The sequence below is a fragment of the Amycolatopsis sp. NPDC041971 genome, assembly GCF_055588925.1.
Genome location: NZ_JBVJCE010000002.1, coordinates 548,489 through 605,264, shown reverse-complemented (window position 1 = coordinate 605,264; position 56,776 = coordinate 548,489). Strand labels below are relative to the sequence as shown.

The following is a 56,776-nucleotide window of genomic DNA, read 5'->3' as shown; positions in this document are numbered from 1 at the left end:
CAGCTCGGTGACCACCTGGGGATCCGCCCCGCCGACGAACCACATCGCGCGCCCGATCCCCTGGTCGACGACGCGGTTGGCATAGCCGCTGCGGGCCTTGTCCGGCCAGCCGAACGAGCGCTCCTGAAACTGTTCATGCACATACTTGCGGGTGTGGAAATAGGCTTGGTGGAAGCCGTAGCCATCGAGCACCAACCAGCGCAGCAACGGGTCCAGGTTTTCGGCGCTCGGCCAGCGGAAGCGCGGCAACCTTGCCATCGCCCAGCCGATACCGACGTGAACGACGTAGACGTGCTTGCTGCCCGCCTCGGTGCCGAGGAATCCGGCCACCCGACCGGCGCCTCCCAGCGGCAGACCGTCCAACATGGCCAGTCCCATCCCGGCACCCTCGTAGGCGAAACCGCGGAACCGGCGAGGAACGGACGTCAGGAAATCCACGGTTTCCCGTACCGAGCGCTTCTCGACCGCGATACCGTAGCCCTCCAAAAAGGAGCGTCCGACGGTTTCCAGCAACTCCCGCGCCTCAGGATCCTTGTCGTGGAAACCTCGGACCTCGATGGTGGTCTCGGCGATGCCGGGGGTGAGCAGTTTTCTCCTGAACGCTCTGAAAGCTGCTCCCGGTCCGGGCGATCGCCCGGATGGCGACAACTCGGAGGGTTGTTGCGACGACATTTGGTCACTCCTCACACGGCGGGTTCGATGGCGTGCATTCGTTGTTTGATCCGCTGCCGCCAGCGTTCGTACGCGGGTTCGCCGTCGGTGCCCTCGGTGACGGCGGTCGTGTCCGCGATCTCGACCAGCTCGTCGAGACCGGCGCCGGTCAAGGCGCGTGCGGCGGCTTCGGTATGCGGTGGTGTGTGACCGGCGAGTGCCCGTGCCCGCACCGCGAACACGCACCCCACCGACAGGTCGGCCCGGTGTTCACCGGCGGCAAGGGCGAGCGCGGCGAACTCGTCCCTACCGCATCCGCCCGCGAAGGCCGCCGCCAGCCCGACCCCTGCCCACAGATCCGCGCGGCGGTGCTCGGCGAAAGCGCCGACCGCGGCGATCACGCTCGACGACCGTCCGCCGTGGACGAACCACAGTGCACGGCCGATCCCCTGGTCGACGGCGCGCGGGAAATACTCCGGCGTGCCCTGCCATGGATAGGGTTTCGGCACTTCCTGGCGGTCTATCCACCGTCGCTTGTCGAAGTACGCGAGGTCGAAGCCGTACCCGTCGACAGCGAGCCAGCCCATGGTCGGGTGGAAGATCGACGCTTCCAGGTCGGGCAGTACCTTCCGCCAGAGCATCCGCGGCAGCCGGGCCATCGCGAAGCCCACTCCGATGTAGGCGAGCAACAGGTGCTTGCTTCCACGCCCGCTCAGCAGGTCGCGGGTCCGCGTGCCGCCCGCGGTCGCGTCGAGCACCGTCAGCGCCATGGCGGCACCTTCGTACGCGAATCCGCGCAGGTCGGGTTCTATCAACTCGAGTCTGCATTCGAGTTCACTGAGACCACGCGTTTCGATCCCCCACTCAAAACCACAAATAACTGATTGCGGAACGGCTTCCATACGCCGCGTCGACTCATTCATCTCAATCTCGAAACCCCGACCGGAGAAGCCGACCGACGCTAGGGACGGAGCAAGGACGAGGCGCCGCAGAGATCCCGAGACAGTAGCCATGATCCCTCCTAACAATCCAATCGTGGGCCGAACGGATTCCAATGGCGTCTTCGCAGCTGCCCACCGCCGATCCAGCATGGACACCGTTGAAGAAGACGGCGGCCACACCATCCGAATAACGTGATCAACGACCGTCGGCCAAATAACTTGCGGAGTCGAATTCGTGTCCTACTTTCCGCGGAACAGAAAGCTGCGTGCAGCATGACCCCACACCGGATCGCAGTTGTCGGCATCGGACTGTGCTATCCCGACGCGGGTTCGCCGACCGAACTCTGGGAGAACGTGCTGGCCGGGCGCCGGGCGTTTCGGCGAATTCCGAACGAGCGGTTGAACCTGGACGACTACTACGCGTCCGATCCGTCCGCGCCGGACCGGATGTACTCGACGAAGGCCGCCGTCCTGCGCGACTTCCACTTCGACCGGGTCAAGTACCGGGTCTCCGGTAGCACCTACCGGGCCACCGACATGACGCATTGGCTGGCGTTGGAAGTCGCCGCGCAGGCGCTGGCCGACGCGGGGTTTCCGGGCGGTGAAGGCCTGCCTCACCAGACCACCGGAGTGGTGCTGGGCAACAGCCTTGGCGGCGAGTTCGCGCGCGCCGGCATCATGCGCCTCCGCTGGCCATACGTCCGGCGGACGCTGGCATCGGCCTTGGCGGACAGGGACTGGCACCCGGATGACGCGGCAGAGTTCCTGCAGGAGCTGGAAGAGCGGTACAAAGCACCCTTCCCGCCGGTGAACGAGGACTCCCTCGCCGGCGGACTCGCGAACACCATCGCGGGCCGGATCTGCAATCACTTCGATCTGCGCGGCGGCGGCTACACCGTCGACGGCGCCTGTTCCTCGTCCTTGCTGTCCGTGGCGACGGCGGCGCGGGCGCTGTCCGACGGGGAACTCGACGTCGTACTCGCGGGCGGGGTCGACCTGTCCATCGATCCCTTCGAGACGATCGGATTCGCCAAGACCGGGGCGCTGGCCACCGGCGAGATGAAGGTGTACGACCGGGATTCCAACGGGTTCTGGCCAGGTGAAGGTTCCGGGCAGCTGGTGCTGATGCGCGAACACGACGCGATGGACCGCGGGATGCGCGTCTACGCCACGATCGCCGGCTGGGGAGTTTCCTCGGACGGCCGAGGTGGGATCACCCGGCCGGAGGCAGACGGGCACGCCCTGGCGCTCTCCCGCGCGTACGCCAGGGCGGGGTACGGGGTGGAGTCGGTTTCGTACTTCGAGGGGCACGGCACAGGTACCGCGCTGGGCGACACCACCGAAATCGCCGCGCTGTCCGCAGCGCGGCGGGATCATGGCCCCTCCGCGCGCCCGGCAGCGCTCAGCTCGATCAAGGGGAACTTCGGGCACACCAAGGCCGCCGCGGGAATCGCCGGGTTGATCAAGGCATGCCTGTCGGTCCACCACCAGGTCATCCCCCCTGGCACCGGGCAAGCCGAGCCGCATCCCGGCTTGCTCGGCGACACGGCCGCGCTGTTCGTGCCATCGAAACCGCTGCCGTGGCCGTCGGAGGAGAACGTGCGCGCCGGGGTGTCGGCGATGGGCTTCGGCGGCATCAACACCCACATCGCGATCGAGCAGGTGCGAGGTGGCCTCCGTCGCGCGGAACTCGACGCGCGGACCATGAGCGCCGCCGCCGGGCGGCAAGACGCCGAGGTGCTGCTGTTCGACGCGCACGATCCGGCGACCCTGCGCGCCCGCGTCGCACAGGTACACGCGATGGCCGGAAAACTCGCGTCCGCCGAGGTGGCCGACGTCGCGTTCACCCTCGCCGTCGAGTTGACCGGAGGCCGTTATCGCAGCGCGGTGGTGGCCGGTGCGCCCGAGGACGCCGAGCGGAGGCTGGCAGTCCTGCTCGATCTGATCGATGCCGGCGAGACACACGCGTTCCAGCCACGCGAGGGTGTGTTCCTCGGAACCGCCGCAGCACCTCCGCACATCGCGTACCTGTTCCCGGGTCAGGGCTCCGGGAAGGGAACCACCGGCGCGCTCCTCTGCCGGTTCCCCGACGCGGCGGAACCGTTCGCTACCACCACAGCTGTTTCCCCGGCCTCCGATCGACCGGCGACCGAAGTGGTCCAGCCGAGGACGGTGGCGGCGTCCGTAATGGCACTACGGGTACTGCGCGGCCTGGGAATCGAGGCGCAGACCGCGGCCGGGCACAGCTTGGGAGAGCTCAGCGCCCTGCATTGGGCCGGTGCGCTCGACGCGCATCAGGTGGTCGGGCTCGCCGCCGTCCGCGGCGAAGTCATGGCGATCGCGAGCCGCGGTGCCGGGGCGATGGCGAGTATCGCGGCCGGGCGGGCCGTGACCGAGCGGCTGCTGCGCGGCGACGAGGTGGTCATCGCCGGGTTCAACGGACCCGGCCAGACCGTCGTGTCAGGGCGGCGGGACGCGGTCGAGCAGGTATGCGCCAGGGCCGTCGAATCGGGTATCGCCGCGGCGACGGTCAATGTGTCCCACGCCTTTCACTCCCCCTTGATGGCACCCGCCGCAGAAGCGTTCGACCGCAAACTCGACGGCTTCGCCTTCGACCGGCCGAACCGCAAGGTCGTCTCCACGGTCACCGGCGACGTGGTGGAGCCTGACACCGACCTGCGTCGCCTGCTGCGGAAGCAGGTCGTCGAACCGGTCCGGTTCCACGAGGCCGCGGTGAAGGTCTGCGCCGACGCCGACCTGGTTCTCGAACTCGGACCGGGGCGGGTGCTGGGCAACCTGGCCGCCGAAATAGTTCCGGACAAGCCGGTGCTGTCACTCGACACGGACAGCACTTCCTTGCGGCCCTTGCTGCGCGCGGTCGGCGCGGCCTTCGTCCTCGGCGCCGACCTGAATGTCGACGCGCTGTTCTCCGGGCGAGTTGTACGCCGGTTCCCGCTGGACGGCGGGTTCACCTTCCTCGCCAACCCTTGCGAGCAGGTTCCCGAATCGGCGACCGGCCGAGTCGTCATGGCCGACGACGCCGGCCCGGAGCCGGTGGACACCGCGATGCGGGGAGAGGGCTCCACACTCGACGTGTTGCGCAAGCAAATCGCGGGACGCGTCGAACTCCCGCTTGAGCTGATCGGCCCGGACACGCGTCCACTCGACGAGCTGCACCTGAGTTCGATCACGGTGGGGCAAGTCGTCAACGACGTCACCCGTGAGCTGGACCGCCCCGCGTTGTCGGCCACGACGAACTACGCCACGGTGAGCCTTGGCGAGCTGGCCGCGTTGATCGACCAGCTCGCGGAAACGGCACAGGGCGACGACGCGGTCGCGGGCGAGGTGCCTGGGGTCGCGCCGTGGGTGCGCGCCTTCCAGGTCGGCCACATCGCAAGAGACACGCCGGTCCCCGCGGCGGCGGCCGGGCGTCCCGGGACCTGGAAGGTTTACGCGACCGAGGGGCATCCGCTCGCCAAACCCCTGCGGGACGCGCTGGAAGCCGCATGCCTGGGTGATGGCGTGCTGCTGTGCCTGCCCACGGAGACCGACGAGTCCTCCCTCGAACTCGCACTCCGGGCGGCGCAGGGCGCACCGGCCAACACCCGGTTCGTCGTCGTTCAGCACGACGCGACCGCGAGCGGCCTGGCCAGAACGCTGTTCCTGGAAGCCGTCTCCGTACCGACGACCGTGGTCATCCTCGCCGAGCCGTCCATCGCCCCGGAAGCGGCGATCCGGCTCGTGACCGCGGAAGTCGCCGCCACCACCGACTACTCGGAAGTGCGTTACGCGGCGGACGGGACCAGGACGGTGCCAGAGCTGACAGTCACCCAGCTGTCAGCCGACGGTCCGCATCCCCTGTCGTCCGACGACGTCATGCTGGTCACCGGGGGCGGCAAGGGAATCACTGCGGAATGCGCGCTCGCCATCGCCGAGGACTCCGGGGTGAGTCTTGCCCTGCTCGGCCGTGCCGACCCGGCGGAGGACGCCGAGCTTTCGGCGAATCTGGAACGTATGGACCACGCAGGGGTCCGCTACCGGTACCTGCGCGCCGACGTCTCCTCGCCCTCAGAAGTCGGTGCGGCCGTCCGCCGCTTCCGCGCGGAACTAGGCGAGGTGACGGCGATCCTGCACGGCGCCGGGCAAAACGTACCGAAGGCGATCCGCTCGCTGACTCCGGGGGACCTCCACGCAACCCTGGCGCCGAAGGTCGCCGGCCTGCGCACTGTGCTCGACGCGGTCGACGAAGACCGCATCAAACTGCTGGTGAGCTTCGGCAGCATCATCGGCCGAGCCGGTCTGCGCGGTGAAGCGCACTACGCCACGGCGAACGACTGGATGTCCGAACTGACCGCGGAGTTCGGGCGCCGCCATCCACGAGCACGCGCGCTCGCCGTGGAATGGTCGGTCTGGTCGGGCGCGGGAATGGGCGAACGGCTAGGGGTGGTCGAGGCGCTGATGCGCGAAGGAATCACCCCCATCGCCGCCGAGCAAGGCGTCGCGGTCCTGCGGCAGATGCTGCGGGACCCCGCCGCGGGGCCGGTGCTGGTGGTGTCGGGCCGGACCGGTCGGCTGCCGACCCTCCCGGTCCCTCGTCCGGAACTGCCGCTGCGGCGCTTCACCGAGCGGTTGCTGGTCCACTACCCCGGAATCGAACTCGTCGCCGAGGCGGATCTGACGGCAGGCAGTGATCCGTACCTCACCGACCACCTGCTCGACGGTGACCTGCTCTTCCCCGCGGTGCTGGGTATGGAGGCGATGGCGCAGGCGGCGGCCGCGGTGAGCGGCCAGGCCGGCACACCGACGCTGGAGGACCTTCGGTTCCTGCGTCCGATCGTGGTGCGGCCGGGCGGTTCCACCACGATCCGGATCGCCGCGCTCGTCCGCGACCAGGAGACCGTGGAACTGGTGATCCGGAGCGACGAGACCGGGTTCGGCGCGGACCACTTCCGTGCCACCGTGAGGTATCCGCGCCCCCGCCTCACCGCCGACGCCGATCCTCTCGACCTGCCGCTGGTGCCAGCCGATCCCGCGACCGAGTTCTACGGCCCCGTGATGTTCCAGGGCAAGCGTTTCCAGCGGGTGCTCGGGTATCGGCGGGCCGCTGCCCGGCACGCGGTCGCGGAGGTCGCGGTCCGCCCCGGGGAGTCCTGGTTCGCGCCGTACCTGCCGCCGGAACTCGTGCTGCCAGATCCCGGGGCTCGCGACGCCGTCATGCACGGGTTGCAGTGCTGCGTTCCCGACGCGACCTTGCTACCGGAGGGGATCGATCGGCTGTATCTGGCCGATCCCGGCACCCACGGCTACGACCGCGTCGTCCTGGACGCACACGAACGCTTCCAGGACGGTGACACCTACACCTATGACATCGACGTCCGCGACGTACGAGGCACGGTGATCGAACGTTGGGAGGGGCTCCGGCTCCGCGCGGTGCGGCGTCGCGAGAGAACCGGTCCTTGGAGCCCTGCGCTGACTGGAGCGCACCTGGAACGCTCGCTCGAGCGGGTGCTCGGCGGCCGCCGCACGGTCGTGCTGGAACCCGGCCCCGCGGCAGCGGACCGGCGCGCGCGGACCGCCCTCGCGCTGAGCAGGGCGTTGGGGCGTCCCGCACGGATCTGCTACCGCCCGGACGGCCGCCCCGAGACCGAGGGAGCGCTGGTGTCCGCGTCGCATTCGGGCGAGCTGACCCTGGCCGTCGCGGGTGCCGAGCCACTGGCGTGCGACGTCGAGACGGTGCTCGACCGCACTGAACAGGACTGGGCGGGATTGCTGGGACAGGACGGACTCGCCGTGCGGGACCTGCTGGCCAGGGAATCGGGCGAAGCCGCGGCCGTGGCGAGCACGCGGGTGTGGGGAGCGGTGGAGTGCCTGCGCAAAAACGGTGTGGCTGACCCGAAGGTCACCGTGGAGGCTGCCCTGCCCCACGGCTGGACGGTGCTGTCCGCCGGCGACGCGCGGATCGCGACCTGGGTAACCACGATCGTCGGCGTCGAGCGACCAGTGGTGTTCGCGGTACTGACGGAAAGGACCCGATGACATGGCTGGCTACTTCGAACTGCGGCACATCGTGGGATTCGAGGAGACGAATCTGGTCGGCAACGTCTACTACGTGAACTACCTGCGCTGGCAAGGGAGGTGCCGAGAGATGTTCCTCCACCAGAAGGCGCCGACGGTGCTCGACGAGCTACGCGCGGACCTGAAGCTATTCACCCTCAAGGCCGAGTGTGAGTACTTCGCGGAAATCACCGCGTTGGACGAACTGTCGGTGCGGATGCGCCTCGACGAACTCACCCAGACACAGATCCAGTTCAGCTTCGACTACGTCGTGTTGCTGCCGGACGACCGGGAGGAACTCGTCGCACAGGGCCGCCAGCGCATCGCCTGCATGCGGGGTCCGAACACCGAGACGGTCCCCACCCGCGTCCCGGCGGCACTGCGGGAAGCGCTGGCACCCTACGGCGGGAGTGGCCCGTGCTGAACGAACAGAGCACCAGCCTGACGCCTGCTTCCACCGAACTGTCGGCAGGTTCCTTCCGCGACGTGATGTCCCGGTTCGCCACCGGCGTCACGGTACTGACGACCGGCGGCGAACGTGTGCACGGTATGACCGCCAATGCGATCACCTCGGTGTCACTGGAGCCGCCGATGCTGCTGTGCTGCGTGGCCCGCACCGCTGTGATGCACGAAGCGATCACCAGCACCGGCGCGTTCGCCATATCCGTACTCGGCGCCAGGCAACGCGAACTGGCTAAATACTTCTCCAGTACGAACAGGCCACTCGGAGAGACACAATTCGCCGGTATCGACTTCGTGCCGGGTCCCCACACCGGCGCGCCCCTGCTGATCGGGGCGCTGGCCTGGCTTGAGTGCGAGCTGAACATCGCCTACGACGGCGGAGACCACTCCATCTTCGTCGGCGGCGTGCGGTCGGCTGTCCGCGGTGTGGAACGTGACGCGCTGCTGTTCTTCGGCGGCGCGCTCGGCCCGGCCAGCCCACCGGCCGCGAAATAAGTGGCTGAGCTGATATCGAAACCGGCGAACAGCACGCGGACGTGCCAGCTTATCTGCTAGTACGGCAGCCGCAGTGTGTGATGTGGCGGCGTGTCGTGGCGTGAAGACGGCCACCGCGTGATCGACTTCAAGGTGTGTTGGATCTCGAAGAAGACGCGGTGGCCGCGTCGTGGACTGTGGTAGATGATCGTCTCGCTCGGTGGCAGGCTGGGTTCGATGACGCGTTCGCGCTGGTAGCGGCGCGTTTCGCGTAGGCGGACTCGCGGCGGCGGGCCGGGATGTATGTGCTGGGGCTGCTGTCGCAAGCGGAGCGGAAGAACTCGTGAACGCTGGTCGAGCAGGCCGGTGACCTGACCCCGGACGGTATGCAGCGGTTGCTGAACTTCTATCGCTGGGACGCCGACGTGGCACGCGACGACGTCCGCTCTTATGTGCTGGGCAATCTCGGTGACCAAGCGGGATCGCAGTGGCCGATGAGACGGGTTTTCTGAAGAAGGGCACCAAATCCGCCGGTGTGCAGCGGCAGTACTCCGGCACCGCCGGACGGCACGACGCCGGTTCCGACCTCGAGTGATTCACCGCCGATGAGGCTTACGGTGACGATCCCGGCCTGCGCGGCTGGTGCGAACAGGCCGGGCTGAACTACGTCATGGCCATCTCCTGCGACCATCGCTTCGACACCCCGGCAGGGAAACCATGAGCCGACGACCTCGCCACCGCGGCACCATCGAAGGGCTGGCAACGTCTCTCCGCCGGCGAGGGCAGTAAAGGACACCGGCTCTACGACTGGCTGCTGATCGATCCCGCCACCCCCGGCGGGCAGCACCTGCTCGTTCGCCGCTCGATCAGCAGACCTGCCGAGCTGGCCTACTACATCTGCCACTCCACCTACCCGGTGCCGGCCGCCGAACTCGTCCGGGTCACCGGAAGCCGTTGGGCTGTCGAGGAAACGTTCCAGTTCGCGAAGAACGAGACAGGCCTGTCGGGTAGCTCCGACGCATTGCTGCGCCGGAGCCCCCTCAGAACCGGACTTGCCCGCTTTCCGAGCATCCGGCTCAAGCAGCCCCAGGGGCATACGGGTTCGATGCGGTGGGCTTCCCGTCCTTGCCGATCTGGCATCGGCAAGGAAGCATGCACGAGGTGGGTTCGATCACCGTCCGGCCCGCCGCCTTGTCCCGGTCGACTGTCGTGCACGAGGTAGTCATGCGCGATGGCTTTACGAGTCACGGTCAGCCACCATCTTTCTCACGCCTGTGGGGATTGCGGTGGCTGATCGGCGGTGAGCAACGGGTCTGTACACAGTGGACAAAAGCTGCGTTGCCGATCGAGCAGGCGCAGCGTGTAATTGTCCAGCGGGGGCTTGACCCGGCCGCCGCCGTGCGGTCCAGTAGCTGGCCAGGTCCGGATCGTCCGGAGACGCCGTTCCCGCCACCATCTGGTGCCGGACGATGTCGGTCCAGGAAAACCGGATCAGGTAAGGCACGGCACCGTGATCGTAGATACGGTCACGGGCACCGAAGATCCACCGGTCGTTCCTGACCTTGTTGAACCTGCCGACGTAGCGGTCACAGATCCACCACTTCGACTTGTTCGGGTGAGTGTGCTTGGCCCACTTGTAGGTGAGTTTCCACACGTGATAGTCCAGCGTATGAAAAGTCTTGCTGGACACCACTCCCCGGTAATAGGCGGCCCATCCACGGATGATCGGGTTGAGCCGGGCGATCACCGCCATCGCGTTCGATCCGCGCAGTCCGCGCATCTCGACCGAGAGCCGTTCCTGGAGCCGCCTCACGGCCGCAGTGCTCGGTTTGATCAGCAACTTGTCTTCCTGATAGCGGCGGACGTTGAACCCAGGATGTCCCGCCCCGGGTTTGATGGAGACATCGAACACCCGGAGGATTCACAGTCATGGCGGCACCACGGAAGTACCCCGAGGAGTTACGGGAGCGGGCTACGCGGCTGGCGGTTGAGGCCAGGCGAGATCCGGCCTCGGCCGGTGGGGCGATCAAGCGGATCGCCGGCCAGCTCGGTGTGCATCCGGAAGCGTTGCGGACGTGGGTGAAGCAGGCCGAGACCGACGAGGAGGTCAGGCCGGGCACGACCTCGGCGGAAGCGGCCAGGGTCGCGGAGCTGGAACGTGAGGTGCGTGAGCTGCGCCGGGCGAATCAGATCCTGAAGTCAGCGGCGTCTTTCTTCGCAGCGGAGCTGGACCGTCCGTCGCGATGAAGGTCGAGTTCGTTGACTCCCAGCGGAAGGAGCACGGTGTCCAGCCGGTCCTGCGGGTGCTTGAGGGCACGCCTGCCGAGATCGCACCGTCGACCTACTACGCCGCCAAGACCCGTCCCGAGTCCGCCCGCGCGGCATCCGACCGGGTGCTGGCCGAGAAGATCGAGCAGGTGCATGAGGACAACTACAGTGTATACGGGGCAAGGAAAATCTGGGCCGAGCTGAACCGCCGCGGCGTGGTTGTGGCCCGGTGCACGGTTGAGCGGCTCATGCGCGAGAACGGGCTTCGCGGGCTGCTGCGGGACAAGTCCCCGCGCACGACCAAGCCCGCCGCCGAGACCGGGCGGCCGGGTGACCTGGTCGAACGCGACTTCACCGCCACAGGACCGAACCAGTTGTGGGTCGCGGACCTGACCTACGTCCGCACCGCCGACGGCTGGGTCTACGCCGCGTTCATCCTGGACGTGTTCTCCCGCCTGATCGTCGGCTGGCAGGTCGCCACCAGTCTCTATACGGATCTGGCGCTGGACGCGCTGCAGATGGCGATCTGGCGCCGAGCCGACGGCGCCGACCTGGCGGGCCTGGTCCATCACAGCGACCGCGGAGTGCAGTACCGGGCGATCCGCTACACCCAGCGGCTCGCCGACGCCGGAGCGGCCGCATCTGTTGGCAGCAAAGGAGATTCTTACGATAACGCAATGGCAGAGGCATTCAACTCGTTGTAAGGCCGAACTCGTCCGCAACAAAGGTCCCTGGCACGGCCTGGACGACCTGGAGATCGCGACCGTCGAGTACATCGACTGGTACAACAACCGGCGCCTGCACGGCGAACTCGGACACCTCCCGCCCGCCGAGCACGAGGCGCTACACGCGATGACCCACCCGATCACCGCAACCCTGGAAAACAGCTAATCCAGTCTCCATCAAACCCGGGGCTTGACACCATCGTGTTCAAATCGGCACCTGAACCACCCTCACAACCCAAGCGCGTCGAGGAGTCCACGGCCGCCGACCGCAGCAATCCGCGCCACTCAGCGTCTGGAACCGACTCGAGGTGCTTGATCACCGAGTGCGCGGCCGCGGGGTTGACCCGGACTCCTTTGGCGAGCTTGCCCTCCTTGAAGGCGTCGTACGCCTGGTGATAGACGGCCGTCGTGTTGTTCGGCCGGAACGACATCGACAGCTTGTCCTGACCGTAGAACTTGAACGACTGCCCGTGGTCGATCGGAACGAGACCACCCTCTCCGGTCCGGAGGACGTTGCCGGCGTGCGCATCGTGGTTTCCCAAGGCCCAGCTCGCAACGTGCAGGCCGACGATGTCGTCGACGTCGGTCTGTGGCCCAGCGCGCACACGCGATCCTCGGCGAGCGCCAGGCCGTGCATCGCTTGTGCGTAGGCCCGCAGGTCCGCGAGCCGGCGCTCGAGGACGTGTTCGGCGGCGCCGGACAGGACGATGAGAAGCCGTGGGAAGCGCGCGTACCGGCTTCTCCATGCGGGTTGCCCAGCCGAGTTCGGCTTTCCCGGGATGTAGTCGTGGTAATGGACGTAGGAGCGGAGCTTCTGCGCCAGCCGGGCGACGGGCATGGTCGCGCGGTCCAGCTCGATGAAGAAGGTGCGCTGCGAGCGCCGCCCGTCTTCGTCGAGGACGTAGTCGAGGACCGCGTCCGCGATGACGATGCCCTGGTGCCGTCCACGGCCGTCACGAAACCGGTGTGCGACTTCGGGAGTCCAGGACAGGGGCCCGCATTCGTCCCCGCGTCGGCGGGCCGCCGTCGTGAAGGCGAGCCCGGTTTCGACGACGTCGAGCGCATGATCCTGCAGCAGCTCCACCGCGGCCTCCCGCGGGATCCGGTACGGGCGGGCATCCACTCGCCCGGACTCCTCGACCAGTTCCGCGCCGCTTTCGGTGACGTACCAGGTCCGGGGAGCGTGGTGCCGGTGCAAACCGTTGGCAAGACCGTCTGTTTGAAGGGCGAGGAGCTTGTGCTGGACAGTGCGAATCGGCGTCGTCGGGGCGATCAACCGTCGCATCTGCTCCGTGGAGAGCATGCGGTGCCAGTAAAGAACAACGAGGGCCTCGCGCTTGAAGGGATCGAGTCGCCGCATCGGTCACCCCACCGTCGACTCGGGTGCCGGCAGCTCGATGACGGCGCCGCCCCCGCGGGATGGAGGCCGCCCGCGCCGCGAACGAGGTGCCGGCTGGTTGCCGCGCAAGGCGTCGAGGATGCGGTCATCGAGATCCTCGAGTTCATCGAGGATCTCGCCGATCGGCCTGCAGGTCAGGTGCCGATCGAGGCATCGGTCGACGTCGTCGTTCCACTCGGGGTGGAAGTGCTCGGCGAACTCGTCATCCACATGGAGACCGCGGATCTTGAACGGCGTGGTGCGCTGGCCGCCGAGCGTCACGGTGACGACGTGGTGGAATTGCTCGAGTTCGGTGATCGTCGCGGGCTGGACGAGGCCTCCGTACTCGCGGGCCACCGTCCGGGCGCCGTCGATCGCCGCGGCGCTGGTCATCAGGAGCGACTGGTTCTGCAGCAGCGCCCTGCGGGTCTCCGGCGCGAGTTGGTCGGGCATCTGGTTCATCGCGTGCAGAGCAACGCGGTACTTCCGCAGCTGTTCCAGGATCGCGGCAAGGTATCCGCGCGACGCCCCGTCGACCGCGGCGAGCTCGTCGACGAGGGCATCACACCTGCGGCGCCGATCGACCGGGGTGTCCGCCCGCGAGCGGCCGGCGCGGAACAGCTCGTAGATCATGAACGAGGTGATCAGCTTGTTCGTCTCGCCGGTACCGGTGGTGCAGACAAAGACGATCTTCCCCGTGTCCATGGCGTGGCGGACGTTGTAGGTCGTGACCGAGGAGCCGAGAAAGGCGGATAGCGTCGGGCTGGTGCGCAAGCGGTTGATGATGTTCGTGACGACCGTGGTCGCGTCCGGCGCCAGCTTCGTGAATGAATCCGTCCAGTAGCGCCGGACGCTCAGCTTCAGGAAGCGCAGGATCTCGTCACGCCAGGCGTCGTCGTCGAGGAGTGTCGGGATCTGGTGGGCGACGAGCAGTGCGTCGAGTGCCGCGAGCGGGTGGACGACGAGGACACCATGGGCAGGATCGGCCGCAAGCAGGAGCCGATCACCGGCATGGATCCCACACCGGCGCCGCACCAGGGCGGGCAGCATGAGATACGCCCTGGACGGGACAACAAAGACACCCGCCGGATGGAGATGGACCACGACGGCGCTATCGACCACGGCGATCTGCAGCGAGTCACCGGGACACCAGCCGAGTGTCTTCAGCATCGAACGATCCGACACCCGACCCGATGTATCGATCCGGGCGAGCCCGTAGTGCATCGAACCCGATCGGGGCGCCGCCGGGAGTCGTGGAACGGGGAGCCCTGCCGCGGTCGAGGAGGCAGCGAACCGGGCCGTGCTGACGGCCGACCGGGGCGGGATGATCGTGGGAACTGGCCGCTCACTCATGGCGACCACGACGTTCAGAAACTAGAAAGACCTGATCACAGCACAACGTGCTGTGATCAGGTGAGTACTTTCTGGTGCGGGAAGATTCATCGACTTTGGTGTCCGAGGGGGGACTTGAACCCCCACGTCCGTTAAGGACACTAGCACCTCAAGCTAGCGCGTCTGCCATTCCGCCACTCGGACTTGCTGATGAAGAGAGTATACGTCCCCCGGAAGGCCTGAATCAGGGGGGTACGTATCGCCACCGAGACTCACCTTGAGACCATATTTGGTTACCGTCCGACATCGTTCAGACGCCTTACCACTGATGGCAGGGGTGGAGCCGCAGGTCAGAGGCCAAAAGCGAAACGTAGCCACCTGTGACTCGCGGTTATCGCTCCTTGTGGCCGTAGATCCCACTCGACGGCGAACGGCCGCCCATAGCGCCGTCCGGCATTGCGGGTGAGTCGTTACCGGACTCGCACTTCAAATGGTCCTGTACCTGGACCGTCTGACGATGCAGCGCGACAAGCCCCTCGACCCCGGCCAACCTGAGCTGTCGGAAAGCCCAGTCGGATCGTCCCGGCGCTCCGCCACCAGTGATCCGGCTCAGGGAGCGGCGAGTGGCGATGTCGACGGCACGTCATGTGGTCCGTCCTGCTACCGGGACCTCCACTCGCACCTCACCTCGCCGGTCCGGCTGATCGTGATGTGTCTCCTCATCGACCTGCACTGGCATGAAGACGCAGTCCACCCCATCTGACGAGTCGCACGACGATTACCGTGCTTCGGTCGAGGCGCAGCCTCGCTGTCGCAACACAGAAACCCGGTTCTCCGATGAATCGTGACCCACCTCACCCGTACCGGAGACGGGATCGAATCGTCGGGACGCTTGCGCCGAACCACGGATGCCGGTACCCACCCGGCCGGTTGGTTGTCCCCCTGACCTTCCGGCCGTCACCTGGCGGATACCGGGCCGGGCTTACCGGAATGGCAGCTGTGGATCAGTCGCGTCCGAGGATGCTTCCGTGTCGTCGCAGTGGTGGTGATGGCCGCTGAGGTGGAGGGTGAGGTTCAGCCCGCAACAGATCGAGTGTCCCGGTCTCCGAACCGCGACGGCATGGTCCGCCCGGTACCCCAATCCCCCACGATCCCTGCCACTCCGGGCTCCGCGTCTTGCCTGCCTGTACTTCCGTACACGGTGGGCCAACGAACCCGGGTGATTCGACCTGACGGGCAGCGTCTCCGCACACCCGTCAGAGGAAATCGACGCATAACCGTTTCAAGTGAGCCGTGTGGCTGTTAGCGCTTTCTCCCGGCACGTCGGCGGCGACCGGCACCGGGTTCAAGCCGCACTGCCCGGCCTCCTTCGCCGTCCCTGGCCTGACGAATCCGGCACTGTGACTCGACGGCCTTGTCGTCGCAGGCGTCTGCATCGCACACTCCAATCGCTCTTCGGGCCGCGTCCGTTCACGATGGGCCTGAACGACTTCCGACCGCAGTGCGGGGTGGCTCCGTCACGAAACGTCCTTGTCAGGACGAAAATGGTTGCTCAGCGCGCGACAGCCGCGCCGTCGTGCCAGGTTTGAACGATGAGCGATTACCCAAGCCATCCCGCTTCTTCCGAGACGTCCACTGTGGCCGGCCGGGAACGTCCCGGCACGATCAACGGTGCTTTCTGGGCGTTCCTGGCCTCCGCGGTCATCGGATTGCTCAGCGCTGTTCTGGCGATCGCGAACAAGGACGCTTTGGTCGAGGCAGCCAGAGACGCCAACAGACAGGGCGGAGCCCAGCTTTCCGAAGCGCAGCTCGATCAGACCGCCACCTTGGTCATCATCTTCGGACTGGTGATCTCGACCGTGTTCGCCCTGCTGTACCTGTTGTTCGCGGTCAAGCTGCGCGCCGGCCGGAACTGGGCGCGGATCGTCCTCACCGTCCTCACGGCGCTTCAGTTGATTTCGGTCATCTTCAGTACCAACACCATTGTCGGTTACCTCAGTGTCCTCGCCGCCGTCGTCGGTGTGGTGCTGTCGTTCACCACCCCGTCCAACGAGTACATCGCCGCGACCAAGAGCGTGCGCTGAGCATCCGTCTCGACATGTCCGAGGGAGGATGTGCTGTCCCGGCTACGGGGCAGCACATCCTCCCTCGGACAACACCGTGCCCCGGCGGGCTGAGCCCGAAGCGGTGGGTTCACCAGCCGAGCGGATAACGCTCGACTTCGAGATGTGGCTCGGGGTCATTCTGCTACCGCGTCACCACGAACAGTTTCTTCTGATCGGCGGACCAGGAAAGACCACGGGGATGTACCGTCTCACCGCTGCCGAGGGCGAGGGTGTTGACGGGGGTCACGCCGCCCACTTCATAGATCACCACGTCATTGGAGTCCGTGGTCAGTGCGCCCGCCGCCAGATGCCGATCGTCGGGCGACAGCGTCACCGCGACCGGACGTGGCCGTTCCGCGTACGCTCCGCGCCGGGCCAAGTCCGCCGAGGCGAACGCCTCCAACCGGTCGCGGGCGCCCGCCGCGTTGTAGAGCGTGGCCCCGCCGGCGGTGATGTCGGCGTCGTGGAGCCCGGCGCCGACGACGTCGCCGGTGGCGCCGGTGCTCAGCTCACCGCCGGACACGCCGTACACCTGCACCATGGACTGGCTCAGTGACAACTCGCTGACGATCGGGCCGTTGTCCTTCTTGCGCTCGACCTGGGACCGCAACAGACCGTCGAGGTAGTAGGAGTATTTGACGACGTTGCCGTTGCTCCGGCGGGACCTCGATGATCTCGAAGCGCACCATACTGAGTCTCCTCGTCGCATGTCAGGCACCCTGGACGGGTTCCTCGCAACCTAGGTCGGAGCCGATCGCCGAAAATTCTCGAAGAGAATTGCTTCCGGCGCATTCGGGTGCCTGCTTCGCGCAACGTCGAAGACGCGACTTTTCGCCGCCGTTCCCTAGCGTGGGGAGTAACGGAACGAAACTTCGTCATCGCAGGAGGTCCGCATGGTCGACCGTTGCCCGTACAAACTCGACGTGACCGGTCAGGACGTGCACGGCGAAGCGAAGGCGCTACAGGAGCAGGGCTCCGGCATCGCCGTGGTCGAACTGCCCGGAGGCATCAGGGGCTGGGTCGTCGTCGGGCATGACCTGGCCGTGGAACTGCTGGCCAGCCCCAACGTGTCCAAGAACCCGCGGATGCACTGGCCCGCCTGGATCAGCGGCGAGATCGGCGCCGACTGGCCGCTGGCCAGCTGGCCCACGATGGAGAACATGACGACCGCGTACGGCGAGGAACACCAGCGCCTGCGCCGGCCGATCGTCAAGGCTTTCACGCCGAAACGCGTGCGCGCCCTGCGACCTTATATCGAACGCACCGTTCAGCACCTGCTCGACGACCTCGCCGAAACACCGCCCGGCGAATCAGTGGACCTCAAACGCACTTTCTCCTACCAGTTGCCGGCGACGGTCATCTGTGACCTTTTCGGGGTCCCCGAAGAAGATCGCGCGGCGGTGCTCCGCGGCGGCGAGAAGATGCCGGATTCGTCGCTGACCCCGGAGGAGGCGGAGGCCAACATCCGGGATTGGCACGAGCAGTTCGGCAAGCTCATCGGGGCCAAGCGGGCACACCCCATCGAAGATCTGACGAGCGAGCTGGTCACCGCCGAGGGCGACGACCGGTTGACCGACAACGAGTTGATCGGCACTTTGCTCGTCGCGCTGGGCGCGGGTTCCGAAACGGTGATGAATCTCGTCACGCACGCGGTTCTCAAGCTGCTCACGCACCCCGAGCAGCACGCCATGGTGATGGACGGCCGCGCTTCGTGGGACGACGTCATCGAGGAGACGCTTCGCCTGGAGTCCCCGCTCAACATGCTGCCGTTACGCTTCGCCGTCGAGGACCTCCACATCGGCGGGGTGACCGTCCCGAAGGGCGACCCCATCCTGATGGGGTACGGCGCGATCGGACGGGACCCCGACATCCACGGTGACTCGGCCGAGGAATGGGACATCACCCGGAGCAACAAGGAACACCTGAGCTTCGGGCACGGCACCCACTACTGTTTCGGTGCGCCGCTGGCCCGGCTCGAGGCCAGGATCGCCCTGCCCGCGCTGTTCGAACGGTTCCCCGAGATTCGGTTGGCCGTCAAACCGGAGGACCTCGACCCGCAGGGCACGTTCATCATGAACGGCCACGACACCTTGCCCGTGATCTTGACGAGGGCGCCGGTTCCGGCCACCGCCGGATGACGGTGCCCGACGTCCCGGCCGATCACCGGTGGCCGGGACGTCGGCATGTCCGGAACCCGAAGAGGTTCGTCAGCCGCGGTGTCCCGCCGAATCGATGTCGGAGTAATTCCCCGGATCCAGTATGGAGGCTTTCGTTAACGCGGTCCGTAAACGACGACGCTATTGCCCCAGGGATCGCGAGCCACGGCCCGAACCTCGTGTGGCCCCTGCTCCGGTCGGCGCACGACGGATCCGCCTCGCTCCACCATGGCGGCCAGCGCCGCGGCCACGTCGGGAACCTTGAACGACGCCGCGGGCACACCACCGGTCACGTCCTCCGTCGGGCCGGCGAGAGCCAGTGCGATGCCGCCGGCGTCGAGGGCCGCGTAGCGATCATCGTCGACGAACTTCGCTGCCAGACCGAAAGCGCCGGCGTAGAACCGCACGGCGGCGTCGACATCCGCCACCGGATACAGCACATTCCCGATCTTGACCGGGCCGATCTTCGCGGGGTCGCTCATCGGACGACCGTAGCCGATTCTTCGCTCGTCAGAACGAACTTCCGCGCATACTCCCGGCCTCGGCCCTTCGGTGCCACCTTGCCGACGGCGGCGGTGGCCAAGGCGGTCGCCCGTCCTTGACCGGCGCGCCATCGGTCTGGTTGGTGTAGTCGACGTGGTAATCGACATTGCGGTACCGCGCCGTGACAGCCGCCGAATGGCCGCGTTTCCCCTGCTCGACGAGCAAGGCCTCATCAGCGTCCTTCACCCGACAAACCTCGCACGGGTGACCTTACCGGCCGTCGAGGTCAGATAATGCCGGTTCTCGAAGGACGTGTACCGTCCCGATAAAGCCGGAATTCCCCGGGAACTCGTCGTCGCACCTTCGCAGAAGCCCGTGTCAGCTCGCATCACTTCAGCTTCCCCTCGGCGAACCCGCCCGACGGCGGTTTGTCCACCTTGGCCGGCCTTGACGCCCTGGCCGACGGAGTTCCGGCCCGGGAAGGCACGATCTAGTCCATGACGCGGGACACGGGCGAGCGCTCGCTGTACGAGACGATCTTCCAACGGCGGGACACCAGGGCCGAGTTCACCGGGGCCCCGATCCCGGACGATGTGCTGCATCGCGTGTTGAGCGCGGCTCACGCGGCGCCGAGTGTCGGCCTGTCACAACCGTGGGACTTCATTGTCGTGTCCGATATGGACGTTCGAGAGAAGTTCCGGGAGCACGTGCGGACCGAACGGGAGGTGTTCGCGGAGCAACTGGACGCCGAGCGTGCCCGTACCTTCGCGCGGATCAAGATCGAGGGCGTCGTGGAGGCTTCCGCAGGCATCGTGGTCGGCTACGACCCGTCACGCGGGGCGCCCGCGGTGCTGGGCAGGCACGCCATCGCCGACGCCGGCCTGTACTCGGTCTGCCTGGCCATCCAAAACCTCTGGCTGGCCGCGACCGCCGAAGGGCTCGGAGTCGGCTGGGTCAGCTTCTACCGGGAGGAGTTCCTGCGCGAACTCGTCTGCCTGCCGGAAAACATCCGCCCGGTGGCATGGTTGTGCGTCGGCCCCGTGCGCGACCTGCCCTCGATTCCCGATCTGGAACGGCACGGCTGGCGTGAACGCCTCCCGCTCAGCGCCGTGCTCCACTACGAACGGTATGCGAACGCCGACCACGCATGATCAGGTGGTCAGGTCCCGGCGGCCGTAGCCGGCCAGGCCCGCGAGGACGAGAAGTCCCGCCGCCACCAGGAGGATGACGATGGCGCTCCAGTTCGGCGGCGCGGCCGGGACCGCGGCGAGATGACCGAAGGGCGTCAGGTAAGTCAGCCATGACGGCGCCTCGACGCTTTGCAGGACGACGTTGAGAAGGAACCCGCCGGCGACGGGGAGCGCGCCGAGCACGGCGACCGCACGCGGCGCCCAGCCGAGGGCGAACACCGCGGCGCCGAGCGAGAGCAACGCGACCGGTGCCACGTTCCACGCGCCGGTCAGGGCGGGGACAAGGCCGAGTGGCGCGGCCGCGATGGTGGCGCCGGTCCAGAGCGACAGCCCGGCCGCGGCGAGAAGCGCGAGCAACGCGACGGACGTCACGGTGATCTCCGCGAGAACGAATCTGTGGCGTGGAATGGGCAGGGCGAGCAAGGGCGTCCACCTGCGGTCGGCCTCGTCGACGGCGAAAGCGGCGAGCCGGGTGGCGGCGTAGAGCCCGGCCGGGATCGCCAGGAGGCCGAACATGGCCGCGGCGAACCCTTCGGCGGTTCCGAGGCCGGCGAACCCGGCAGCGCCGGCGAGCTCCGCGAACCGCTGGTTCTCCTGCAGGAAACGGAGAACGGACGAGATCAGGACCCCGACTAGGAAGAAGTACACGACGATTCCGAGGGCCCATCCAGCCGTGGCACGCAAGGTGCGTCGTACGGCGAAGCCGGAGATGGAACCGAGCAGCCGTGTCCGCGGCCGGCGGCGGCCGGACGGGTTGAGCAGGCCGCGGCCGACGTCTCGGTGAACGGCGGCCACGCTCGCGCCGACGGTGAGCACGACCGGGAACGCGAAAAGCACCACTAGCGGCGCGACCCTGTTGCCCGCATACGGCGAGGCTTCGCCGGTCAGGCCGAAGGGGGTGAGCCACGCGACCCACGAAAGCGTCTCGGCGCCGTCCGCGAGCATGCGCAGGAACAGTCCCGCGCCGAGCACGGCGACGGCGAGGCCCGTCGCCGCCGACCGGGTGGGCAGGGCCTGAGCCGCGAGCGCTCCCATGGCGGCGAAGGTCAGGATCACCCCGAGCAGGCCGGCGGCGTGGATGACCGCACCGGCGGGCCGGGTTTCGGTGAGCAGCAGGGCCAGCGCCACGGCCGAGGCGATGACGACCGCCGCGGCACCCACTGCGATCAGGCACCGGATCAGCAGGTCCAGCGGCCGCAGCCGGCCGGCGAGCAGCAGGTCGGCGCGGCCGGCGTCTTCGTCACCGCGGGTCAGCCGGGTCGCGGTCAGGAGCGCCCACACGGCGACCAGGACCTGAACCGGTGTCCCCGTCCGCCACACGGTGAACCCACCGGGATCATCGAGTGCCACCGGTGGACCGAACAGGATCCGGATAGCCGGATTCTCCGCCAGCGCTTGGAGCGCCGATCCGTCGAGCGCCCCGGCGAAGGTGGTCTGGTACTGGCCTGCCACGAGGGCGGACATCCCGGCCGCGGCGAAGGCGACGATCAGGGCGCCGCGGCGCGTCCTGCGGGCGAAGTGGCGGGTGACGGCCCGGTCCGCGCTCCCCTTCCTGGCCGGTTCCGCCGTGGTCGCAAGGGTTTCCGCCGATGCTGTGGTCATCGCGCGTTCTCCCCGTAGTAGTCGAGGAAGATCTCCTCGAGCCGCGGCTCACGCATCGAGATCGTGGTGACGTCGGCCGCGGCGAGCACTCGCAACGCCGGCCCCGGGGGTCCGGACAGGGTGAACCGGAGGCGATCGCCGTCAAGCCGTTCGACCTCGACGACACCGGGTATGCCCACTAAGGACGGTTCTTGCCCACGGAAGGCCACCTCGGCGGTGGTGCGGCGCAATTTGCGCAGCTCAGCGATCCCGGCGACTTCGACGAGCCGTCCGGCGCGCAGGATCCCGACCCGGTCGCAGACGGCCTCGACCTCGGCTAGCTGATGTGAACTGAGGAAGACCGTCTGGCCACTTTCTCGTGCTTCGCCGACGCAGCGCTGGAATTCCTGCTCCATCAACGGATCCAGACCGCTGGTCGGCTCGTCGAGGACGAGCAGATCCGCCCGGGACGAGAACGCGGCGACCAACGCGATCTTCTGCCGATTGCCGGTCGAGTAGGTCTTCGCGCGTTTGTCCAGGTCGAGCGCGAACCGGCCCACGAGTTCCGCGCGATAGCGGGTATCGACTGCCGGACCGACTCTGGCCAGCAGTTCGAGGATTTCGGCGCCGGTGAGCTCCGGCCAGAGCGCGACGTCGCCGGGAACATAACCCAGCAGCCGGTGTGCCCGGCGCACGTCCGACGCCGGCACACCGAACACGGAGACCGTCCCGGCCGACGGCCGGATCAGGCCGAGCAGCAGCCGGATCGTCGTGGACTTGCCCGCACCGTTCGGGCCGAGGAAACCGAACACCTCGCCGACGGGAACGGACAAGGTGAGGTCGTCGACCGCGACGGTGCGACCGAACCGCTTGGTCAATCCGTCGATGCGGACGGCAGGAGGGCGGGTCGAGGATACGGAGGACATGGGAGCCCTTTCGCGGTCGGCGAATGCTGTTGCCGACCAGGCTTCCCGGCGCTCCTGCGGGCAGGGTACTCCCCTGGGCCCCCACGCACCAGGTCGATCGGTGGCTCGCACGCCGTTGACCGAACCGACCCACCGGTCGGCATCCAGTGCGATACCGGACCGCCAGAACCGTACGTGGCTTCGGCCGCGGGCTACGGCGTCTGGCCGGGACGGAGAGTGTCTCCGCAGGACCGCAGATGCGCGACCGAGTTGGCCGCGACGACCTTCTGGGTCTCGGTGGTGACGTAGCGCTGTGCCGCGGCGAGGAGCGCGGGGTCGCGCACGAGATCCTTGCGCACCCACACCCCGACGTCACCGAACGCGGCCGGGTCACGAGGGCTGCGGTAGAGCACTTCGTACTCCTGCCCGAACCGTTCGTCCTGGGCGAAGCCGAGCGTGGTGTCCCAGGTGCCGATGAACGAGATCAGCTCCGGCCGGAGGTCGTCGAACACGTACCGACGCTCTCCGGCGAAATCGGCGGTGCGGAGGTAATCGGCGATGACGCGGTCGGCGAGACCGGCGAGGTCGACCACCTGAAGCCTGCTGACCAGCGCCATCCCGCCAAGGTCGATCACACCGATCTTCGCGGAGCTGGGCAGCTTGAGGAGGTCCGCCACGCCGTTGGTGACCCTGGCGTCGCGCTCGACCACGCTGCAGAACGGCGTTTTCGGAACGGCCCGGTAGCTTTTGCCCTGGGTATAGAACCCGCTGATCGACGAGATCATCGCGACGACGAGCGTGACCGCCAGCAGGATCCGACCTCGGATACGCGCGTTCCGCAGCGTTTCGACGATCACGATCGCGCCGCCGAGCGCGCCCAGCGCCCAGATCGGGGTCGCGAACCGAAGCTGTCCCATCCAGTCGGCCTGGAGGACACAGAAGGCGATCACCGACAACGCGAAGGGAACGAGGAGCGCGACGACGCCCGCGCGGAGCTTGGACGGCTTCTGCATCACCAGAGCGAGGCAGACGATCGCGACCGCGACCAGCAACCAGCCCGCGTATTGGAGGACCGTCCCCGCCTTGGCGACGTCCTCGATGGTCGGGAGCGGTTGCGCCTTGGCGATCGCGGTGTTGGGCAGCAGTCGCCCGTACTCGATCCAGCGGAACAGCAGGTAGCCGCCGAAGGGGACAATGAACCCGGCGGCGGACAGCAGCACCGCCCGGATGGCGGGGGGCACGCCGCCGCGGCGGGTGAACAGCGCGACCACGATCGGGAACGCGGCCGCGTAGATGACCCCGTCCGGACGGCTCAGCCCGGCGAGGGCGGCGAGCGCGCCTGTCGACATGGCGATCTTCGGCGTCAGGAGCGTGCCGGAGTCGACGCCGCACAGGGTGACCACGGCGAGAGCGGTGACCATGAGGGCGTATACCGAGTTCTCCAGCCCGGAGAAGCACCAGATGACGAACGAGGGGTTGGCCGCGAGCGCCGTACCGGCGATCAGCGTGACCAAGGCCGGCCGGGGCGTCAGGCGCTTCGCCCCGACGTACCCCAGTGCCAGGATGGCCATGCAGCAAAGCAGCGCCAGTCCCTTGGGGAACAAGACGTAATCGGGGACGCCGAAGATCGTGCCGTGGTCGAACAGGCCGAGCAGCTTGCCGAGGGCGAGCAGCGCCATCCACACCGGGTTCGAGAAGCCCTCGACGGGTTCCACTCCCGGCTGGAGCACCGGCCCGAAGCCGTCGGCGAGGTTCCGGGAGTAGGCGAAGGTGATGGCCGCGTCGTCGATCATCCAGTTGCCGTAGAAGCTCGCGTGGACGGCGATCAGCACGGTGCCGACGATGACCGAGGCGGCGGCTCCCAGGAACCCCCGGCGCGAGGACATCCGGCCATCGCTTGTCGGTTCGTCCCCGCCGCGGCCCGGCTCCGCCACCGACGGCGAATCGGTCAGTTGAACGCTGCTCAAGCGATGATCCCCTATGTCCCAGTCCGAAAATCTTGCCAACGGTGCAGCACGGATCGCAGTGTCCTGCGCATCCACCATACGGATAGCTCGAGAAACCTCGTCGTTCTCAATGGGTGATTCACCGGCACAGGTCGAACCGAAAAGCATCACCCAGACGCGTGATTCTACAACACCGAAAGATGGCCTTCCTCCGGCACCGGGTGCTATAGTGAAAAGTTTTCGCCCGAGACGGGTATCGTGTCACTGGTTCACGAACCCGACCTCAGAGAGATACCTTGGCACATGACTGGCGATGGTGAGACACCGTCGAACCAAGATCATCGATACCTTGACTCCGAGAGGGGGACGACATGCCCGAGCCCCGCCGAGCTCACCTCTCCGACCACGGCGCGATCGTCGAATGCGTACAGGAGTGGTGGGGTGACTCGCGCACCCCCGCTCAGGCCCGCGAGCTTTCCCTCCTGCTCCCCAAACTGTTCTTGCAATTCTTCTCCAGCACGAGCCTGGTCCTGGAGGACGAAGCGGGCATCAGGGCATTCCTCGTCGGCTTCTACGCACCTGACAATGCCACCGAGGCGTACATCCATTTCGTGGGAGTGGACCCCGATCTTCGCGGCCAGGGGACGGCCCGCCGCCTTTACAAGACCTTCTTCCAGCGCGCCGCCGAGGTGGGCCGTACGGAAGTCCGTGCGGTCACCTCGCCGGGCAACACCGGATCCATCGCCTTTCACCGGGCCATGGGATTCAGGCTCGAAACCGGCGACCGAGTGGTCGACGGCCTTCCCCTGCACAGCGACTACGACGGCCCCGGCCGGGACCGAGTGTGCTTCCACCGGAAGATCACCCACTGACCACCGATCGGGTCCACTCGACGACGAAGCGGAGTCGAACCCGATAGTGCGGCTGACGTGGTCGACCGCGCTCGCTAGGTCGTAGGCCGGACAGATATCGCTTCGATACCGAAGCCGCGCAACCGACGGAGCGGCCCGCTACGTCTTCGGCGCATGAGATGGATCGCAGCGTGCCTTCTGCTGCTCGTGGCGGGATGTGGCACAGGAAGCGGACCGGGCACCGGCAAGCATCCGGCGAAGCTGGAGGCATTCGCGGGGCTCGGCGGCTCGAGCACCCAGTTCGCGGATCTGCGGCCGGCGGAACTCGGAACGGCCGCTGCTCAGGAGTTCCAGCGAACTCTGGAACGCGCCGGGCTCACGAACCTGGGCGAAGTGCGTGCGGCTTTGTCGTTCGTCCCACCTGCCGACCGGCGCGGTTTCGCCTTCGCCGTGCCCGGCTGCGCCGAGGACGGCGCGGAACTGACCGTCGAGCGCGACGCGCTCACCGCGGAACTGACCGGCGGGGAGAACGTCAACTGCGTTCAGGCGAACTACTTCCTCGCCGTCTTTTCCGTCACACGCGACTCGATATCGCCGACACCGACGTTGTCGACGATACCGCGCTAGTCGCGAGCGACGACGGCAGACGCCGCGACCGTTCAGCCGGGCTGCGGCTCGGCGATGGGCTCCGGCAGGGTGAGAGCGGTGTGGGCCGGTCGCCCGGTTTCCGGCACCGAGGTGGTCAGGCCGCGCAGCCTGCTGTCCCGTCGCGCGAGGGCTTCGGCGGTGATCGGGACTGGCGGGCACCGTGAGCAAGTCGGAGATCCTCGCCGACGGGGTGGACGTGTTCCTGCGCGCCTACCGCTGATCCACAATGGACGAACGCTGGAGCGGAGTCACGGCCCCGGGGCACATCCCCGCCGCACCGGCGTCGCGATAGCCACTTTCGGGACGTGCCAGGGGCGTAGAGCCGGCAGGCAAGATCCTTTCCCCACAAGCAGCGATGTCCTGCGGGTTTCCTCCGTCGAGGGCGTGAAATACGTCTTCGAAAAGACGGCCAAAATGACAAACAGCTTGCCGTCGCGGTGACTCAGTTTCCAACTTTTCCGGTTGAGGCTCTCCGGGGGGGGCTCCCGACGCTCGGCCCGTATTTAGCGAATTGTGCGCATTTTCTGTCAGAGACGTAACAACTTTCGGCCTCGCCGCGCCATACCGGACAGCTGCCGCGTTCTGTTCGGTCCCTGCGCAGGAGGAGTTCGTATGTCGAAATCTCGTCGTCCCTTGTTCCCTCGAAGATCACGGCGCGCGTTGGCGGTGGGCGTGGTCGGCCCGCTGATCGGCGCGCTCGCCGTCGGGCTCGTCACCGTGGCGCCCGCCGAAGCCGCCGTGCCCGCCGGTTTCACCGACACGGTGGCGATCGGCGGGCTCAGCTCGCCGACCGCCACCGCGTTCGCGCCGGATGGGCGGGTGTTCGTCGCGGAGAAGAGCGGCCTGGTCAAGGTCTTCGATTCGCTCGCCGACACGACGGCGACGGTCTTCGCCGATCTCCGTCCGCAGACACAGGATTTCTGGGACCGCGGCCTGCTCGGACTGGCCGTCGACCCCGCTTTTCCCGCCAGGCCGTACGTCTACGTCTCCTACACTTTCGACGCGGAGCCCGGTGGTACCGCGCCGAGGTGGGGTGACGCCTGCCCGACCCCGCCAGGTGCGACCGACAAAGGGTGTGTCGTCACCGGCCGCGTCTCCCAGCTGACCATGGGCCCGGCAGGTGCGGCCGTCAGCGAGAAGCCGCTGGTCACCGGCTGGTGCCAGCAGTTCCCCAGCCACTCCGTCGGCGCTCTCGCCTTCGGGCCGGACGGCGCCCTGTACGCGGGCGGTGGCGACGGCGCCAGCTTCACCTTCGCCGACTACGGCCAGGTCGGGAACCCTTGCGCCGATCCGCCCTCCCCCGCCGGGACGAACCTGTCGCCGCCGGCGGCCGAGGGTGGCGCACTGCGTTCGCAGTCGCCGCGACGCCCCGCCGGGCAGCCGGTCCTGCTCAACGGCACGTTGCTGCGCATCGATCCCGATACCGGCGAAGGCCTGCCCGGCAACCCCTTCGCGAACAGCACCGACGCCAACGCCCGGCGAGTGATCGCCTACGGTGCGCGGAACCAGTTCCGGTTCGGCTTCCGGCCGGGCACCCGAGAGCTCTGGGCGGGCGACGTCGGCTGGGACACCTGGGAGGAGATCAACCGCGTCGCCGACGTCGGCGATGGCGTGGCGGAGAACTTCGGCTGGCCCTGTTTCGAGGGCGGCGCCAGGCAGGCCGGTTACGACGGCGCGAACCTCGACCGGTGCGAGTCCCTCTACACCTCCGGCGGGCACTCCACCCCGTACTACGCCTACAACCACCGCGCCAAGGTGGTCGCGAGTGATCCGTGCCCCACGGGTGGCTCTTCGATCAGCGGGATCGCCTTCGAGTCCGGGAGCAACTACCCCGCCGAGTACTCCGGCGCGTTGTTCTTCTCCGACTCCTCCCGTGGTTGCATCTGGGCCATGCAGGCCGTCGACGGTCAGCCGAACGCGAACCGTCTCGTGCCGTTCGTGACCGGTGTCAACCTACCGGTGCAAGTACTCACCGGACCGGGCGGCGACCTGTTCTACGTCGCGCTGGGCAGCGGCGAACTCCGTCGTGTGAGCCATCTTGGCGGCACGAACCGGCCGCCTTCCGCGGTGGCCACGGCGAGTCCTACGAGCGGGCCCGCCCCACTGACGGTCCAGTTCGACGGCACCTCCTCCACCGACCCGGACGTCGGCGATACGCTGTCCTACGCCTGGGACCTCGACGCCGACGGCGCGTACGACGACTCGTCGGCCGCCAACCCCACCTGGACCTACACCGCGGCCGCCGCCGTCGACGCAGGACTACGGGTGACGGACTCCCGCGGCGCCGGCGCGACCACGATCGTGCGGGTCACCGTAGGGAACCCGGAGGGCCTCGATCCGGTGCCGGTCATCGACAGCCCGGCAGGCACGCTGACCTGGTCGGTCGGCCAGACCGTGTCGTTCTCCGGCCGCGCTGTCGACGCCCAGGACGGCCAGCTCCCGGCGTCGGCACTGTCCTGGCGGCTCGCGATCCGGCACTGCGCGACGAACGGCACCTGCCATACGCACAACGTCCAGGACTTCCCCGGCGTCGCGTCCGGCTCGTTCGTCGCACCGGACCACGACTACCCGTCGTATCTGCAGCTGACCCTCACGGCGACCGATTCGGGCGGTCGCACCGGTTCCAAGACCATCGACCTGCAGCCGAAGACGGTGTCGCTGAGCTTCACCTCAAATCCCAGCCAAGTGACGCTCACCGTCGGCGGCACACAGCAACGCACGCCGTTCTCGCGGACGGTGATCGCCGGATCCACCAACTCGATCAGCGCGGACAGCCCGCAGAACCTGCCCCCGCTCAACCTGAAGTACGCCTTCACCAGCTGGGCGCACGGCGGCGCGCGGACACAGAACATCGTCGCGCCGGGCACGCCCACGACCTACCGGGCGAACTACCGGCTCTGCTGGCTGTTGCAGCCCTGCTGACAGATCGCCTTCCGTGTCCCGGTCGTTTCTCGCGGCCGGGCACGGATGTCGGCGGCTCACTCGTCGAGGACGAGCAGCACGTGCTCACCGTCCTTTTCGGACAACAGCCGGAAACCGCATTTCTCCAGCACTCGGACCGATCCGACGTTGGTCTCCACCGGATCGGCGTACAACGGCCGAACCGGCATCTCGCCGAGGAACAACGCAAGCCCTCGCGATCCGACACCTCCTCCCCAGAAGTCCCTTCCATACCAATAACCCACCCAATGCCTGCCGTCCTGCGGCCAGGCCACCACGTTTCCCGCGACCCGGCCACCGGCCAGAACGGTGCGCACGGTCACCGCCGGATCGCCGAGCACCCTGGTCTCCCAATGCTTCATGAACCGCTCACGCTCACGCGGAGGGAACGCGGCACGACCGGCGGCCACCGGGTCTTGCTCCTGTTCGAAGAACACTTCGAGATCGGCCTGCTCGACGGCCCTGAGGCGCACCTCGTTCGTCATGGGGGCGAGTATGGCAGCGACCACCGACAGTTTTGCCCGGCGACGATCACCGACGTCTGGTGAAAGCATGATTTCCCTTATCACGGAACAGATTACTCGGATCCGTAAGGTCTCCGAAAGGATCGGAACCCCCGCCGGAAGGGCTTCGTCGGATCGCCAATTCAGATCCGCACGGAAGGTGAATCCGATGACCTATCCAGGCCTGCCGGACCAGCAGAACACCCAGTCTTCGACCGTCAAGGCCGGAGTGGCCATCGGCATCCTGGTCGCGGTGATCGCGCTGGTCGCCTTCTGCGTCACCGGTTTCGCCGCTCCCGGCTTCCTGCTCCGCAAGAGTGCCGGGATCTCGTTGCCCGCCCCGTCCTCCAGCCCGGCGACGACCTCCGCGCCGACGAGCAGCCCGAGCAGGACCACGGTCAGCCGCACGACGCGCCCAAGGGTCACTGTGACCGTACGCCCGGCTCCGAAGCCGCCCGAGGAGGGGATTCAGGTGGTCACGGACTTCCTCGCGAAGATCGCGGGAAACGACAGGGCGGGGGCGATCGCGGCGGCTTGCGAGGCGCAGAAGCGGTTCATGGACGACAAGATCGACTCACTTCTCCCGCTGGGCTCCCGCGTCGAGATCACCAGGGCAGGCGGAACGACCAAGTTCGTCCTCGCCGACGTCGCCGGAGTCGTCAAAGGACGGTCCGCCAGGGGCACCGTGATCGCGGATCGCACGGAGGACGGCGGTTTCTGCATCACGACGTTCAGCATTCGGGAGGCGCGATGAGCCTGATCTCAGTCGAGACAGAACTCGTTGCCCTCGATGTCCCGCATCACGATGCAGGACTCGTTCTCCTCGTCGGCGAGCATGACCCGCTCGCAGACCGCGCCGAGCGCCGTCAGCCGAGTGCGTTCGGCCTGGAGCGCGGCGAGGCGCTCTTCACCCACGAGCCCGGTGCCGGCGCGCACGCAGAGATGCACCCGGTTCTTGACGACCTTCCCTTCGGGAACACGCTGGAAGTACAGCCGCGGGCCCACTCCCGTGGGGTCACTGCAAACGAAGCCGGCGTCCTGCTTCCCGGGCGCCAGCGTGCGGTTGTAGTCGTCCCAGGTGGCGAACCCGTCCGGCGGCGACGGCACGACGTACCCCAATACCTCGCACCAGAAGCGGGCGAGGCGCTCGGGTTTCGCACAGTCGAAGGTGACCTGGACCTGTTTCACCGACACCATCAGACCACCCTAGTCGCTGTCGAACGGATCAAGCCCGCCGCACGCAGATCGGTCCAGACCTGTGCGGGTACCTCCGCGGCGAAGGACTCCATGTTGCGATGTACCTCCTCAGCGGACCGCATTCCCACCGCGATACCCGCCACGGCCGGATGCTGGAGCGGGAAGGCCATGGCCGCCTGCGGAAGTGTCACACCGTGCGCCTCGCACACGTCGGCGATCCTGTTCGCCCGCTCCATGACTTCCGGCGTGGCGATCTCGTAGTCGAAGTGCGCTCCCATGACAGGTCTCGGCACGGCGAGCAATCCGGAGTTGAAGATCGAAGCCGCGATCACCGAGACACCTCGTTCCTCGCACGCGGGCAGGAAGGTGTCGAGCGCGCTGTGGTCGAGCAGTGTGTGGCGGCCGGACTGCATGACCACGTCGACATCGGTCTCCTTGACCAAAGTGGTCAGCATGGCCGTGTCGTACATGCCGGCGCCGATCGCGCCGACGAGCCCTTCCGACCGCAGTTCCGCCAGGGCCGGATAGCCGTCGCGCATCGCGTCGTCGAAGAACTCCTCGGCGTCGTGCAGGTACAGCACGTCGATCCGGTCCAGTCCCATCCGCTCCAGGGAATCCTCGACGCTGCGCCGAATCCCGTCGCGGGTGAAGTCGCGTACCCGGTCGTGCGTCGCGGGGACGTGGAAGCCCGCCGGATCCCTCTCCCCGTCCGGGTCCCGCGGGACCAGCAGGCGGCCGACCTTCGTCGACAGAACGAAGGAAGCACGCGGCCGCGAGCGCAGGAACTCGCCGATCCGGCGCTCGGAATGCCCGATCCCGTAGTGCGGTGACGTGTCGTAGTACCTGATCCCGGCGTCCCAGGCCGCGGCCAGCGCCCCCGCCGCGGTGTCGTCGTCCAGCGGCGCGAACAGTCCGCCGAGCGGCCCGCCGCCGAATCCGAGCCGCGTCACCTCGACATCGGTGCGCCCGAGTCGTCTCGTGTCCATCCCGGCCCCCCTTGATCGGCTCGGCGCCCACGGTGCCATACCCGAGCGAATCGGTCTCGCGATTTATTCGCCGTCGACGAGCCAGTCCGCGGCCGTCACGACCTCGAACCCCCGGCTCGGGAAGACCGCGTCCACGAAGAAGTCGTGCATCGCCGGGTCGCCGTCGGCACAACCGTCGCGCAGCACGGTCACGTGGTAGCCGCGGTCCGCCGCGTCGTAGGCGGTCGCGGCCACCATCGCGCTGGTCGCGACTCCGGCGATCGCGACGGTGTCGACGCCGCGGGCGCGGAGCACCAGCTCGAGATCCGTGCCGGCGAACGCGCTGGCACGGCGTTTCAGCACGACCACGTCCTCGTCGGCGACCGGCAGGGCGATCTCGGTCCCGGCCGAGCCCTCGTGGAAGGTGTCCCCCGCGTCGTGGAACGTCTTGAACAACGGGTTCCCCTCGGGCAGATCAGCGCCGTTGCCCCGGAGCCCGAAGTGCACGAACACGACGAGCGCGCCGGCCGCACGTGCCCGAGGCAGCAGGGTGGCGATCGGCGGCAGGACTTGTTCGGCGAACGGGTAGTTGCCCGTGATTCCTCGCTGGAGGTCACCGATGATCAGCGCGGTGGTCATGCCGGGAAGCTATCAACAGCGACCCGAACGTCCGTATACGACCGGCCGCGCGACTGCTGACCGTCGGGATCGTGGTTCTCCTGCCTGCCGCGCCGGAAAACTTCAGGCGACGAAGACGCAGAACGGATGCCCCGCCGGATCCACGTAGACGCGCAGCGGTTCTTCCGGGTCTTCGATGCGGTCGAGCCGAAGCCGCCCGCCGAGTTCGAGGACGCGGGCGTGCTGCTCCTCGAGCTCCTCGACCGAGTCCACGGTCAAATCCAGGTGCAGTTGCTGGGGTACCGGTTCGGCGTCCGGCCAGCTCGCTTCCGGCAGCCGCTCGACCTGCTGGAAGGCGACTTGCACCCCGCCCTCCGGATTTCTCAGCACCAGCCAGTCCTTGTCGTCGGCGCCGGATGCGGGCGGTTCGTCCCCGGGGCGGTAGTCCCACACCAGCAGACGCCGGTAGAACTCCGCCAATGCGCGGACGTCGGTGCAATCCAGCACCACCTGACAAAATTTCGGACCTTTTTTCCGCTCAACCAAGCCGATCTCCTCCTTCATTCGCGGTCGCGCGCCGGTCAAGGACCGCGAGAACCTGTTTACACCAGCGGATGTTCTCCTGTTCGAACGCCATCCCGCGGGCGAGGGTCAGATACGGGCCGACACGGGGCGCGGTGGCGAGGAACTCCGACTCCGCGGCTCCGCCGAGAAGGCGTTGCCGGGCGCGTTCGAACCGTTTGAGCTTCGTTTCGGCGGTGGCCATCCTGTCCGCGACGGCGCGCCGGATCCCCTGGTCATCTCCCGCGTCGACCGCTTGGATCTGCACCAGCAGTTCGTCGCGGATCGCGGTCGGTTTCGGCGCCCGCCCGGTGAAGTCGGCGAGTTCGGCCGCGCCTGCGTCGGCCAGGGAGAAGAGCCGCTTGTTCGGACGCCGTCGCTGTTCGACGACCCGTGCCGCCACCAGGCCCTGCGATTCCATCTTGTCCAGCTCCCGGTAGAGCTGCTGCGGTGTCGCGGTCCAGAAGTGGGCGACCGACGCGTTGAAACCCTTCGCCAGGTCATAGCCCGAGGACTCACCGTCCAGGAGCGTCGCGAGGATCGCGTTCCGCGGCGCCATGACCTGATGGTAGCTCCGGCCGGATTGGTCGCAAAGTTGATTAGACACTTTGATGACCCCGCCGTGGTGATCACCTACGCTCGGCGACGTCTGCTCACCAAGTTGACCATGAGGAGATCGCCATGCCCACGTTCCGTCAGGCAGTAGAAGCGAAGGACGCCGCCGCGATCGAGGCGTTGCTCGCCGACGACGTGGTCTTCACCAGCCCGGTGGCGTTCAAGCCCTACCGGGGGAAGGCGATCACCGCGGCGATCCTGCGCGGCGTCCTGCGTGTGTTCGAGGACTTCCGCTATGTCCGCGAAATCCGCGACGGCGCGAATCACGTGTACGAGTTCGAAGCGACGGTCGACGGGCTGGAGATCAACGGCTGCGACCTCGTGACCTTCGACGCCGACGGCAAGATCATCGACTTCAAGGTGATGGTCCGGCCGTTGCGGGCGGCGGAGGCACTCGCGGCGCGGATGGGCGCCCAGTTCGAGGCCATCAAGGCGGACGCGCTCGGCTGAGCGTCCCGCCGGCCGCGACGGATCACCGGACCGCGCAGCGCCAGGCGGATCGGCACGCACGAACGCCTTCGGACGGCAGAGCGACAACGCGATCAGTTTCGCGGCCATCGTTTGTCGCGTTCAGCCTACGAGGCGCTCCGGGTGAAGGAGCCGTTCGGCTCCTCCACCCGGGCTACTTCGACCGCTATCCGCGCCGAACGAGCTCGTCGGCGTGCGCACGCAGGAGCGCGGCCACCCGCGGCCAGCCGACGTTGATCCGCCGGGCCGAGCCGCGATGACGCTGCGCTAGATCCCGCGAGTCGCCATCCTGGAAGGTCAGGCCGATGGCGAAACCTTCCCGGAGATGCCCGCCGTCGATGACGTCCAAGACGTCCCGGACCGCTTCCGGCGGCCACCCGTCGTCCGGGACAGGGGAACCGCTCGCCAGCACGGTGCCGATCGCCCGGTCGCCGAACTCGGCCCGGCCGTACTCGGCGAACTCCGCGCGGGCGCGCGAAACCCATGCTTTGAGCGCGGCACCGTCGGCACCACCCGCCGTGGTGCGCGTCTCGAAGATCGTCAGCCACATGTCGACCAGTTCGACGTTCGGCGCGTCGTCGTCCGCGGGATGGATCCGGGTGCAGAGTTCGACGAACGCGCCCGGGTTCTCGGAAAGAATCCGCTGGAGGCTCCGCGGTTGCCGGTGATGCTTGAGCGCCGCGTGGAACCGCAGCTCCAACCGCGCGACCGCGACATCCGAGCCCCCGGTCTCGACCAGCTGGTCGAGCAGCGGCACCACACTCGCGACGGTTTTGCGATCGGGTGGTTCGATGCCCTCGGCGGACGCCTGGAGCAGCACCTCTTCCACCAGAGAGGTGGGCAAAGGCGGCGGCTCGGCCGCGCGCACGCCCAAGGCGAGCGCTTTGACCGCGGCCCACGGCCGACGCCGAGCGAGTTGCGTCACGAAGGACGATTCGTGCCCTTCCGGAAGCGGCCACGGATCGACGTGAGCCCAGTAGCTCTCGAGAACCGCGTCATCGGCGGAATCGAAAAGCGCCGGCGCGTGGTCCACTGGAATGGCCAGGAGGTAGTCGACCAGTCGGTCCTGTTCCTTGAGTTGCGTCGCGACCTCCCGCCGCCATTCTTCGCCCTGGGACCGCGCCATCTCCCCCGCCCAACCGGCCGCCCAGTCCTCGCGCCCCAGTTCCGCGAGCGCGTCTTCCTGGAGGTCGTCCACCGCCACCTGCGCCGCGATCTCTCCGACCAATCCGGGCTGCGCGCTCTCGGCGGCGAGAGCGCTCAGTCCCGCGACACCGTGTTCGCGCAGGACGCCACTCACAGCGTCGCGGCGAAGCCGATCGACCTCGGCGTCCCGCGCCTCCGGATCGAGAGAGCCGCCGCCCGCCAAGTACGGATCCCGGCCGAACAACAGGCCGTGACGCCCTGGATTGACCGCGGGTTCGATCATTTCGGCACAGGATTCCAGCCATTGCAGCAATTCTTCCGGCAGCGTCCAGTCCGCGCCGTCGTAGTGGCGATGCTCGGCGGTCAACCCGGTGAGCAGGCCCCACAGGCGAAGCCGTTCATCCGCCGAGAGTCGTTCGGCGTCCAGCCTCGTGAGGGCTTCGACGACGCGGTCCCACTGCGCGGTGGTCAGCTCGGGCAGTTGCTCGAAGAACTCGCACCACCGATGAGGCCGTTCCTCCAGTGCGGCCAACGCCGAGGTGACCAACGCTTCTCCGAACTCCGGCCCGTCGGAGACGGCCACCGGCGGCGCCGGGACCGTCCATTCGAGACGGACCCGAGGACGCCGCGGACTCGCGAGCAGGTGTCCTCGCGGCCCGCGCAGGAGTGCGAGAGCCAACCGCCAGCCTGCTTCCGGAGAGCGCCGGCCGATCGCCTTGACCAGCTCCGTCCGCTGCCCGGCGGGCAGGTCCAGGTACGGGTACCACGGCTGCACGAGGGTGATCAGGGATTCGAGCGGCCGGTCACCCGTCTCCCTCCCCGGCCGCGTCAGCTCGGCCAGCAGCGAGACGACCATCGGCAACGCGTCGTCGGACCAGCCGACCGTTTCCAAAGCCGCCGTGAGACCGTCGGTAGCGCCGCTCAGCGGCGAAGGATCACTGGTCAGCGCGTGATCGACAGCACCGAGGAACTCGTGAGGCGCGGCTTCGGCGAGGAAGGGCAGTACATCGGCGAGTGACCGCCAGAGCACTCCGTCCGCGTCGTCGTTGGCCTGTCCGAGCAGTTCACGGACGAACCGGGTCGCGTGGTCGGCGCCCGTACCGCCACCGGACAACGTCGTCTCCCCCTCGGCGGCCAGCAGCGCCGCGCTCCTTGCCAGCCCATGCCTCAGCTCCGCCGACCACTTCCGCCCGGGGTCCCTCTCGCCGAGCACCTTGACGGCCTGCTCGTGCCAGCGTCGCAGGTCCTGCGCGCTCAGCCGGCCATGGAGGAGCGCCCAGGCATCGTGGGGATCGGCCAACCGCATCCCGTCGCCCGACCGGGCCAGCAGTGGGTCGTCGCCGACCTCGGCGCCGGCGAAGAAACGCCCGAGCTCGTCGGTCTCCCGCCCGGCGATCGCCGCGATCTCGTCCAGATCGTGCCGCGATCCCGCCGACCATCGGCCGATCAGCACGAGCGGCGCGGCGAGATCGCGCTCCAGCGGGTTCACCCACTTCGGAAGATCACCGGCGACACTCAGCCTGCGGCGCAGTCCGCCGAGACCGCGCCGAGCGAGATCCGCGTAAATATTCACCTCGGCGGGCGGGACACCGGCCGCGGCGAACGCCTCGGCCGCCTCGGCACGAGGAATTCCGGGCAGCACCAGGACATCGGCGGCATTCCGGTCCGGCGTGCGCCGCACCACGACGACATGGCCGTCACCGGTGTCCCCCTCCCCCACGTCGACGCCGTCCACCACGGCGACGAAAGGACCGGTCAGCTCCCGGCAATGACGCCACCCTTCCTGAGTGGACACTCGCACCGCTCGAAGACCTGGCCGGTGGGCCGCCAACGCGGTCGCGACGAACGCCGCGGCCTCGGTACGGCTGCCGGCGTACACGGGCAGGACGGACGGCGCGGCGTCCAGCCACGCGCACAGCCGCTCGACTTCCCTGGCCCGGCCGAGCACCGGGAGCTCCACGGGCAGTACGGGACGCGTCTCGTGCCGCCAGGAATCGAGCCACTCCGGCAGGTCTTCGAGGCCTTTGACGACGCCGATGCCCAATTCCGGGGCGACGCGGATCAGTTCGGCGATCAGGCAGGCGATGTCCTGTTCCGCCGTACGCCTGCCGAGCCGCCGGGCCCGCAGACGGGAGAGCCCGGTGAGTTCGGACGGCAGTTCCGTTCCGTCCGGCATGATGGCGTCTTCGGTGTCTTCGGTGAGAACCGGGACGACCTGCTTACCGAGTCGCAGCGCCTCGACGATCTCCTCCCGGCCCCCTTCGTCGAGCCCCTCGGTGCCGATCGGCACCACCAGGACGGACGCGGAATCGCCGGACCGGAGAACCCGGTCCTTTCCGAACACGTGAGCAAGACTCCGATCGAGCCCCCGGATCCGGTCCTGACCGTCACCGGACCGGACGGTGATGAAGATTCCTGCCATGGTGCGAAATCCCTTCCAGTGAGCACAGTTGATGGGGCGAACGGGGCACGGCTTCACTCGGCTCCGGCGCGTGCGCGGGCGAGCACCTCTTCGACGCTGAGCGGGCCGGCCGGATGGTGGGTGAGGCACAGCGGAGTGGTCACCCGCTGGAAGCCGAACGCCTCCCCCGCCACATAGAACTGGGCGCGTTCCAGTCGTGAGATGTCGTCGACGGGGCTGCCCTTGGCCCTGGCGAGTTCGTTGGCCGCGGCGATCTGGGCCGGGCTGTTGAGCCTGCCGAAGAACTGCGTCATCGCGTTGCCGACGACCTGGTTGTGCAGGCCCTTCGGTGCCTGTGTGGCGAACAGCAGTCCCAGACCGTACTTCCGGGCCTGCGAAGCGAGCACGATGGTGCTGCGGGTACTCGCCGTGAGCGTCCCCGACGCGGCGAGCATCTGTGCCTCGTCCATGACGAAGAGGGCGCCGAGTGGCCGGTCACCCGCCGGATTCCGCTTGGCCCAGGCGAAGAGCTCCATCTGGAGCTGGTTGACGAAGTTCTGCCGCTGTTTCTCCGAAGGCAGCCCGATGAAACTGATGACCGAAACCCTTGCCCGCTTGCCTTCCCCGGGAGCGAGCAGGAGCGCCGGGTCGACAGGCTCGCCGCCACCGGCCAAGAGCGGGTCGTTGACCATGGAGGCTTTCAGCAATTCGGCCAGTTCGGCCGCCAGTTTCCGCCCGTCGTTCAGGGTACTCACCCCGTCAGGCAGGTCTTCGAGCACTTCGATGAGTTCAGGCAGGCTCCGAGACCCGGTACGGGCGTGATGCACGACGGCCTGCCGCAGCACCGCGAGGCCGACAGTGGTCTTCGCCGTGCTTCCGGTCAGCTTCACCTGCGGAGCGAGCGTGGCCACCGCGACCTCGACGGCCGCGTTGAACTCGTCCTCGTCGTCGAGAACACCTGCGAAATCGGGCAACGGCTGGAACGCGAGCGGCCGGCCGCTCGCCCGCCCCGGGGTCCACACGACGACGTCGGTCTCGGCCAGATACCGCTTGGCGAGCTCGGCGTCGTCCGCTCCCCATGCCTCGGGCGGCTCCGGCCAGGCGTCCCCGAGCCGGGCGAGGTCGTTGTTCGGATCCAGCACGATCGCCGAAACGCCCCGCAGCGCGCATTCCTCCACGATCCGCCGCAGCAGCACCGTCTTCCCGGAGCCCGAACCCGCGAACACCGCGGCGTGCTTGCGCAAGGCCGCCAGTTCGATCCTGACCGGTTTCCCGGTGCCGGCCGCGGCGCCCAGGGTGATCTCCCCCTCGACGGACGGCGCCCGCGCCTCACCGGATCCCGGCGCGGATCGCGGAAGGGGCTCGGGCAGGACTTCCGCCAGGAGCTGCGACCGCCCGGCGGGGCGCCGGTCGACAAGCCACTCGTGGAGTTCCCGGCTTCCCTCGGCGAACATCTTGTCCAGGGCCCAGAACGTGCGGATGTCCTCATCGGACAACCGGCGTGATTCGCCACCGTCCTTTTTGAACGCTTCGAGTTCCTCTTGAGTCTTGTCTCCCTTCGACCAAGCCAGGTTGCGGATCAGGACAAGATGGCGATTTTCCGCGCCCTTCCGGACTCCGGCCGCCGACCGCGCTTTGCGGAACCGGTGCAGCGCGGCGATGGGGTGCGACGCCGCGATGGCCCGGAACGCCCAGTGCTCCTCCAGGTCCGATGCCTCGTCCAACGTCCGGGTGAGCCAGGCGTGCAGTTCGTTCCGGTCGCTTTTCGCCCCGTGGACCCATTCCAGGTTGTCGTCGCCCACCTCGGTGATCCATCCCCGGAGCGCGGCGGACAACAGCCGGGGCATCACCTTGTCCTCGGCCTTCGGGTCCAGCAGTGCCGACGGTTCCGCCTCCGCGCGATGCTCCTCGAACACCTTGTCCAGCTCCACGAACCGATCGGCGGCCATCGCCTGCCGCGGTGGACCGGCCGGCCGAACGCCGCGTTCGTCGAAGGTGGTCAGCTCGGTGATCCGGCCCGCCCGCACACAGGAATCGATGTGCGCGACGATCCGTTTCAGGACGTCGCGCGGTGACATCTCCTCCCAGACGCCCTCGAACGCGACAGGTGACACCGGCCAAGTGGGGTGGGGCGGTACGAACTTCATCGCCTCGTACGCGACTCCGAGACGCTTCTCGACCAGAGCCCTGCCGATTTCCGCGTCCGTGACCCGGCCGAGGAACTCGGCTTCACGAAAGCGGTCCGGAACCGTGTCCGTGGCCTTTCTCTTGAGCAGCTCCCAAGTTCCGGGCAGGCAGGCGAGCACCGTCATGGTCCGCCGTGTCACTTCCCGCAGACCCATGAGTCCGTCCGCGATCTGCGCTACGAGCAGGTCCTCTTCGGCGTTGCCGCGCACCTGCTCGGTGGCCACCGAGGAACGGGCCACCAAGGTGTCGAGCTGGTCGACGGCGATCACGATCGGACCGGTGAGCGCGAGCAACCGCGTGATGTTCCTGACCTGGGTCGCCGCGGACTTGGGATCCGACCGGATCCCCCATTTGCGACGATCCCCGGATTTCGACTCCGGGAACACGCCGAGGTAGTCGTCCCCCACGTAGTTTTTGCCCGGGTCCTCACTCGCGTACAGCACCAGCGCCCGTGCCGTGTCGGCACAGTCCCTGGCGACGTCCCGATCGAAGGCGCGCAGGCCGTCGATGAACGAGTCGACGTCGCCCCTCGACAGGCCACGCCCGTCCAAGATCTTCTTGGTGACGTTCGCGTCGATGCTCGCCCGGAGACAGACACGACGGAGAAAGCTGGTGAGCTGGGGGACGCCGGAGCCGTCCAGCCGCGAAAGGCCACGGCGCATCGCCTCCGCGGTGTTCTCCCAGAACGCGTCACCCGCCGTGAGGTCGTTGAGGAAGAAGTAGCCGCGGGCACCGTGGGCCTGTTTCCGGACGAGACCGAGCAAGTGGGTCTTGCCCACACCCTTCTTCCCTTGGAGGACCAGCCCTATCGGACTCGGGCCGTCACTGGAGACAGCTTCCTTGATCCCCGCGCCGACCTGCGCCAGGACGCCCGTGTGCAGGCCGTCGACGTGGTAAGGCGAGTCACGCCAGACGTGATCGGGAGTATCGGCCCAGTCGAAGCGCAGGGCCGCGAGCGCCGCCTGGGGATCCATCACGGCTCCTCGATCGAGAGCAGATGGTTGTCCTCACCGCCGATACGAACGGCCGCGGCGTGAGCGGCGGCGGCGAGTGCTTTGCGGTTCGACTCCGGAACAAGGCGGATCTGCCCCGACCGGCTGAGTTCCTTCAAGACCGCGTCCACATCCGCGGTCGGCGCCGCACCGAGCATCGGCCGCAGATCCACCAGCCCGACCCAGTCACGGGGAGCGTCGGACAGTTTGCGGTAGGCGATCCGGATCCGGGTCTCGATCTCCTCGGCCGTCACTTCGACCTCGGGCATGAAGAGGTCGGCGAGCCGGAGCTTCTCCCGCCGGAGATGTCTGCCGAGACCGCCGAGCAGGACGTACAGGGCGCTGCCCAGGCTGCTCCGAGGCGACGGTGCCTCTCCCGCGCTCAGTTCCTCCTCGCACCAGGCCCAGCCACGCTCGGTCAGCTCGTGGAAGAAGGGGCGGCCACGCTGTTCGCTGGCGACCAGATCGAGGCCGTTGAGCTGACGGCGTTCCTTGCCGTCGAGGGCGAAGCCCACGATCTCGCGCAGCTCCGGGTTCGACACCTCGCGGGCGACCACCATCAGCGCGAGCATCGCCGCGGTCTGCTTCTGTCCCAATCGATCCGTCATCCGTGATCCTTTCCGTATCCGGTTGCTATTGATCGAGGAATCCGCTGAAACCCTGGCGAGTCACCCTGGCCTCCGACGTCCGCACGGCCCACTCGATCGCCGCGCGGGTATCCGGCGGGACGGGCACGCGTCGCCCCGGCGCCGCGTCGGTCGCCCGGACCCGCGTCACCGACATGAGCTCCTGGGCGAGGTCCTGGACCCGCTCCCGGTCCCCCGCGCCGATCGCGATCTGCAGTTCGGCGACGATCTCGTCCACCAGTCCCCACATCAGCGGGCGCAATCGCGCGTGCGCGGCCTGCCGGAGCACGCCGGTGACGTCGAGCTCACCCGGATCGACGAGTGCCGTCGTTCCCGTGAGCTGGTCCACCAGGCTTCGGGCGATCTCCATCGGCCCGCGAGACGGGCCGAACCGGAGGTGCCGCAGATTGCCGACATAACCCGGCAAGGTGTTCGGCCCCGTCTCCTCGGTGAGTACCGGGACGACGCGGCGATCCTGGCCGAGCGTCCGGTGCAGGAACAGCTCGACCTCGGCCGACTGCCACCGGCTCACCTCCCGGTCGACGATCAGGCACAGATGTTTCGCGTCGTCCTCGGTCTTTTCGAGCATCGACCGTTCTCCGGAAAACGACAGCACCGGCCGGACGCCGAGCTCCACCAGGTACTTCATGAGTTCCTCGGCGAGCCGCATCGTCGGCCTGGTCGTGCTGACCCGGACGTCGTGGGCGAAGGTGCGCTTCTCCGCGCGGACCGCGGCGACGTAAGCGTCCCGGTTCTCCGCGAGCAGATCCGTCCGGTCGAAGTCGTGCGCGACGACCGCCGCGACCGTTTCCAGCGCGAAACTGATCTGGTCGGCGGTCGGGCTGATCTCCGTCGTCACCGGGAGCTGCTCGCCGAAGGTCCAGAAGGAGACATACGGCAACGTCAGATGACGTGACATCACGTCGGGAGAGACGTCTCGGTCGAGCCAGCTGCGGAACAGGTCCTTGGTCTCTTCGAGACAGATGCGGCGCCACTCCTCCGAGCGGGCGTATTCCTCGCGAGCGTCGAATCTGGACAGCACCGGGAGGACGGTCAGCTGCGGCCGGTCGTAGGGCATGCGGTCGCGAGCGACGTTGGCGCGTTCGGCGATCTCGACCGCACCCTTCATGCTTTGCACGTTCGCCGTGAACAGGACGACGAGCCGGTCCGGAAGATGGGCGGTGCAGATGCCCCCGATGTCCGAGATCCCCGTCCTGCTGTCGATGAGCACGTAGTCGTAGTCGGCCGTCCATTGTTCCCGGCATTGTTCGAGGTAGTCGCCGAAACCCTGCTCGTAGAGGGCTTCCCAGTCGAGGTCCTGCACTCGCCCGACGTAGGCGGCGTCCGCCAGGCCCGCTGTGATGACGTCGAGCTTCGCCTTGCCTTTCAGCCGGGTCGTATGCGCGCCTGGGCGAAGCCTGCCCTCACGGAAGTCGTCGATCAGGTCCACGACGCCGCCAGACGGGGGCGAGCTCATCATCGGCCGGAAGTAGGTGTCCAGACCGGGCGCCTCGAGGTCCCAGTCCAGACACAACACCCGATATCCCCAGCGGGCCAGCAGAACGGCGATATTGGCCAAGGTGAAGCTCCGCCCGACGCCGCCCTTGTAGGAGTAGAAGGTGACCACGGTTCCCGGCATGGGTCAGAACCTCGGCAGCTTCGACGGTCTCGGTGGTTCGGGTGGCGGCGTTTCGACCGGCCACCCGGGACACCACGGCGGCGCCTGGGCGATGATCTCCACCAGTTCTTCCACCATTCGTTCCATCTCACGGTCGAAGTCGAGGTACTCGGGAGTGTTCTGATACTGCGGATGAGGCTTGTTCCAATTCCGGAAGCTGCGCATCCGGCGTTCGTGGGCGTAGTCGGGGTAATAATCCGAGTCACTGAAGATGACCGGGTAGATCAATCTTCCTGGCTTCACCGAGCCGCTACCGGAGACGATTTCCTCCCGTTTCGCCATCGTATGCCATTCGGCGAGGCACCACTCATCGCGAAAGTACTTCGGGGAGCAGACCGGGACCAGGATCCGGGCGCGTTGTAACGCGTCCCGTATCTCCTGGGGCCACTTCCCCCCGACGGGAACGCTGTCCTCCAGAAATATCTTGACGTCGTAGTCGACATTGTCGTCCAGGATTCTCTGCAACCGAGGGTGGAAGTGATTCCGCACCCAGTCCGGGGCGTCGCCTCCACCACGGCGATAGCTGATGAACACGTCGTACTCGTACACGAGCGCCATCGCCCCTTCGCACCCCGATCCGCTGGACAGCCCTGATCGTAGGGGCCAACGAGGGTTTCTAAAAAGGTCCAAAAACAAGACAAAAACTGGACACCACAGCGCAGGCGAGTACGGAAAAGACAGAAAGATGACAAGCGGATGACAACGAGTGCTTTCGACCGCCCCGTCGTCAAGAATGCGACGCACCCGCGGAACGGGTCACCTTCACCGGACAGGAGTTTCCATGGCAGGCAACGAGCCGCCGCACGTGTTCGTCACTTACGCACATGATTCACCGGAGCACAAAGATCGGGTCCGCCTCTTCGCGGATTTCCTGCACAGCCGGATCGGCCTCGAAGTGCACCTTGACCAATGGGACGACAACGAACGTCGCGACTGGTCATTGTGGGCGTTGAAGCACCTCGACACGGCGAATTTCGTAGTGGTCATCGCTTCCCCGGAGTACAAACGCCGTGCCGAGGGAACGGCGGCGTTCGACGAAGGACGGGGATCCCAGTTCGAGGCCGCGCGGATCCGCGATCGGCTGACCAGGGATCTCGGCCGCGAGATCAAAAGGGTACTCCCGGTCGTGTTCCCCCAGCAGTCCGTCGACGACATTCCGAACTTCCTCAACCCGTTCTCCACCACGAGGTACCCGGTCGACGCGTTCACCGAGGAGGGCGTGGAGGATCTGCTGGCCGCGATCACGGGCAGAGCCCGGCACCAGCGGCCCGAGCGCGGCCAGTGGACCGGCGGCGCGGCGAGCGCGACCGGATCACACCGGACTTCGCTCGCGACCGGTCTGGAATGGCGGGCGTGCAGCGGCGGCATCCGGACGGAAGGCGCGCGGATCAACGACGTGCACTACGCCGACAGCATCGTCCTGCGAGCGGCGGAGCGACTCGCTTTCGTCGAAGTGGACCTCGGAATGGCCTACCGAAGGCTGACCGCGGTGGCCGGCGTCCTCGACGACGCCGTGGAACCTTTCCAGGTCGGACACTTCCGGGTGTTCCTCGACGGAAGACCATCGCCCGAGGTCAAGGTCGCACTGGGAAAGCCTGCCACGATCGATATAGGCGTCACCGGGGTGCTGACGCTCCGGCTGGAATTCCACCGCGCTGGCACGACCGACACCAGGTGGTTCCCGGAACTGGCCTGGGGCGATCCCGTCCTGGAATAGCAGGCGTACGTTTAGAAGTCGTCCTCCTGGCGCACCAGTTCGCGTAGCTTCACCAAGCCCCGGTGTTGCTTGACCCGCACGTTGCCCGGTGTCAACCCGAGTGCGGCCGCGGTCTCGGTGGCGGTCAAGCCGACGACGATCCGCAGGGTGAGCACCTCTCGCTGCATTCTCGGGAGCTTGGCGACGAGCCTGCCCAGCCGCACGCCGAGGTCGACGCCGAGCGCGTGGCTCTCCGGCTCGTTGCGGACCGATCCGGCCTCCGGCAGCTCGGGCACGGGGTCGGATCGGTCACGGGAAACCATGCGGAAGGCGTCGGCGACCTTGTTGGCCGCGATCGCCCGCACGAGGTAGAGGAACGAGCCACCTCGATCCTCATACGCCGGCAACATCTTGAAGACCGCGAGGCACACCTCCTGCGCGACGTCGTCGGCCGACAGGTAGGAAAGGTCGCGGCCGCCCATCCGCGCGCGGCAGTAGCGCACCAGCATCGGCTTCACGACGGCCAGCAACGCGTGCACCGCGTCCGGATCGGCGCTCTTCGCCGCCGCGACGAGCGGGGCGAGCACTTCTTCGGTCAGTCGGCCCGACGGGCGAGCCACGTTCGTCAAGGTGCGATATCCCTGGACTTCGCCGTCGTTCAGGCGAGTGTCGATGGTCGCCATCGGCTCAGCCCAACACTTTCGCGGCGGAATCGAGCCGGCGGACCTGCGCGATGAAAGCGTTCATCCGCCATCGCAGGCTGTACGCCTTCGCCGTATCGCCGAGCGTCTTCTTCTCGGGAAGGATGACGGCCAGTTCACCTACCGTGCGGCCGTTCGTCTCGGAGATCCTGAGGGAGATCCGTTGCCGGACCGCGTCGGGTGCCGCGGATTGGGCGACCACGGGATTGCCGTCGTCCACGACGGACCAGCCCAACCTCGCGACCTTTTTCCCGAAGACCTGCCGCAGCTGGTGCCCGCTCAGTGTCGTTTCCACGCGCCGCGGCCGGAATCCGTGTCTCTTGAAGGCGGTGTAGCCCAGGTACAGGACGGCGATCACGACGACGATCAGGGCGCCGGCCGCGCCGTTTCCCGCGGCCGTGGCGTCAGTGGCGATTCCCATGCTCTCTCCCGGGCGTTCGCGATCCGAATACCCGATGATCGGGGAAATCGGTGAAGACGTTGCAGCCCGCGATTTCTTGTCCTGATTCTGTCCGTTGCGAAATAATCCGCGAATCAAGGACAGTTTTCGCGACGGCGCGATCACCGGCGTCCATCCAGACACGCGAAAGCGCTACCCGCGCACGGTTGCCTCTCTAACCGTCAGACGGTACTGGCGTCCTCCAGCGCACTCCGTAGGCGAAACCCGGTGCCAGGTGCCGGAACTGGACATGGATCTCACCGGAAGCGTCCGGCGTCAAGGAGGATCCTCGTGCCGCCTGGTCGCTCGCGTCGTCCTGGAAGACCCGCTCCAGCTGGACGACTTCCGCCGGGATCGGCAGGGGGAACCGGACGTGCAAGTCGAACAGTTCGACCGGATGACGGGGGACGCAGACGAAATGCGGGTGCCTGAATTCCGCTTTGTACCGCAGCGCGATTTCGTGCTTGCTCTGCCGTTGAAGCGGTCTGGGCAAGCGTAACGCCAAGCCGACGCGATCGGTGGACTCCATCGCCCGGCCGATCAGCCGTCCACCGTGGAACACGTCCACCCGGAGGTCGTCGGCGCCGATGGCTTCACCACGATAGACCGAGTCGGTCAAGGTCAGAGCGAGATCCAGCTCGGTGATGTCGTCGGCGTCCGCGACGATCCGGCGGAATTCCAAAACCTCCGGCACCGGCTGATCGAGCGCCAGCGTCACTCGCAGCTCCTCCGTGTGCCACCTCCTGCTGGGCTGAGCCGCTGCCGCCTCGAAGGATTCGCTTGTGGACGCCACGGCGACCTCGGCGAGCCGATCGATGCCTTCGTCGATACGCCGGCGAGCGGTCCGCTCGTCACGCTGCAGATGTTTGGCGAGCCAGCGCACCCGTTCCTGATAGAAGGGGTGCACCGCCTCCGGGTGCAGCCCGAGCGCGGCCAGCACGGCGGTGCCCAGATCCTCGGGCAACGAACGCGACCACTCGGACAGGCATTCGCCCAACGTTCTCCGGATGGCCGCGTTTTCGGCACCCCCGGCCGTACCGCAGACCGCGCGCAGCGCGGGGCCCGCCCGTTCGGCGAGCTGAGGCGCCGCGATTCCCCTTCCCCGCCGAAGCAGCTTCAATTCGCCGGCCAGATCAACAGCGCTGACGGTCACCAGTCCTCCCCTAGTGGTTCGAGCACGGTGGTCAATAGTCGTCAGCCCGGCGGCCCGTGTCCAGCCGGTCGCGGCCCGTGTGTCGACGATCGTTATTCGGGTTTCCCTTTCCCACCCAGATGGGAAACAGGAAACTCCTTGTCGCCGCCGAACCCGCGACGCATTCTTGGTGAGTCGCCGCAATTCGCGGCGAATAACACCCCAACCAGCGGTTTCCGCGTTGTCGAGTGCCGCCCTGACGCGCACATCGAAGGAGTCGGAATGAAGGTCAAGTGCTCGCTTTCACTGCTCTTACGGCCGGCTTTCCGGCTGTGGGCGATCGCGCTCGTCGTCGGCGTGGTGCCCGGCGGCGCACCGGGAACCGCACTCGCGAACCCGGTCGCCACGCGCGGAAAGGAGGTGGACTGACCATGCAGACCCACACCATCGGCCTGATCCTGGCCCTGCTCGGCTTCGTGTTCGGCTGAGGACGATCGACGACCATGGAACGCTCGCGCGGCCGCCGGCCGGGTCCGCGGATCCGGCCGGCGGACGGAGGCCGCTGCCGAAACATCTTCCACACGGCCATACTGATCCTCCGACGAGGATGGGGGCCGATGAACGAGAGAGCCACGTTCGGAGCCGAATTGAGACGCCGCCGTAAAGCGGCCGGTCTTTCGCTCACCGAACTCGCCGTTCGCACCCACTACAGCAAGGGCTACCTCAGCAAAGTCGAGACCGGGCTTTCCGCGCCGAACCCGGCACTCGCCGCATTGTGCGAAACCGAACTCGGCGCGGAGGGAGCGCTGAAACCACTGTTGCCCGGCGAACCCGGGCGGCGCAGGACACGGCCGGACGTCAGGCCGTCCGGCTTACCGCCGGCGACGCCCTCCTTCACGGGGCGGACCACCGAACTGCGGGCGATCCGCACGGCGCTCGAAGCCGACGGAGGTGTCTGCGTCGTGTCCGGTATGGGCGGTGTGGGCAAGACGGAACTCGCGGTGCGGTGCGCGCACCGGCTGGAGTCCGGATTCGCCGACGGCTGCCTGTTCGTCGATCTGCGTGACGAATCCGGCGAGCCCGCCGCGGTGCACGACAGGCTGCTGCGCGTCCTCGGTGTGCCGGCGGACCGTATCCCGGCCGATCCTGCCGATCGGACGGCGCTGTATCGCTCCCGGCTTCGCGGCCGCAGCCTGCTCCTTGTACTCGACAACGCGGTCAACGCCGCTCAAGTGCGCCCGCTGCTTCCGGCCGAGCCGAAATGCCGCGTGCTGATCACCAGCAGGTCCAGGCTGAGCGCGCTCGACGACGCCGCGCACGTCTCCTTGGACATGCTCCCGCTCGATGCGGCGGTCGATCTCTTCACCACGATCACCGGTGTTCCCGCCAACGCCGCCGTCACCAGGGTGGTCCGACGATGCGCCCGGCTCCCCCTCGCGGTCCGGATCGCCGCGGCGAGGCTTCGCGCCCATCCGTCGTGGGACGTCGCGGAACTCGATCGGCGGCTGGCCGACGAAACAGCTCGTCTCGGCGAGCTCGACGACGGCGAACGCTCGCTCGCCGTCGCGTTCCGGTTGTCCGTTCAGCAGCTGAGCGCCGCCGAAGCGAGACTCTTCGGCCTGCTCACCATCCATCCCGGGACCGACGTCGACATCCATACCGCGAGTGCGCTGAGCGCTCTTCCGTTCCGGGAGACCGACCGGCTGCTGGACCGCTTGCACGAAGCCCATCTGCTCACCCAGCCGGAACCCGACCGATACGGATTCCATGACCTGCTGCGCGCGTTCGCGAGCGAATTCGTACTGACCGACGCGGAGGACGGAATGAAGGCATTCGGCAGGCTAGCCGCCTTCGCGGTGCGAACCGCGGCTCAGGCCGACAAGGAACTCACCCCGCACCGCTTCGTCCCGGAGATCGTCTTCGACCAGGGGATCCCGGAACCGGCGCGGCTGGACGACGGTGAGATGGCGATGTCCTGGTTCCGCGCCGAATGGCCCGGGCTGGTCGCCCTCTGCAGGACGGCGCATGAACGCGGTGAGTACGACCGATGCTGGCAGCTCGCCTTCTTCCTGCGTGACTACTTCTTCGTGGCCAAACTCTGGGATCCTTGGCTGGACACCCATCGGTGGGCGCGCGCGTCCGCCGAGGCCGTCGGGAACACGTGGGCGCTCGCCACCACCACGGCCAATCTCGGGGTCGCGCACGTCGACCGCGGCGATCTGGACGAAGCTTCGGCGTGCTACGGCGAAGCTCTAGCGCTGTTCCGGCGGATCGGTGACGGTCACGGGGAGACCACGACACTCGCGCACAGCGGCTGGGCCGAGCACTATCGGGGCAACCATGACGACGCGTTGCGGGATCTCCGGCAGGCGCGCGCGGCCTACGTCCGTGACGGCAATCACCGCAACGCCGCGATCACCGACCGCGGGATCGCCTTGGTGCTGACCGCGCTCGGGCGGCCCGCCGAAGCCGCCACGCTCGCCGCCGAAACGTTGGCCGTCTTCGACGAGCTGGGGCTGGACCTCGATGCCGCGATGGCCCTCAACTGCATGGGCTGGGCTTGGTATCACACGGAGCGTCACGACCTGGCCGCCTCGGCGTATCGTGCCGCCGCGGACCGTGCCGAAGCCTGCGGAAGCCGTTACGAAACCGCGCGCGCCTACATCGGTCTTGGGAACGTCGCGGCTGCTGAAGGCTCCGTCGAGCTGGCGGCCGCCCGGTGGAATCGAGCCGACGAGGTCCACCCCGACCTCGACGAGCTCATGGTCGGTGAAAGCCGTGCGCGCAGAGGCGCGACGGCCTGAGCCGGGATCCCGGCGACGGACCCGGGCGCCGCTCATCCGGCGGGTCGCCCCACAGGGCTGCTACGGTTGACCAGTCGCGGTTCAGACACCAGCCGCCGGGTCCTTTCCTCCGGGTCCGGCATGCCCATTGGGCAGGAGCCGGCCCCTCGTACCGGCAAGGAGTCAACTTGACCGACTACCGCGCTCCAGCTTCCGATCCACCCAGGTCAGCACGGAGATTCGTGTCCTCTCTCGACATCTCGGTCACCGCGTCCGGTACCGATACGGTCGTCACCGTCTCGGGTGAAATCGATCTTGCCGTCTCCGCCGATCTGCGTCGGGCGATGGAAGAAGAGCTTCTGTTCACACCGGCGGCGCTGATCGCGGACCTGTCCCTGGTGAGCTTCTGTGATTCGTCCGGTTTCACCGCTCTTGTCCAGATTCGCGCGAAGGCCGAAGAAGCGGGTGTCCCGTTCATCATCGTCACCCGTGAGCGAGCTTTGCTGCGTCCGATGTCGCTGCTCGGCCTCGACGCCGTCTTCACCGTGCATCCGACCCTCGACTCGGCACGGGACGCGCTCACTCGCTGACCGGCTGTCATGATGAGTGGTTGTGACGGGTGACAAGGAACCAGGATTCCGCATCGGCGGACGTCCGCTGGCGGAACGGCTGACCGAGGTCCTGCCGTCGCTCACCAAGACGGTCCTAGCCGAGATCGTCTCCCGCATCCCGGAGTACGGGCTGTTGCCCGCCGAGGAACTCAGCGGCGACATCACGCACGTGATCGAGCAGAACCTGCGCTCGATCATCGACACTCTGCGCACCGGGTCCCCGCCGACGCGGGAGGAACTCGACTTCCTTCGTGAATCGGCGGCCCGGCGCGCGGAGGAGGGCATTCCGATCGACATCGTGCTCACCGCGTATCACATCGGCATCCAGGTGGTCTGGGCATCGCTGACGCCGGACGCGCGTCCGGACGAGGTCGCCGACGTCCTCGCGGTCAATGCGCTCACCCTGCGTTACCTGGAAGTGGTCACTCCCGCGGTCGGCGCGGGATATCTCGACGAGCGCCGGACGATGTTCGACGACGAGCGTTCGGCGCGGCACGCGCTGCTGTCCGCCCTGCTCGACGGCGAGCCCGCGGAGGTCGCGGCGGGACAGGCCGGTGTGCGCCTGCCGCCGTGTTACATCGTGCTCGCGGCGTCGGTCGGGGCGCATCCGGACGAGGCGACCACCGGGGTCGACCCACTGGTCGCCGGACGCCGGAAACTCCGGCGGCTTCGGGTGGAACTGGAGCGCCAGGTCCGGGGCACGGCGCTGACGTCGCTCACTTCCGAAGGCGGAATCGCCTTGCTACCGTACGAAATCCCGGCTGGAGAACTGTCCACAAACGACTGGACGCGGCTGGGGCGGGTCCTCGCCGACGTCGCCCGCACGGCAGGCGCCGAAGTCATCGCCGGCACCGCTGCGGCCGAGCCGTCCGGGGTGCCCGCGGCGGCGAAACTCGCGCAGGACGTACTCGCGGTCGCCACCGGATCCGGGCGCCCGCCCGGGCTGTACCGGCTCGACGACGTTCTACTCGAATACCAGCTTTCGCGCCCCGGTCCGGCGCTCGACCGGCTGGCCATCCGGCTGGCACCGCTGGACGGCAACGAGGAACTCCTGCAGACGTTGGAGACCTTCCTTCGCCGCGGAGGACGACGTCAGACGGCCGCCGCCTTGCACGTCCATCCCAACACGGTCGACTACCGGCTGCGCCGGATCGCCGATCTCACCGGGCTGGACCCCACCCGGCTGGAGCACGTCGCCCTCCTGCACGCCGCCCTCTCGGCCCGCAAGGCCACCGGCCCCTTGTGACGTGCCACGAAACGCCTGGCACCCCGAGGAACCCGAGTTCGGACAGGTCGAAGATCAACCTGAGGCCGCTGCCCGGTCCCGTGAAACCGTCCTTGCGCTTGAAGACCGCCGAAAGCGGGTATCACCGCGAGGTCGGAGGTGATGTCCCATGTCCGCTGCACAGACCGGCACAGGGCCGGTGGTGACCGGTTTCGACGGATCGCCGGAGGCGCGCCGCGCCGTCCGCTGGGCGGTCGCCGAGGCGAAAACGCGTGGCCTCGGCCTCGTCCTCGTGTACTGCGCCCACGACCGTCTTCCCCCGCCCGGCTCGGACCCCGTCGCGACGCCGCTGAACGAGGCGGTCCCTCAAGCCGCCGACGAAGCGGCTGAGGTCGAGCCCGCCCGGCGGCAGCTCGCTTCGATGGCGGAAGCCCTGGAGCGCTCCGAGCCCGATCTCGACGTCCGCACGGTCGTCCGCGGCGGTACTCCGGAGCAGGTTCTGACCTCGGTCTCCGACGAGACGGACGCGGCGATGATCGTGCTGGGCGAATCCCACACCGGGTTGTTCACCAGGGCCGTCGCAGGCTCGACGGAATCCGAGGTGACCAAGACCGCCGGACGTCCAGTCGTGGTCGTGCGCGGCGACGAGCCGCCTCCGGGCGGGCCGGTGATCCTCGGTACCGACGGCTCGGAGCAGAGCGCGCAGGCGGCGGGCTTCGCCTTCGACTTCGCATCGCGTCACGGACTCACCGTGCACGCGGTCCACGTCGCACGCATGCCGATTTGGGGCCCCGCGAGCGAACCTCTGCTCGGCGGGCCGGTGCTGGATCCCGCGCCCGGCATCCCCCAGGAAGTCGCCGACCAACTCGTCGCCCGGCAGCTCGAGCCGTGGCGCGAGCGCTATCCGGAGGTCTCCGTGGAGATGGTGCACGGGGTGGGACCCACGGCGCAGGCGTTGACCGTGCAGTCCAGTGAGGCCGCGCTGCTGGTGCTCGGCCGGAGCGATCGCGGCGACCTCCGCCGTCTGCTGCTGGGTTCGGTCAGCGACGACGCGCTGCACCACGCCCATTGCCCGGTGGCGGTGGTCCGCGCTCAGCCGGTGGGCTGAGCGCGGCTCGTCACGAAGAAGCGAGTTCTCCGAGCGTCCGCCGCGAAGCACGCAGTTCCGCGGCCATCAGCAGACCGCCCGTGCGAGCCTGGGCGAGCGCGTAGCCGACGTCGGCGACCTTGTCCCACGCCTCTCCCGCCGTGTCGGCCGTACCGAGCTGACCGGACAGGAGGCTTTCTTCGAGTTGTCCCTGCAAGCCCGGCAAGACGTCGGCGAGGTCGTCGGCGAGTTGCTGCAGCGCCCCGATGGTGCGGCAGATGTCAGCGGGCGACGCTTGTTCTCCGGCCCGTAGCCGTCCGTACAGGTGACGCACGATTGCGCCGGCCTGCGCGGCCAGCAGATACGGCGGCTCCTCCGACTTCCGGTTCATTGCCCCGAGATACCCGGCCCACGACCTGCGAAAACAAAGTTTGTCGCGAGACGGCCGGGGGTATCAGCGGTTGTGAACGACAACGTACTCACCTTCGGGGTCGAGGAAGAGTTCTTCGTAGTGGGCCCGGACGGTCACCTTTCCCCATCGGGGGACGCCGTCGTGGACGCCGCGAAGGAGGATCAGGGCGAACTCCAGCAGGAGCTCACCCGCTCGCAGGCCGAATCGGCCACCGACATCTGCACGACACATGACGAAGCCGAGCGGCAGCTGACGGCGCTGCGGGCGGAACTGGCCGAAGCCGCCGCCCGGCGGGACTGCCGCCTGCTGCCCAGTGGCAGCGCACCGCTGGCGGAAACGACGTTGCCCGCCATCACCCCGAATCCGCGCTACGAAAGGATTTCCGAACATTTCGGGGCGACCGCGCGGACGTCGCACACCTGCGGTTGTCACGTCCACATCGCCATCCCCGACCGGGAAACCGGGATCCGGGTGATCAACCACGTCCGGCCCTTCCTGCCCGTGTTGCTGACCGTGACCGCCAACTCCGCGATCTGCGACGGGTACGACACCGGGTACGCCAGCTGGCGTTACCAGCAGTGGAATCGCTGGCCTTCGGCCGGTTCGCCGCCGCTGTTCACCTCGCTGGACCACTACGAAAGCGTCGTCGACGCCTGGCTTCGCGCGGGCGCCATCCTCGATCGCGCGATGGTCTATTGGGACGTAAGGCTTTCCGAGAAGCAGCCGACGGTGGAGTTCCGGTTCGCCGACGTCGCGGCCACTCCCGGCGAAGCGGCGCTGCTCGGGGTACTCGTCCGCGGGCTGGTCGGCACGGTCCTCGGCTCGGAGAAGAGCCCCGCGAACCTGTCCAACGAAGTCTTGCGTGCCCAGATCTGGCGTGCGTCACGGGAAGGGCTTTCGGGCCGCTGCCCGCATTTCCGGACCGGTGACCTCGCCCCGGCGAGCGAGGTGCTCGACGACGTCGTCAGCTTCGCCGCCGGTGCGCTCGAGGAGACCGGGGATCTCGACTTCGTCCGCGACGGCCTCGCCCGGCTGGTCGCCGACGGCGGTGGAGCCGACCGGCAACGGGCACGGTTCGAGAAGCGTGGGCGCGCGGAAGACGTCGTGGACCTGCTGGCCGTCCGAACGGCTTAGCGGGTCCGCCCGCCGTCATTCGCGTGATTGAAGGCGGAACTCGCGTGATTGGAGGGCGAACACGCGAGTTCCGCCGCGAATTCACATCGAGTACGGCGTGGGTGCGCCTCCGTTGATGAGGCGCACCCACGCTAGTAGCTATTTGGCGACGAGACTCGTCTCAGACCTGATCACGGGGAACCGTCCGATGCCAGTTGCGAGAGAACGTCCTTCGCTCCCCTTCGTACGCGTCGAGCTGTGCGTCGATCACGAATTCGGTGGGAGTGCAGGACACCCGGGTGCGAGTCTCGGACCGGGCTTCCCAATCGCCACGGGCGAACGTCATCGACCAGGATGTCTCCGCCACCGGGGAACAGAAGTCGTCGGCCACCCACGAGTAGCGCTCGAACACGTTCCTGGTGACGTCGAGATCGATGTCTTCGAACCGGACCTTGCCCTCGTTCTTCACGATGTCGAGTGAGGACCGGTAGTCGATCAGGTCGCGGGAAACGGTCCAGCGTTGTTCGCCGGGTTCGACCTGGGTCGCGGGCAGCGGTTCCGTGCCTTCGGGTTCACCGAACGGCCGCGCCGGGACCTCGTCCGCTTCCGCCATCGGCCGCACCGGAAGCGTGAGGGTGCTCCGTCCGGTGTGGACGGTCACCATCGCCGGCTCCGGCGGCGGCCACGCCAACGGCCAGTACGACGACGAGATCGACAACCGGATCCGGTGCCCGGCGGGGAAGACCTGCGCGACGGCGTTGAGCTCGACGCGCACCCGATACCGCTTGCCAGGCTCCAACGGCTCCGGGTCTTCGTGCCCGTCCCGGTGGGTCAGGTTCAGCAGCCCATAGGTCACTCGCGCCGCTCTGCCGTCCGGCGCGACGTCGGACAGCCGGACGGCGACCTGCGCGACCGCTTTGTCCGCCGAGACCTCCAGATCCACCACCGGCGAACCGAGGATTTCGCAGGGCTCGGTGAGCTCGTCGGTTTCGAAGACGAGCGAGCCGCCGTCCTCCTCCCGCTGGTCGTACGGCAGGTCGGGCGGAGCACTGTAGGAGGCCCACTTACCGGCGAACTGACCGACCGAAAGCGGCGACTCGACCGACAGGTCCTCCTCCGGGACGTCCTCGCCCGGACGGGCGATCCGGTGCCGGGCGAGCCGGTGTTCGGACGGGTGGACGTGCGGCGAGGGCCAGGACGGCTCCCCGACCCAGCGGCCGGGGCGATCCTCGTACGAGGTCGACGGTGGCACGCTGTCCTGCATCCAGGTCTGGAGCATCGGCCCGTCCATGACGCCGTTCTCGACGTCCTTCAGCCAGTGGTCCCACCAGCGGACCAGCTCTTGGAGGTAGCCGATGGCGGGCCCGGGACGGCCGAGATGCGGGTACTTGTGCGACCACGGCCCGATCAGGCCGCGCCGCGGCCCGTCGAGATTGGCCAGCAGCCGGGAGACCGCGTTCGAGTACCCGTCCGCCCAGCCGCTGGAGGCGAGCACGGGCACCTGGACGTCGCTGTAGTTCTCGCAGACCGACGCGTGCCGCCAGTAGTCGTCCCGGCGTTGATGTCCCAGCCATTCGCCGACCCAGAGGCCGCAGTTCTCCAGCCGTTCGTGCCACCGGTCCCGCCACCGCTCACCCGCCAGCGCGGGATCGGGCGGCAACGTCGCGTAGGCGAACATCGTGGAGGCCTCGGCGACGTTGTCCGAAAGCAGGCAGCCGCCCATGTAGTGCATGTCGTCGGAGTACCGGTCGTCGGTGAACGACGAGATCGCGATCGCGGCCAGGCTCGGCGGTTTGCGTGCCGCCACCTGGAGGGCGGCGAACCCGCCCCAGGAGATGCCCATCATCCCCGTGCGGCCCGAGCACCAGGGCTGCGCGGCGATCCATTCCAGGACGTCCTCGGCGTCGAGTTGCTCCCGTTCGAGATACTCGTCGGCGAGCACCCCTTCCGACTCCCCCGAACCGCGGATGTCCACGCGCACACAGGCGTAGCCGTGCCCCGCGAGGTACGGATGATGCACGGAGTCCCGCACCGAGGTCAGGTCGCGGTGCCGGTACGGGATGTACTCCAGGATCGCCGGGACCGGTTCGCCGTCCGAAGCGACCGGCCGCCAGATCCGCGCCGACAGCCGGACGCCGTCGGAAACCGGGATCCAGACGTGCTCCTCCTCCGTGATCTCGTACGGCAGCGAAGCCACCGTCCGCATGGGCTATCCCTCCTCGAAGTCGAACCGCAGCGCCTCGGTGCACCGGCGGTACTTGCTCTCCATCTCCCGTTCGGTCTGCGCGGCGACGAAGATATGCGCGAGTTCGTAGCTGTAGCTGTCCTGTTCGGGCAGTTCCGAGAGCTGAATTCCCTTCTCGGCCACCAGTTCGATCTTCACCCCGGGGATCTCCGCCTCCAGGTCCGCGATCTCGCCGCGGGTGGGCACCCGGGTGACCAGCGCGTCACGGAAGCGGCGGTAGTACCACTTGCCCGCGATCCGGTAGTCACCCTGGTTCCGGCGTCGTCCGGGATCCTGGCCGAGGCC

At 67.7% G+C, this 56,776-nt stretch carries 46 protein-coding genes, 1 tRNA gene and 2 pseudogenes (2 of these 49 cut by a window edge); 20 read left to right on the top strand and 29 right to left on the bottom strand.

The window, feature by feature from the left end; translation table 11 throughout:
* Window positions 1-672, bottom strand: the 5' portion of a protein-coding gene (locus ACZ6DT_RS07930) for a DUF1702 family protein (protein ID WP_465590332.1). 363 nt of this gene lie to the left of the window's left edge; only the first 672 of its 1,035 coding nucleotides appear in the window; its start codon is at window positions 670-672; the stop codon falls past the left edge of the window.
* Between the two features lie 11 nt (window positions 673-683).
* Window positions 684-1,664, bottom strand: coding sequence for a DUF1702 family protein (locus tag ACZ6DT_RS07925; protein WP_465590329.1), 981 nt, complete (start codon window positions 1,662-1,664; stop codon window positions 684-686).
* A gap of 201 nt (window positions 1,665-1,865) precedes the next feature.
* On the opposite strand from ACZ6DT_RS07925, the gene ACZ6DT_RS07920 reads away from it, so the two are divergent.
* From ACZ6DT_RS07920 to ACZ6DT_RS07905, 4 genes and pseudogenes are all read left to right on the top strand, one after another.
* Window positions 1,866-7,628: a type I polyketide synthase gene (locus ACZ6DT_RS07920; protein WP_465590327.1), complete on the top strand. Its 5,763-nt coding sequence runs from the start codon at window positions 1,866-1,868 to the stop codon at window positions 7,626-7,628.
* A 1-nt stretch (window position 7,629) separates the two neighbouring features.
* Window positions 7,630-8,070 (top strand): acyl-CoA thioesterase, encoded by a 441-nt coding sequence (locus ACZ6DT_RS07915; protein ID WP_465590324.1) that lies wholly within the window; start codon window positions 7,630-7,632, stop codon window positions 8,068-8,070.
* The gene (locus ACZ6DT_RS07910; RefSeq protein WP_465590322.1) at window positions 8,064-8,603 is read left to right on the top strand and encodes a flavin reductase family protein; all 540 of its coding nucleotides are present in this window, start codon (window positions 8,064-8,066) and stop codon (window positions 8,601-8,603) included. The genes ACZ6DT_RS07915 and ACZ6DT_RS07910 overlap by 7 nt, the downstream gene beginning before the upstream one ends.
* A 176-nt stretch (window positions 8,604-8,779) precedes the next feature.
* Window positions 8,780-9,150 (top strand): annotated as a pseudogene (locus ACZ6DT_RS07905) (transposase); the annotation flags it as partial.
* A 669-nt stretch (window positions 9,151-9,819) separates the two neighbouring features.
* Here the strand turns inward: ACZ6DT_RS07905 and ACZ6DT_RS07900 are convergent.
* Window positions 9,820-10,494, bottom strand: a complete 675-nt coding sequence (locus tag ACZ6DT_RS07900) for a group II intron maturase-specific domain-containing protein (RefSeq protein ID WP_465590319.1) — start codon at window positions 10,492-10,494, stop codon at window positions 9,820-9,822.
* A 17-nt stretch (window positions 10,495-10,511) separates the two neighbouring features.
* Here ACZ6DT_RS07900 and ACZ6DT_RS07895 point away from each other — a divergent pair.
* Window positions 10,512-11,741: pseudogene (locus ACZ6DT_RS07895) on the top strand (IS3 family transposase).
* Window positions 11,742-11,891: 150 nt separating this feature from the next.
* Here the strand turns inward: ACZ6DT_RS07895 and ACZ6DT_RS07890 are convergent.
* From ACZ6DT_RS07890 to ACZ6DT_RS07880, 3 genes are all read right to left on the bottom strand, one after another.
* A complete protein-coding gene (locus ACZ6DT_RS07890) occupies window positions 11,892-12,935 on the bottom strand; it encodes a replication-relaxation family protein (protein WP_465590316.1) in 1,044 nt (347 codons plus the stop codon).
* 3 nt (window positions 12,936-12,938) lie between these two features.
* Window positions 12,939-14,123: a hypothetical protein gene (locus ACZ6DT_RS07885; RefSeq protein WP_465590314.1), complete on the bottom strand. Its 1,185-nt coding sequence runs from the start codon at window positions 14,121-14,123 to the stop codon at window positions 12,939-12,941.
* A gap of 279 nt (window positions 14,124-14,402) precedes the next feature.
* A tRNA-Leu gene (locus tag ACZ6DT_RS07880) sits at window positions 14,403-14,489 on the bottom strand.
* Window positions 14,490-15,877: 1,388 nt separating this feature from the next.
* Between ACZ6DT_RS07880 and ACZ6DT_RS07875 the strand changes: the two genes are divergently transcribed.
* Window positions 15,878-16,369 carry a hypothetical protein gene (locus ACZ6DT_RS07875; protein ID WP_465590311.1) on the top strand — a complete coding sequence of 164 codons (492 nt, stop codon included), beginning with the start codon at window positions 15,878-15,880 and terminating at the stop codon, window positions 16,367-16,369.
* Between the two features lie 163 nt (window positions 16,370-16,532).
* Here the strand turns inward: ACZ6DT_RS07875 and ACZ6DT_RS07870 are convergent, their stop codons facing one another.
* Window positions 16,533-17,099, bottom strand: a complete 567-nt coding sequence (locus tag ACZ6DT_RS07870; protein WP_465590308.1) for a YncE family protein — start codon at window positions 17,097-17,099, stop codon at window positions 16,533-16,535.
* A gap of 184 nt (window positions 17,100-17,283) precedes the next feature.
* On the opposite strand from ACZ6DT_RS07870, the gene ACZ6DT_RS07865 reads away from it, so the two are divergent.
* A complete protein-coding gene (locus ACZ6DT_RS07865; protein ID WP_465590305.1) occupies window positions 17,284-18,528 on the top strand; it encodes a cytochrome P450 family protein in 1,245 nt (414 codons plus the stop codon).
* Window positions 18,529-18,662: 134 nt separating this feature from the next.
* Here the strand turns inward: ACZ6DT_RS07865 and ACZ6DT_RS07860 are convergent, their stop codons facing one another.
* Together ACZ6DT_RS07860 and ACZ6DT_RS07855 are read right to left on the bottom strand one after the other, a co-directional pair.
* Window positions 18,663-19,028, bottom strand: coding sequence for a VOC family protein (locus tag ACZ6DT_RS07860; protein WP_465590304.1), 366 nt, complete (start codon window positions 19,026-19,028; stop codon window positions 18,663-18,665).
* A 28-nt stretch (window positions 19,029-19,056) separates the two neighbouring features.
* Window positions 19,057-19,275: a hypothetical protein gene (locus tag ACZ6DT_RS07855; protein WP_465590301.1), complete on the bottom strand. Its 219-nt coding sequence runs from the start codon at window positions 19,273-19,275 to the stop codon at window positions 19,057-19,059.
* A 251-nt stretch (window positions 19,276-19,526) separates the two neighbouring features.
* Between ACZ6DT_RS07855 and bluB the strand changes: the two genes are divergently transcribed.
* The gene (bluB, locus tag ACZ6DT_RS07850; RefSeq protein WP_465590299.1) at window positions 19,527-20,180 is read left to right on the top strand and encodes a 5,6-dimethylbenzimidazole synthase; all 654 of its coding nucleotides are present in this window, start codon (window positions 19,527-19,529) and stop codon (window positions 20,178-20,180) included.
* On the opposite strand, the gene ACZ6DT_RS07845 is transcribed toward bluB, so the two are convergent.
* The 3 genes from ACZ6DT_RS07845 to ACZ6DT_RS07835 form a co-directional block, all read right to left on the bottom strand.
* On the bottom strand, window positions 20,181-21,821 hold the full coding sequence (locus tag ACZ6DT_RS07845) for a polyketide antibiotic transporter (RefSeq protein ID WP_465590296.1): 1,641 nt from the start codon (window positions 21,819-21,821) through the stop codon (window positions 20,181-20,183). It lies immediately after the preceding gene.
* A complete protein-coding gene (locus tag ACZ6DT_RS07840) occupies window positions 21,818-22,726 on the bottom strand; it encodes an ABC transporter ATP-binding protein (protein WP_465590293.1) in 909 nt (302 codons plus the stop codon). The genes ACZ6DT_RS07845 and ACZ6DT_RS07840 overlap by 4 nt, the downstream gene beginning before the upstream one ends.
* Window positions 22,727-22,917: 191 nt before the next feature.
* Window positions 22,918-24,672: a hypothetical protein gene (locus tag ACZ6DT_RS07835; RefSeq protein WP_465590290.1), complete on the bottom strand. Its 1,755-nt coding sequence runs from the start codon at window positions 24,670-24,672 to the stop codon at window positions 22,918-22,920.
* 350 nt (window positions 24,673-25,022) lie between these two features.
* On the opposite strand from ACZ6DT_RS07835, the gene ACZ6DT_RS07830 reads away from it, so the two are divergent.
* The 3 genes from ACZ6DT_RS07830 to ACZ6DT_RS07820 all read left to right on the top strand — a co-directional run bounded on the left by ACZ6DT_RS07830 (window position 25,023) and on the right by ACZ6DT_RS07820 (window position 29,072).
* A complete protein-coding gene (locus tag ACZ6DT_RS07830) occupies window positions 25,023-25,523 on the top strand; it encodes a GNAT family N-acetyltransferase (protein WP_465590287.1) in 501 nt (166 codons plus the stop codon).
* A 153-nt stretch (window positions 25,524-25,676) separates the two neighbouring features.
* The gene (locus ACZ6DT_RS07825; RefSeq protein ID WP_465590284.1) at window positions 25,677-26,129 is read left to right on the top strand and encodes a hypothetical protein; all 453 of its coding nucleotides are present in this window, start codon (window positions 25,677-25,679) and stop codon (window positions 26,127-26,129) included.
* Between the two features lie 633 nt (window positions 26,130-26,762).
* Window positions 26,763-29,072, top strand: coding sequence for a PQQ-dependent sugar dehydrogenase (locus ACZ6DT_RS07820; RefSeq protein ID WP_465590281.1), 2,310 nt, complete (start codon window positions 26,763-26,765; stop codon window positions 29,070-29,072).
* A gap of 56 nt (window positions 29,073-29,128) precedes the next feature.
* On the opposite strand, the gene ACZ6DT_RS07815 is transcribed toward ACZ6DT_RS07820, so the two are convergent.
* Window positions 29,129-29,575, bottom strand: a complete 447-nt coding sequence (locus ACZ6DT_RS07815; RefSeq protein ID WP_465590278.1) for a GNAT family N-acetyltransferase — start codon at window positions 29,573-29,575, stop codon at window positions 29,129-29,131.
* A gap of 187 nt (window positions 29,576-29,762) precedes the next feature.
* Here ACZ6DT_RS07815 and ACZ6DT_RS07810 point away from each other — a divergent pair, with 187 nt between their 5' ends.
* Complete coding sequence (locus ACZ6DT_RS07810) at window positions 29,763-30,347, top strand: hypothetical protein (protein ID WP_465590276.1); 585 nt, start codon at window positions 29,763-29,765, stop codon at window positions 30,345-30,347.
* 8 nt (window positions 30,348-30,355) lie between these two features.
* Here ACZ6DT_RS07810 and ACZ6DT_RS07805 read toward each other — a convergent pair whose 3' ends face one another.
* The 5 genes from ACZ6DT_RS07805 to ACZ6DT_RS07785 form a co-directional block, all read right to left on the bottom strand.
* Complete coding sequence (locus tag ACZ6DT_RS07805) at window positions 30,356-30,790, bottom strand: VOC family protein (RefSeq protein ID WP_465590273.1); 435 nt, start codon at window positions 30,788-30,790, stop codon at window positions 30,356-30,358.
* Window positions 30,790-31,776 (bottom strand): aldo/keto reductase, encoded by a 987-nt coding sequence (locus tag ACZ6DT_RS07800; RefSeq protein ID WP_465590271.1) that lies wholly within the window; start codon window positions 31,774-31,776, stop codon window positions 30,790-30,792. Before ACZ6DT_RS07800 ends, ACZ6DT_RS07805 begins: the two co-directional genes overlap by 1 nt.
* 63 nt (window positions 31,777-31,839) lie before the next feature.
* Complete coding sequence (locus ACZ6DT_RS07795) at window positions 31,840-32,394, bottom strand: cysteine hydrolase family protein (RefSeq protein ID WP_465590268.1); 555 nt, start codon at window positions 32,392-32,394, stop codon at window positions 31,840-31,842.
* Window positions 32,395-32,496: 102 nt separating this feature from the next.
* On the bottom strand, window positions 32,497-32,937 hold the full coding sequence (locus ACZ6DT_RS07790; protein WP_465590266.1) for a VOC family protein: 441 nt from the start codon (window positions 32,935-32,937) through the stop codon (window positions 32,497-32,499).
* Window positions 32,912-33,493 (bottom strand): PadR family transcriptional regulator, encoded by a 582-nt coding sequence (locus tag ACZ6DT_RS07785; protein WP_465590263.1) that lies wholly within the window; start codon window positions 33,491-33,493, stop codon window positions 32,912-32,914. The genes ACZ6DT_RS07790 and ACZ6DT_RS07785 overlap by 26 nt, the downstream gene beginning before the upstream one ends.
* Before the next feature lie 122 nt (window positions 33,494-33,615).
* Here ACZ6DT_RS07785 and ACZ6DT_RS07780 point away from each other — a divergent pair, with 122 nt between their 5' ends.
* Window positions 33,616-33,999 (top strand): nuclear transport factor 2 family protein, encoded by a 384-nt coding sequence (locus tag ACZ6DT_RS07780; RefSeq protein ID WP_465590260.1) that lies wholly within the window; start codon window positions 33,616-33,618, stop codon window positions 33,997-33,999.
* A gap of 184 nt (window positions 34,000-34,183) precedes the next feature.
* Here ACZ6DT_RS07780 and ACZ6DT_RS07775 read toward each other — a convergent pair whose 3' ends face one another.
* From ACZ6DT_RS07775 to ACZ6DT_RS07755, 5 genes are read right to left on the bottom strand one after another with little or no spacing between them, the layout of a single operon-like run.
* Window positions 34,184-37,585: a hypothetical protein gene (locus ACZ6DT_RS07775; RefSeq protein WP_465590258.1), complete on the bottom strand. Its 3,402-nt coding sequence runs from the start codon at window positions 37,583-37,585 to the stop codon at window positions 34,184-34,186.
* 53 nt (window positions 37,586-37,638) lie between these two features.
* Window positions 37,639-40,725 carry an ATP-binding protein gene (locus tag ACZ6DT_RS07770; RefSeq protein WP_465590256.1) on the bottom strand — a complete coding sequence of 1,029 codons (3,087 nt, stop codon included), beginning with the start codon at window positions 40,723-40,725 and terminating at the stop codon, window positions 37,639-37,641.
* Window positions 40,725-41,351 (bottom strand): hypothetical protein, encoded by a 627-nt coding sequence (locus ACZ6DT_RS07765; RefSeq protein WP_465590254.1) that lies wholly within the window; start codon window positions 41,349-41,351, stop codon window positions 40,725-40,727. The genes ACZ6DT_RS07770 and ACZ6DT_RS07765 overlap by 1 nt, the downstream gene beginning before the upstream one ends.
* 25 nt (window positions 41,352-41,376) lie before the next feature.
* A complete protein-coding gene (locus ACZ6DT_RS07760) occupies window positions 41,377-43,008 on the bottom strand; it encodes a CATRA system-associated protein (protein ID WP_465590251.1) in 1,632 nt (543 codons plus the stop codon).
* A 3-nt stretch (window positions 43,009-43,011) separates the two neighbouring features.
* Entirely contained in the window at window positions 43,012-43,605 is a 594-nt protein-coding gene (locus ACZ6DT_RS07755) for a toll/interleukin-1 receptor domain-containing protein (RefSeq protein WP_465590248.1), read from the bottom strand.
* 223 nt (window positions 43,606-43,828) lie between these two features.
* On the opposite strand from ACZ6DT_RS07755, the gene ACZ6DT_RS07750 reads away from it, so the two are divergent.
* Complete coding sequence (locus ACZ6DT_RS07750; protein ID WP_465590245.1) at window positions 43,829-44,764, top strand: SEFIR domain-containing protein; 936 nt, start codon at window positions 43,829-43,831, stop codon at window positions 44,762-44,764.
* Between the two features lie 11 nt (window positions 44,765-44,775).
* On the opposite strand, the gene shbA is transcribed toward ACZ6DT_RS07750, so the two are convergent.
* From shbA to ACZ6DT_RS07735, 3 genes are read right to left on the bottom strand one after another with little or no spacing between them, the layout of a single operon-like run.
* Window positions 44,776-45,426, bottom strand: coding sequence for an RNA polymerase sigma factor ShbA (gene shbA, locus ACZ6DT_RS07745; protein WP_465590242.1), 651 nt, complete (start codon window positions 45,424-45,426; stop codon window positions 44,776-44,778).
* A gap of 4 nt (window positions 45,427-45,430) precedes the next feature.
* Window positions 45,431-46,009 carry a hypothetical protein gene (locus ACZ6DT_RS07740; RefSeq protein ID WP_465590240.1) on the bottom strand — a complete coding sequence of 193 codons (579 nt, stop codon included), beginning with the start codon at window positions 46,007-46,009 and terminating at the stop codon, window positions 45,431-45,433.
* Window positions 46,010-46,058: 49 nt separating this feature from the next.
* Entirely contained in the window at window positions 46,059-47,036 is a 978-nt protein-coding gene (locus tag ACZ6DT_RS07735; RefSeq protein WP_465590238.1) for a hypothetical protein, read from the bottom strand.
* 261 nt (window positions 47,037-47,297) lie between these two features.
* Here ACZ6DT_RS07735 and ACZ6DT_RS07730 point away from each other — a divergent pair, with 261 nt between their 5' ends.
* The 5 genes from ACZ6DT_RS07730 (at window position 47,298) to ACZ6DT_RS07710 (ending at window position 52,742) form a co-directional block, all read left to right on the top strand.
* Window positions 47,298-47,444 carry a hypothetical protein gene (locus ACZ6DT_RS07730; protein ID WP_465590235.1) on the top strand — a complete coding sequence of 49 codons (147 nt, stop codon included), beginning with the start codon at window positions 47,298-47,300 and terminating at the stop codon, window positions 47,442-47,444.
* A 188-nt stretch (window positions 47,445-47,632) separates the two neighbouring features.
* On the top strand, window positions 47,633-49,819 hold the full coding sequence (locus ACZ6DT_RS07725; RefSeq protein ID WP_465590233.1) for an ATP-binding protein: 2,187 nt from the start codon (window positions 47,633-47,635) through the stop codon (window positions 49,817-49,819).
* Window positions 49,820-50,040: 221 nt separating this feature from the next.
* Window positions 50,041-50,388 carry an STAS domain-containing protein gene (locus tag ACZ6DT_RS07720; protein WP_465590230.1) on the top strand — a complete coding sequence of 116 codons (348 nt, stop codon included), beginning with the start codon at window positions 50,041-50,043 and terminating at the stop codon, window positions 50,386-50,388.
* A 22-nt stretch (window positions 50,389-50,410) separates the two neighbouring features.
* Window positions 50,411-51,655: a PucR family transcriptional regulator gene (locus ACZ6DT_RS07715; protein WP_465590227.1), complete on the top strand. Its 1,245-nt coding sequence runs from the start codon at window positions 50,411-50,413 to the stop codon at window positions 51,653-51,655.
* Between the two features lie 148 nt (window positions 51,656-51,803).
* Entirely contained in the window at window positions 51,804-52,742 is a 939-nt protein-coding gene (locus tag ACZ6DT_RS07710; protein ID WP_465590224.1) for a universal stress protein, read from the top strand.
* A gap of 10 nt (window positions 52,743-52,752) precedes the next feature.
* Here ACZ6DT_RS07710 and ACZ6DT_RS07705 read toward each other — a convergent pair whose 3' ends face one another.
* Window positions 52,753-53,112 (bottom strand): hypothetical protein, encoded by a 360-nt coding sequence (locus ACZ6DT_RS07705; protein ID WP_465590221.1) that lies wholly within the window; start codon window positions 53,110-53,112, stop codon window positions 52,753-52,755.
* A 72-nt stretch (window positions 53,113-53,184) separates the two neighbouring features.
* On the opposite strand from ACZ6DT_RS07705, the gene ACZ6DT_RS07700 reads away from it, so the two are divergent.
* Complete coding sequence (locus ACZ6DT_RS07700) at window positions 53,185-54,267, top strand: carboxylate-amine ligase (protein WP_465590218.1); 1,083 nt, start codon at window positions 53,185-53,187, stop codon at window positions 54,265-54,267.
* Between the two features lie 160 nt (window positions 54,268-54,427).
* Here ACZ6DT_RS07700 and ACZ6DT_RS07695 read toward each other — a convergent pair whose 3' ends face one another.
* Both ACZ6DT_RS07695 and ACZ6DT_RS07690 read right to left on the bottom strand, forming a co-directional pair.
* Window positions 54,428-56,452 (bottom strand): CocE/NonD family hydrolase, encoded by a 2,025-nt coding sequence (locus ACZ6DT_RS07695; protein WP_465590216.1) that lies wholly within the window; start codon window positions 56,450-56,452, stop codon window positions 54,428-54,430.
* A 3-nt stretch (window positions 56,453-56,455) separates the two neighbouring features.
* Window positions 56,456-56,776, bottom strand: the 3' end of a protein-coding gene (locus ACZ6DT_RS07690; RefSeq protein ID WP_465590214.1) for an ATP-grasp domain-containing protein. The gene runs 978 nt beyond the window's last position; 321 of the gene's 1,299 nt are visible here — the last part of the coding sequence; its start codon lies beyond the right edge, outside the window; it ends in the stop codon at window positions 56,456-56,458.

Excerpts from the sequence above, each read along its gene's own strand:
- ACZ6DT_RS07890 (WP_465590316.1), bottom strand. The coding sequence starts at position 12,935 with ATGCGGCGACTCGATCCCTTCAAGCGCGAGGCCCTCGTTGTTCTTTAC.
- ACZ6DT_RS07780 (WP_465590260.1), top strand. The coding sequence starts at position 33,616 with ATGCCCACGTTCCGTCAGGCAGTAGAAGCGAAGGACGCCGCCGCGATC.
- ACZ6DT_RS07705 (WP_465590221.1), bottom strand. The coding sequence starts at position 53,112 with ATGAACCGGAAGTCGGAGGAGCCGCCGTATCTGCTGGCCGCGCAGGCC.
- ACZ6DT_RS07765 (WP_465590254.1), bottom strand. The coding sequence starts at position 41,351 with ATGACGGATCGATTGGGACAGAAGCAGACCGCGGCGATGCTCGCGCTG.
- ACZ6DT_RS07820 (WP_465590281.1), top strand. The coding sequence starts at position 26,763 with ATGTCGAAATCTCGTCGTCCCTTGTTCCCTCGAAGATCACGGCGCGCG.
- ACZ6DT_RS07775 (WP_465590258.1), bottom strand. The coding sequence starts at position 37,585 with ATGGCAGGAATCTTCATCACCGTCCGGTCCGGTGACGGTCAGGACCGG.
- ACZ6DT_RS07840 (WP_465590293.1), bottom strand. The coding sequence starts at position 22,726 with ATGTCCTCCGTATCCTCGACCCGCCCTCCTGCCGTCCGCATCGACGGA.
- ACZ6DT_RS07920 (WP_465590327.1), top strand. The coding sequence starts at position 1,866 with ATGACCCCACACCGGATCGCAGTTGTCGGCATCGGACTGTGCTATCCC.
- ACZ6DT_RS07785 (WP_465590263.1), bottom strand. The coding sequence starts at position 33,493 with ATGGCGCCGCGGAACGCGATCCTCGCGACGCTCCTGGACGGTGAGTCC.
- shbA (WP_465590242.1), bottom strand. The coding sequence starts at position 45,426 with ATGGCGACCATCGACACTCGCCTGAACGACGGCGAAGTCCAGGGATAT.
- ACZ6DT_RS07750 (WP_465590245.1), top strand. The coding sequence starts at position 43,829 with ATGGCAGGCAACGAGCCGCCGCACGTGTTCGTCACTTACGCACATGAT.
- ACZ6DT_RS07925 (WP_465590329.1), bottom strand. The coding sequence starts at position 1,664 with ATGGCTACTGTCTCGGGATCTCTGCGGCGCCTCGTCCTTGCTCCGTCC.
- ACZ6DT_RS07830 (WP_465590287.1), top strand. The coding sequence starts at position 25,023 with ATGCCCGAGCCCCGCCGAGCTCACCTCTCCGACCACGGCGCGATCGTC.
- ACZ6DT_RS07885 (WP_465590314.1), bottom strand. The coding sequence starts at position 14,123 with ATGCTGAAGACACTCGGCTGGTGTCCCGGTGACTCGCTGCAGATCGCC.
- ACZ6DT_RS07870 (WP_465590308.1), bottom strand. The coding sequence starts at position 17,099 with ATGCGACGAGGAGACTCAGTATGGTGCGCTTCGAGATCATCGAGGTCC.
- ACZ6DT_RS07790 (WP_465590266.1), bottom strand. The coding sequence starts at position 32,937 with ATGAAGGAGGAGATCGGCTTGGTTGAGCGGAAAAAAGGTCCGAAATTT.
- ACZ6DT_RS07860 (WP_465590304.1), bottom strand. The coding sequence starts at position 19,028 with ATGAGCGACCCCGCGAAGATCGGCCCGGTCAAGATCGGGAATGTGCTG.
- ACZ6DT_RS07915 (WP_465590324.1), top strand. The coding sequence starts at position 7,630 with ATGGCTGGCTACTTCGAACTGCGGCACATCGTGGGATTCGAGGAGACG.
- bluB (WP_465590299.1), top strand. The coding sequence starts at position 19,527 with ATGACGCGGGACACGGGCGAGCGCTCGCTGTACGAGACGATCTTCCAA.
- ACZ6DT_RS07800 (WP_465590271.1), bottom strand. The coding sequence starts at position 31,776 with ATGGACACGAGACGACTCGGGCGCACCGATGTCGAGGTGACGCGGCTC.
- ACZ6DT_RS07755 (WP_465590248.1), bottom strand. The coding sequence starts at position 43,605 with ATGGCGCTCGTGTACGAGTACGACGTGTTCATCAGCTATCGCCGTGGT.
- ACZ6DT_RS07795 (WP_465590268.1), bottom strand. The coding sequence starts at position 32,394 with ATGACCACCGCGCTGATCATCGGTGACCTCCAGCGAGGAATCACGGGC.
- ACZ6DT_RS07805 (WP_465590273.1), bottom strand. The coding sequence starts at position 30,790 with ATGGTGTCGGTGAAACAGGTCCAGGTCACCTTCGACTGTGCGAAACCC.
- ACZ6DT_RS07730 (WP_465590235.1), top strand. The coding sequence starts at position 47,298 with ATGAAGGTCAAGTGCTCGCTTTCACTGCTCTTACGGCCGGCTTTCCGG.
- ACZ6DT_RS07725 (WP_465590233.1), top strand. The coding sequence starts at position 47,633 with ATGAACGAGAGAGCCACGTTCGGAGCCGAATTGAGACGCCGCCGTAAA.
- ACZ6DT_RS07710 (WP_465590224.1), top strand. The coding sequence starts at position 51,804 with ATGTCCGCTGCACAGACCGGCACAGGGCCGGTGGTGACCGGTTTCGAC.
- ACZ6DT_RS07760 (WP_465590251.1), bottom strand. The coding sequence starts at position 43,008 with ATGCCGGGAACCGTGGTCACCTTCTACTCCTACAAGGGCGGCGTCGGG.
- ACZ6DT_RS07875 (WP_465590311.1), top strand. The coding sequence starts at position 15,878 with ATGAGCGATTACCCAAGCCATCCCGCTTCTTCCGAGACGTCCACTGTG.
- ACZ6DT_RS07825 (WP_465590284.1), top strand. The coding sequence starts at position 25,677 with ATGAGATGGATCGCAGCGTGCCTTCTGCTGCTCGTGGCGGGATGTGGC.
- ACZ6DT_RS07810 (WP_465590276.1), top strand. The coding sequence starts at position 29,763 with ATGACCTATCCAGGCCTGCCGGACCAGCAGAACACCCAGTCTTCGACC.
- ACZ6DT_RS07865 (WP_465590305.1), top strand. The coding sequence starts at position 17,284 with ATGGTCGACCGTTGCCCGTACAAACTCGACGTGACCGGTCAGGACGTG.
- ACZ6DT_RS07815 (WP_465590278.1), bottom strand. The coding sequence starts at position 29,575 with ATGACGAACGAGGTGCGCCTCAGGGCCGTCGAGCAGGCCGATCTCGAA.
- ACZ6DT_RS07695 (WP_465590216.1), bottom strand. The coding sequence starts at position 56,452 with ATGCGGACGGTGGCTTCGCTGCCGTACGAGATCACGGAGGAGGAGCAC.
- ACZ6DT_RS07770 (WP_465590256.1), bottom strand. The coding sequence starts at position 40,725 with ATGGATCCCCAGGCGGCGCTCGCGGCCCTGCGCTTCGACTGGGCCGAT.
- ACZ6DT_RS07845 (WP_465590296.1), bottom strand. The coding sequence starts at position 21,821 with ATGACCACAGCATCGGCGGAAACCCTTGCGACCACGGCGGAACCGGCC.